Raw genomic sequence first — 56,362 nt, 5'->3', positions numbered from 1 at the left:
CCCTCCTGCGCGCCAGGCGTTACCACGGCGCCTTCCCGCACTTCATGGACGGGGCGAGCGGCGCGACGATCCCGATGAGCCCGAAGGATGACGCGGGCGATCTGGTCGAGACCTCGTTCCTCTGCATGGGTCTGCTCTGTGCGCGCCAGTACTTCAACGACGACACGGCCATGGCGCGCCGGCTGCGCGCCGACTTCGACACGCTGTGGCACGAGGTCGAGTGGGACTGGTTCACCCATGGCGGGCAGGATGTTCTGTACTGGCACTGGAGCCCGAACCACGGCTGGGCGATGAACCATGAGGTGCATGGCTGGAACGAGTGCCTCATCACCTACTTCCTGGCCGCGGCCTCGCCGAGCCATGCGATCGATCCGCGGGTCTACCACCGCGGCTACGCTTCCGGGCCCGACTTCCTCAACGGCAAGCAGTACTACGGCATCGAGATGCCGCTGGGCTCGGCGTACGGCGGCCCGCTGTTCTTCACGCATTACTCGTTCTGCGGCCTCGATCCGCACGGCCTGAAAGATCGCTACGCCGACTACTGGGACCTGAACACCCGCCACGTACGGATCAACCGCGCGCACTGCATCGCCAATCCCAAGGGCTACCCGGGCTACGGCGAATCGTGCTGGGGCCTGACCGCCAGCGACGACCCCGACGGCTATCTCGCGCACGATCCGAACAACGACAACGGCACCATCTCGCCGACGGCCGCACTGGCCAGCCTGCCGTATGCGCCGGCCGAGGCGATGCAGGTGCTGAGGCATTTCCTCACCGTGCATGGCACGCGCGTGTGGCGGGACTACGGCTTCGTCGATGCGTTCTGCGAGGCGCGTGGCTGGTTCGCAAACACCTTTCTTGCCATCGACCAGGGCCCGATCGTCGTGATGATGGAGAACCATCGCACGGGTCTTCTGTGGAAGCTGTTCATGAGCGTGCCCGAAGTGCAAGCCGGGCTGCGCCGCCTGGACTTCAGCAGCCCGCATCTCGGGTCGTCCGCACTGTGACTGTCGGCATGGCGAGTCGGCAAGACCCGGCGTTCGAGTCCTGGCTCGACGGGCAGCTCTCCCATTCGGCGAGCGCGATGCTGTCCAGCATCTCGCCGGTGCCGATCGTCAAGCACCGCCCAGGCTTCGGCCAGACCATACGGCCGGTCGCCGGCGCCATCGTCGCCTCGCCCGTGCTCGGCAATTACGACCCTGACCCGGACTACTTCTTCCATTGGTTCCGGGACTCCGCTGTCGTCATCGATGCGCTGCGCCTGCTCTACGTCGAGCGACGCATCGGCGCCGAAGCCCTGCAGCATCTGCGCGACTTCATCCGCTTCAGCCTTGCCTTGAACGAACTCGACGGCCGCGCGATTGCCGCGGTGCAGGACCGCAGGGCGCGCGTGCCCCCCGAACTCCTGCAGTACCTGCGAGAGGACCATGAGCTCGCGAGCGTCCACGGCGATGCAGTCGCCGCCGAGACGCGGGTGAACCCCGACGGCACACTCGATGTCCTGCGCTGGGCGCGCCCCCAGCACGACGGGCCACCGCTGCGTGCGCTGGCGCTGCTGCGCTGGGTGGCCGGCGGGCACCTCGACGCGGCCCTGCTGGCCGAGGTCGCGCCGCTGATCCGCTTCGACCTCGGCTTCACGCTGCGCCACTGGCGCGAGCCGTCGTTCGACATCTGGGAGGAGGAAAGCGGCCATCACTACTACACGTTGCGCGTCTCGGCAGCCGCGCTGGCCGAAGGCGCGGCATGGCTGGAGGGCCTGGGCGACGCGGCGCAGGCGCGGCGCTGCCGGGAAGAATCGAAGGCCGTGCTGCGCCTGCTCGATGGCTACTGGGTCGATGAGGGAGGCGCGACGCGCGGCTACTACCGTTCGCGCGAGCTGACCGATGGCCGGCCCAGTCCGAAGGCGCTAGACATCGCGGTGATTCTGTCGGTGATCCACAGCCTCGGCACCGAGGCCGCGCACAGCCCGGCCGATGTGCGCATGCAGGCCACGCTGGCGCGGCTCGACGCACTGTTCGATGCGGCCTATCCGATCAACCACGGCGGTGCCGCGGGCCGTGGCACGGCGATGGGCCGGTACGCCGGCGACGTGTACTGCTCGGGCGGCGCGTATTACTTCTCGACGCTCGGCGCCGCCGAGTTCTGTTTCCGCGCTGCGGCTCTGGACGGCGATGCAAGCCATGGGAGCCAGTGGATGGAGCGCGGCGACGCCTACCTCGCCACCGTGCGCGCATACACGCCGGCCGGCGGCGATCTGTCGGAACAGTTCGATCAGAACAGCGGCGCGCAGACCTCGGCGAAGCAACTGGCCTGGAGCCACGCCGCATTCATTTCGTGTGTCTCGGCGCGCCGCATCGCGCTCGCCGCCTCTCAGGCGCCGCGGTAGCGATGAGCGCAAGGCCAGGCGACCCTGTCGAACCGGCTGCAAGGGCCGGGGTCTTCCGCCAGGTCGGCGAGTTGCTCGGCGCCTTGCGCGTATCCCCGGTCGCGAAAACGCTTGTGGCGCTGATGGGCGCGATCGTCGTGGTCGTCGCGCTCACGGCGTATGGGCAGATCGAGCTCAACAGCTGGAACAAGCCGTTCTACGACGCGATCTCGCGCCGCGACCTGAGCGAATTCATCGTGCAGGTCGGCGTCTTCGCGGTGATTGCGGGCGTGCTGCTGGTCCTGAACGTCGCGCAGCGGTGGCTCGGCGAAACCCTGCAGCTGAAGCTGCGCGAGGCGGTAGTCAGTGACCTCGTGGGCCTGTGGCTGCAGCCGCGCCGGGCGTTCTGGCTCCAGGCCAGCGGCCCGATGGGTGCCCATCCGGATCAGCGCATGCACGACGACACGCTGAAGCTGTGCGATCTGTCGGTCACCCTCGGCGTGGGCCTGCTGCAGGCCACGATGCTGTTCGGCAGCTTCGCGAGCGTGCTGTGGGTGCTCTCCAAGGACTTCAGCATCTTCTTCGACGGCCAGGACCATGTGTTGCCGGGCTTCATGTTGTGGGCGGCGATTGTCTATGCGGTGGCCGGCTCGCTGGTCACCTACTGGGTCGGCAACGGCCTGATCTCGCGCAACGCCGAGCGCTACGCGCGTGAAGGCGAACTGCGCTTCTCGCTGACGCGCATCAACGAGCATCTGGACGGCATCTCCCTGGCCGGCGGCGAGGCCGATGAGAAGCGTCGCGTCGCCATGCATTTCGGCGACGTGCTGCGCGCCACGTCGCGCGTGGTGCTCGGGCTGACCAACCTGACCTGGGTCACCGCGGGCTTCGGCTGGATCACCATCATCGCGCCGACGCTGGTGGCCGCACCGCTGTATTTCTCGGGGAAGGTTTCGTTCGGCGGCCTGATGATGGCTGCCGCGGCCTTCACGCAGGCGCAGTCGTCGCTGCGCTGGTTCGTCGACAACTTCAGCATCATTGCCGACTGGCGCGCCACGCTGCTGCGCGTCACCGACCTGCGCCGGATGCTGGCGTCCGACCTGGAGGCACGGGCGAGCGGCAGTCGCATCGCCTATGAGGAGGGCGAAGGCGGGACGCTCGCGGTCGAAGCGCTGGAGGTTCGCTCCTGGAGCGGCCACGATCGGCTGGACGTCTCGGGCCTGGTCGTGCAGCGCGGCCAGCGCGTGCTCATCCTCGGCACGCCGGGCGCCGAGAAGACCCTGCTGTTCCGATCGCTCGCGGGCCTCTGGCCCTGGGGCTCCGGCACCGTGCGCCGGCCCGGCGGCGAGACGATCCACTACATGCCGCGCGGCACGCCCTACATTCCCCGCGGCACGCTGGCCGAGGTGCTGTCGTACGCGATGGAGCCGACGACCTATCCCAGAGACGCCATGGCGGCCGCGCTGGCGAGCGTGGGACTCCAGCGCCTGGAACCCTTGCTCGACAGGACGGGCCGCTGGGAAAGCGAGCTCAGCATGGACGAGCAGTTGCGGCTGGGCTTCGCCCGCGTGGTGCTGCAGGCGCCGCCCTGGCTGGTGATGGACGAGGCCTTCGGCGCATTCGACGACGACACGCTCGAACTCATCATCAGCGTGCTGGGCAAGCTCACCCACACGGGCATCATTCACATAGGCTCGGCCGGCGAGGCGCACGACCGGCTGTTCACGCAGGTGGTTCATCTGGTCAAAGCGCCGCACGCCGTGCCCGAGGAGCAGCGACCATGAGACGCCCCGTGTCAACCGTCAGCCGTGCGCGCCGCGCCCTCATGCGGCTGGCTCTTGCGCTGCCCGCCTGGCCCACCGGGTCGCGGGCGGCTGATTTCGGCTTCCGGCCGCCGCGCGACCCGGACGATGCCGCCGCGGCGGACCTGATGCGGGACTTGGCCGAGCGCATCCTGCCGGTGTACCAGGACGCGGACACCGACTCCTTCCTGGCCAACGTCACCGCCCTGCAGATCGTCAGCGGCGCCTACCGTGCGGCCTACGACAGCAGCCGCGCCCTGCGCGATCGGCGCCAGGGCAAGCCCTTCGACGGCCTGGTCGAGCGTGCGATCCTCGATGGCATCTATGCGAATGCGCGCATGCTCGAGGCGGACGGGCGCCTCGGCTTCGCCGAAGCCTACGCGCGCTCGTTCCATGAGCTGGTGTCGCCGCTCGACAACGCGCAGGCCCAGGCCATCATGGCGCGGCTCGAGATTCCGCCGGCCACGTACAGGGAGCCGCTGCGCCAGGCCTTCGATCTCTGGCGCGCGAAGGGCAGCCTCCCGGAGGCCGAGGCCCTGGCGCTTGTGCGAACCTGGCTCTCGTACCAGTCGCGCCGCAGCTTCAGTGCGCTGCTGCCCGAATTGTTCGCCGCGCAAAACGGCAGCCGCTACGTGGCGGAGGCCGACGTCAGGATTCCCGTGCGGGGCGGCGTCATCCATGCCAGCGTGGTCCGGCCCGGCCGCATGGATGGCGCGCTGTCGACGCTGCTGCGCTTCACGCTCGACCCGGCCGAGGACGACGCCAGGCGCAGCGCCGCCGGAGGCTACGTCGGCGTCACGGCCTACGTGCGCGGACGCACGCCCGACGGCAAGGGTGCCGTGTGGCCCTTCATTCGCGACGGCGAAGATGCCGCCGCCGTCATCGAATGGATCGCTCGGCAGGCGTGGAGCGACGGCCGCGTTGCCATGCTCGGCGATGGCTACTCCGGCTACGCCGCGTGGGCCGCCGCGCGCAGGAGACCGGCGGCACTCAAGGCCATCGCCACCATCGCGCCGATGGCACCGGGCATCGACTTCCCGATGGCCGGACAGATCTTTCGCAACGCCATGGTCCGATGGGCGCAGGAGCACGCGGATGCCGAGCCCCTGCAGGCCGGCATCGATGCCGACGCCGGCCCGGACGCGGTATGGCAGGCACTCGACGCGCGCTGGTATCGCGGCAATCGCCCCTACTGGGACATCGACCGCGTCCTGCTGGGCAAGCGCAGCAGGCTGATCCGAGCCTGGCTGACGCACCCGAGCCACGACCGCTACTGGCAGAAGTTCCTGCCGTCGGCGGAGCAGTTCGCGCGCATCGACATCCCGGTGCTCAGCTTCGCCGGCTACTACGGCGCCGACGCCGGCGCGCTCTACTTCCACCACGAGCATCTTCGCAACCGGCCGCAGGCCGACACGACGCTGCTGCTCGGCCCCTACGACGCGACCTCGATCCGCCGCGGCACGGCGCCGGCGCTGCGCGGCTACACGCTGGACCCCGTCGCGCGCATCGACCTGCCCGAACTGCGCTATCAATGGCTCGACCACATCCTGAAGGGCGCGAACAAGCCTGCTCTGCTGCTGGATCGCATCAACTACCAGCTGATGGGCGCGGACCAGTGGCGCCATGTGCCGACGCTGGACGCGCCGGAGCGCACCCGGCTGCGCCTCTATCTCGACACCGATGGGCGCGACGACCCGCACCGCCTGTTGCCGTCGCCGTCCGAAGGCGGTGGCAGCGCGCGGCTCGCCGTTGATCTCGCCGATCGGCGAGATGTAAGCATGCCGTGGCCCGACGCGCTGCGCGTGAAGGAAGTGCCGACGCGCAACGGCATCAGCTTTGTCAGTGACCCGCTGCCTGCGGACACCGAGATCGCCGGCAGCCTGCGTGGCGTGTTCGACATTACGCCCTCGCGGCAGGACGTGGACTTCAACATCTCGCTGTACGAGCAGACGGCGAGCGGCGAATACCAGCTGCTGTTCGACCCCTACGACTTCCGCGCCAGCTACGCCGGCCATCGCGTGCGCCGCCGGCTACTTCGGGCCGGCGAGCGTCAGCTGCTGGCCTTCACCACCGAGCGTGTCACCGCTTGCAGGCTTGCGGCGGGCAGCCGCATCGTGCTGGTGATCGCCCTCAACAGGCGCCCCGACCGGCAGGTTAACTACGGCAGCGGCAAGGACGTGAACTCGGAAACCATTGCCGACGCGAAGTGGCCCGTGCGCGTGCGCTGGCATGCGCGCAGCTACGTCGAGATCCCGACCGGCAAGCCTTGATTTTTCATCGTGTCGTCGGGCCCTTGTCGTTCGCCGAGCCGATGACCACGCCTTCGCAGGGCGCCAGCACCAGCGGCCCTTCGATCGATTCGGCGCGCACAGGATCGGTCGATGCCAGCACGATCGGCTGGCGCGGCACCAGCGCGGGCGGCACTGGCGCCGGAGTGGCGCCGAAGTTCAGTATCACCACCAGCCGCTGTCCTTCGCTCTCGCGCGCGTAAGCGAGCATCTCGTCCCCGGCTTCGAGCGCTTCATAGGTACCTCGGTGCAGCGCAGGCTGCGCGCGGCGCAATGCGATGAGGCGCCTGTAGAGCGTCAGCATGGAGCCCGGATCGTGCGACTGCGCTTCGACGTTGTGCATGCGCCAATCGGATGCGAGGCGCAGCCACGGGATTCCCGTCGTGAAGCCGGCGTGCGCTGCGGCGCTCCACTGCATGGGCGTTCTCTCCGGGTCGCGGCCCAGGCCCATGCCGGGCTTGTTCTTCTCGAACGGGTCCTGCACTTCGTCGGCAGGAATGGGGACGTCCGTCATGCCGATCTCGTCGCCGTAGTAGAGCGTCGGCGTGCCGCGCAGCGTGAGCAGCAGCATGGCCGCGAGCCGCGCCATCCGTGGCCCGACGCGGCTTGCAATGCGGGACCTGTCGTGATTGCCCAGCACCCAATTCGGCTGGGCGCCGGCGGGCAAGGCGGCTTCGTAGTCGCGCACCACGCGGTCGATGCGCGCGGCCTGCCACTCGGTCCCGATCAGCTGGAAGTTGAAGGGCAGCTGCACGCCCTCGAGCACGCCCTTGGCGTTGAGGCCGTAGTAGGCGACCAGGCGCGCGAGCGGCAGGTAGAGCTCGCCGATGAGCACGCGCGACGAGCGCGCATCGCTGAACTCGTCGACCACGCGGCGCATCTCAGCAACGATGGGCTGCACCTCCGGCAGGTCCGTGTTGTAGAGCATCGTCAAGCGCAGAAACGGGTCCTGCCCTTCGACGAAATCCGGATTCGGCGGGTTGTCGCGGAACTGCTCGTCCTTGACGATCTGCGAGAGCACGTCGACGCGGAATCCGTCGACGCCGCGCCGAAGCCAGAAACGCAGCACCTCGTACATCGCGGCGCGCACTTCGGGGTTGCGCCAGTTGAGGTCGGGCTGCTCCTTCAGGAACGAATGGGCGTAGTACTGGCCGGTGGTCGCATCGAAGCTCCAGGCCGGACCGCCGAAATTGCCGAGCCAGTTGTTGGGTGGCCCGCCGTCGGGCGCCGGGTCGCGCCAGATGTACCAGTCGCGCCGCGCATCACTGCGTGCGCTGCGGCTTTGCACGAACCACGGATGGCGGTCCGACGTGTGGTTGGGCACGAAGTCCAGGATGAGCTTGAGCCCCTTCGCGTTGGCCTCCTGCACCAGTGCATCGAAGCCATCGAGCGTGCCGAAGCACGGATCGATGTCGCAGAAATCTGAGATGTCGTAGCCGAAGTCGGCCATCGGCGAGGGATAGATCGGCGAGATCCAGACGGCATCGACGCCGAGCGAGACCAGATGATCCAGCCGGGCGCGGATTCCGTCGAGGTCTCCGATGCCATCGCCGTTGCTGTCCTGGAACGAACGCGGGTAGACCTGATAGACGATTCCGCACTTCCACCAGTCGTCAGCTGACATCTTGATTCCCTCATGCTTGGCTTCGAGCGGGGCCATTGTCTCCAGAAACCGTGCGGCCCATGGCGAGCGCCAGGCTCAGCCCTCACCGTTTTCCGGCAGCCTCGCAATCACCTTGATCTCGAACTTGAATCCGTAGAGCCAGGTCACCCCGATCCCCGTCAGCGTCGGGTGCGGCGCACTGCCCCAGTACTCCGGCACCACCTTCCAGACCGTCTCGAAGTTCGACTCCGGATTGACGATGAACACCGTGACGTCGACCACGTCGTCGAACGTGCAGTTCGCCGCCGCAAGGATCGCATTCAGGTTCTCGAACGCCAGCCGGACCTGCGCCTCCAGATCGGGCTCCGGCGAGCCATCGGGGCGGCTGCCGACCTGCCCCGACACGAACAGGAAACCGTTGGACCGGATCGCCGGCGAGTAGCGATTCTTTTCGTAGAGCGCCTGGCGCCCGGGCGGAAAAACGACGTCGCGCTGAGTCATGGATGGATGGCCTTCTCGAAGAAATAACGAGGAAGGGACTTTAGGGAGCCGCGCCTTCCGGATAAACGGGCAAGGCCAACAATCACTGTTTGCAGAACCCAAACAATCCGCGAATCCGCAGGAGCAGCACCCATGGACCGTTTCGATGCAATGCAGGCTTTCGCCCGCGTGGTGGAAGCAGGCAGCTTCACCAAGGCGGCCGAGACGCTTCACATGAGCAAGACCAGCGTGACTCAGTTGGTTCAGCAGCTCGAAGCGAGGCTGCGCGTGAAGCTGCTCAACCGCACGACGCGCAAGGTCAACGTCACTGCCGACGGCGCGGCCTACTACGAGCGCGTAGTGCGCCTGCTGGCCGACATGGACGATGCCGAGACCAGCCTCTCGGGCGCCTCGGCATCGCCCAGGGGCCGGTTGCGCGTGGACGTGCCCAGCCCGCTGGCGCGCACGATCCTGGTGCCGGCGCTGCCCGCCTTCCACGCGCGCTACCCCGACATCCAGCTCGACATGGGCGTGAGCGATCGCATGGTGGACCTGATCGGCGAGAACGTGGACTGCGTGGTGCGCGGCGGCGAACTCACCGACCAGTCGCTCATGGCGCGCCGCGTGGGCGACCTGCAGCTCGGCGTGTATGCGGCGCCGAGCTACCTTGAACTCGCCGGCACGCCCTCGCACCCTCGGGAGCTGGAAGACACGCATCACCGCATCGTGGGCTTCCTATGGTCGCGCAACGGCAAGACCTTTCCGTACACCATGCGCCGCGATGGCGAGCACATCGGGGTGCAGGGCCGCTACGTGCTGTCGGTCGACGACGGCAATGCCTACCTCGCGGCAGGTCTGGCCGGACTCGGCATCCTTTGGCTGCCGGACTACTTGGCCAAGGCGCACCTGGCGAACGGCGAACTGGTACCTCTGTTCGAGGGCTGGCAGCTCGACCCGATGCCGCTGTACATCGCGTTTCCGCCGAACCGGCACGTCAGCGCCAAGCTGCGCGTGTTCATCGATTGGGTGGCCGGGCTGATGGCGCTGCATGCGCCCATCAGCGGCCGGCGCGATTCATGAAAGCGGGAGAGTGGACAGCTCGCGCAGCCGCTGATGCGCAGCACCATCCCATGCAATGGGCTGCTGGTTCTTCGCACTCAGGTAGTGGTGCGTGAAGACCGCGAGGTAGGCCTCCAGCGTTTGCTCGGCGGCGTATTCACCCGCCAGGTTCATGCACAGCGCGGCCACCTCGCTCGTGCAGAAATGATCGTCGCGGCCGGAGCGGCGCAGCTTGTATTGCGTGATCTGCTCCGGCTGTAGGCTCAGCACGGGCAGCAGGTCGAGGTAAGGGCTCCTGCTGAACATCTTGCGCGCCTCGGCCCAGGTCCCGTCGAACAGGATGAAGAGCGGGCGTTTTGCGGTGCCGCCACGGGTTGGATCGGGCGACGAGACACTGGCGACCACCCGCTCGGGCGCCGCGTACTGCCCCGGGAACACCACGTACGGTTGCCATTGCGGATCGCTCAGCAAGGCCAGCAGCGCGGGGTCGGTGTCGGTGCGCATCCAGCCGAAGGCGAAGGTATCGGCCACCACGTCTGCAATCAGCCAACCCGTGTTGGTCGGCTTGAGCGGCTCGATGTCGGCCATGAGCAGGCACACTCCCGCGCGTGTTGCCACCGACGGGCGCACTGCGCACATGCAGTGGCTGGGCACCAGCCGGCAGCCGGCGCAGCGCTCGCGCTTGAAGCCCCCGCGGGCCAGAAAGGGTTTGGCGCTTCGCGCCAGGCGCGCGGCACGAAGGAGGGAAACGGCGTGGGGCATGCGGGGATTCTCTGCGGTGACAATGCGGGAATGGCCAAAGGCAAACGAATTTCCGCAGAGATCGGGGGCGACGCTATTCAAGCGATCAAGGAGCTGGGCGCTGCCGCCAAGCTGGCGCGCACGAGTGCCGGCGAGGGCCAGGCCGCCGCTGCCGCACGCCTGGGCGTTCACGTACAGACCATCGCACGGATCGAATCGGGCGAGCCAGGCGTCGCCATCGGGCATGTGCTCGGCATGCTGGCTCTTTACGGAATCTCGACGAAGCTGCAGCACCCGGACGCAGGCGGGTCGGCCTAGCGCCGGTCTTCGGTCTTTCGAAACAGCACCTGCACTTCGGCTGCGCGCGCCCTCAACTGGCCGCATCCGCCGTCGACATCCTGGCCGGCTGAGTTACGCAGCTTCGTCAGGATGCCCCGCTCGTGCAGCGTGCGGGCCATCTGTTCGCAACGCTCCCACGACGGGCGGCTGAACGCCACGCCATCGACCGCGTTGAAGGGAATCATGTTCAGCACCCCGTACTTGCCGGAGAGCAGCTGGACGATGCCTTCGATCTCATCCTGCCCGTCATTGACGCCTTCCAGCAGCGTCCACTGGTACTGGATCGGGTAGCCGGTGGCCCGCGCATAGCGCTCGCCCGCGGCGACCAGCTCTTCGGGCGTCATGTTCGGCGCGCGTGGCAGGAGCTTGCGGCGCAGTTCGGCCTTGGTCGTGTGCAACGAGAGCGCCAGCGCAGGCTTCACGCGTTCCTGGTGCAGCCTTTCGAACGCGCGTGGATCGCCCACGGTGGAGAACACCAGGTTCTTGTGGCCGACGTTGCCCACCGTGCCGAGCAGGTCGATCGCCTCCATCACGTTGTCGAGGTTGTGGGCCGGTTCGCCCATGCCCATGAACACCACCTTGCGCACCGGCCGCCGCATGCGCGCGAGGGCGACCTGGGCAATGATCTCGGCGCTTCCCACCTGGCGCAGCAAGCCTTCGCGGCCGGTCATGCAGAACTGGCACCCGACGGCGCAACCGACCTGCGAGGAGACGCACAGGCCATCGCGGGGCAGCAACACGCTCTCCACGGTCTGGCCGTCCGCGAGGGCAACGAGCAGCCGCTCGGAACCATCGGCACCGGGATGCACCGCGTGGATGCGCGCCAGCCCCGCAAGCTCGGCTTCGATGGACGGCAAGGCGGCCAGCAACGACGACGGGAAGAAGGTCCCCGGCAGGCGCCTGCCGCTGTCCCGGGGCAGCGCATGGGACCACAGCCGCAGGATGCGTTGTTCGTGGCTGGGGCCGGCTCCGGCTTCGCGCAGTCGGCGTTTCAGTTCGTGGATTCGCATGCTGGGGCAGATTGTGCACGGCAGCCGGTCCGCCGCCGGTCATCGGGCAAGGAACGCAAGCGCCTTGCTCAGGAAGTCGACGTGGAACTGGAACACCGCGCCGTGGCCCGAATCCGGATAGATGACGAGCTCGCTGTTCGGAAGCCGCTGCGCCAGATCGTACGTGTTCTTGCTCGGAACCATGCGATCGCTGTCGCCGTTGGCGACGAGAACGGGATGGTGGATCTTCGACAGGTCCACGGGCTTCTTCGCGCCCCACCGGCGCAGCGCCTTCAGCTGCGCCTGCAGCGCGGCCACGGTGATTTCCTTGTCACGGTTCGCGGAGCGTTCCTTCAAGCGCTGCAGGAACTCCTTGCCGGCACGGATGCCGGCGGGGGTCCTGGTGAAGAACAGGAACTGCTTCGGATCCTGGCGCGTGAGCAAGCCTCGGAGCATGTCGAGGTAAGTCACGCGGGCCACCTTGCCGATGCCTTCGCCGCCGGCGGGGCCTGTGCCCGTGATGATCATCCTGCGCACGAGCCCCGGCTCCATCAGCACGATTTCCTGCGCGATCATTCCGCCCATCGAGAACCCGAAGAGGTCGACCTGTTCGAGCCCCATGGCCTTGATGAAGGTAATGGCGTCCCTGGCCATCTCTTCCATCGAAGACGCCGGCTTGCCGCTGGATGCGCCAACGCCCCGGTTGTCGAACGTGATCACGCGATGCCTTGCCGCGAGTCCGTCGACGACCCGAGGGTCCCAGTTGTCCAGGACAGCCGCCAGGTGGATCAGGCACACGAGCGGCGTACCAGGGTTGTCCGCACCGAGCTCCCGGTAGGCGAACTCCACGCCACCTGCAGTGACCGTCCGCGTTGGAACGTCTTTCCAGGTGACTTTCGATGTCTGCGGCGTAGTCATGATGCCGCCATCAGGCTGCAAGAGCCGGATAGTCGGTATAGCCCTTCGGGCCGGGCGTATAGAACGTCGCCATGTCCACGGCATTCAACGCCGCATCGGCCCGCAGCCGCTCCACCAGATCGGGGTTGGCGAGGAACGGGCGGGCGAAGGCGATGAGATCGGCCTGGCCGGCCTTGAGCGCACTGGCGGCGCTTGCGCGGTCGAAACCGCCCGCAAGGATGAACAGCCCCCGGAACGCAGTGCGAAGCTGCGACTTCAACTCGGCGGGCACCGGCGGCGCACCCATGGCCGAATGGTCGAGCAGGTGCAGGTATTGCAGGCCCAGCTCCGACAGCGCCTGGGTGAGCGCCAGGTATTGGGCTTGCACATCGGCAAAGGCGCCCGTGCTGTTGAACACGCCATGGGGCGACAGCCGGATCCCGACGCGATGGGCGCCGATGGCCGCCGCCGTCGCTCGGGCAACTTCGAGCGCAAAGCGATTGCGGCCTTCGATGCTGCCGCCATAGGCGTCGGTGCGCTGGTTCACATTGGCGTTGAGGAACTGCTCGATCAGGTAGCCGTTCGCGGCGTGCAGCTCGACGCCGTCGAATCCCGCTTCGATGGCCAGTTGCGCCGATTTCGCGTATTCGCCTACAGCGTGGTCGATGTCGGCCGCAGACATCGCTCGCGGCGCGCTGTGCGGCTGCATGCCTTGTGCGTCGGTGTGCATCTCGCCGGGGCAGGCGTCTGCCGTTGGCCCGAGCACTTCCGCCCCTGCCGGCAAGTTGGCCGCGTGGGTCACGCGGCCGGTGTGCATGAGCTGCACGAAGATCTTGCCGCCCCGGGCGTGGACCGCGTCCGTGACCGCTTTCCAGCCGCGCACCTGCGTATCGTTGAAGAGTCCGGGGATGCGTGCGTAGCCCAGGCCGTTGGGCGACGGCGAAACGCCCTCGGTGACGATCAGGCCCGCCGAGGCGCGCTGGGCATAGTACTCGGCCATCAACGCGTTGGGGGTGTTGGCTTCGACGGCGCGGCTGCGCGTCATTGGTGCCATGACGATGCGATTGGCGAGTTGGAGAGAAGCGGTAGCCAGGGGTTCGAAAAGCATGGGAATCCTTTGGATGGATGGGTTGTTCGAGGAATGCCTGCCTCAGGACGCCTGCGGCAGGTAGCTCGGCCGGGCCGCCGTCATCCCTTGTTTGACCTGCTGAGTGAGCTCATCGGCCAGCACTTCGTCGAGGCCCGATTCGAGTCCGTCGAGCGCGCGCTTGACGATTTCCTCCGGGCTGGACTTCGGCACCTCGAACCCGCGCGTCAGATCGGTATCGACGTAGGCCATGTGCAGCCCCAGCACCTGCGTCTTCTGCTGCGCCAGTTCGTTGCGCAGTGCATTGGTAAGCGACCAGGCCGCAGACTTGCTGGCCGAATAGGCGGCCAGTTCGCCGCCGTTCACCCACGAGGCGACCGACAACACGTTGAGCAACGCGCCGCCGCCGTTGGCCTTGAGGATCGGCGCAAAAGCCTTGCTCATGCGCAGCACGGCGAAGAAGTTGGTCTCGAAGATGCGCCGTGCCACGTCTTCGCTATCGGCTGCGAGAAAGCCGCCGGGCTGTGCAATGCCGGCGTTGTTGATCACGAGCGTCACATCCGACGCCAGCTCCGCGGCGGCCGCCACGTCCTCCGGCTTGTTGACGTCGAGCCGCAAGGGCTGCACACCGGCTTGCATGACGGTGACGGGGTCGCGCGCACCGGCGTAGACCTTGCGGGCGCCACGGGCGAGCAACTCGCGCGCAAAGGCCAGGCCAATGCCGCGATTGGCCCCGGTAACGAGGACGACAGCGTTTTCGATCTTCATGGGAGACTCCAAAAAATGAGTTGGTTGGGAATCGGGTTCACTTGACTTTGATGACGACCTTGCCCTTCGCGCGGCCAGACTCGACATAGGCCAGGGCCTCGTTGGTCGCCTCGAAAGGAAAGACCCGGTCCATCACGGGGCGGATGGCCCCGGCCTCGATGAGCCGGGTGATCTCGCGCAGTTGGCCTCCGTTCGCCCTCATGAAGAGGAACGAGTAGCCAATGCCTCGGCTTTTCGCCCTTCGCCTGATGCCCGAGCTCAGCAGCCGCATGACCAGTTTCACGAACCCGGGTGCCGAGACTTCCTTGCTGAATTCGGGGTCCGGCGGCCCGGAGATGGAAATGAGCTTTCCGCCGGGCTTGAGCACGCGAAGAGACTTCTCGAGCGTCTTGCCATCCTGGCTGTTCAGGACCACGTCGTAGTCGCGCAGCACATCCTCGAAGTCCTGCGTCTTGTAGTCGATGACCACGTCTGCGCCCAGGCTCTTCACAAGCGCGACGTTGCCTGCGCTCGTCGTCGTGGCGACGGTTGCGCCCAGATGCTTGGCCAACTGGATGGCGAAAGTGCCCACGCCGCCGGAGCCCGCCTGAATGAAGACCTTCTGCCCCTTCTTCAGCTTGGCCTTCTCGACCAGCGCCTGCCATGCCGTCAGGCCCACCAGGGGGATGGAGGCGGCTTCGACCATCGTGAGGCCCTTGGGCCGGAGCGCGAGCGATGCCTCCTTGACCGCAACGAATTCGGCGAAGGTGCCGATCCGGAAATCATCCGGCCGCGCATACACCTCGTCGCCGGGCCTGAACTGCTGCACGCGCCGGCCCACCTCGACCACCACGCCAGCCACGTCGTGGCCCAGGACCAGCGGCAGGCGATAGGGCAGGATGAGCTTGAACTCTCCGTCCCTGATCTTGGCGTCCAGCAGGTTCACGCCGGCGGCATGAACCTCGACCAGGACTTCGTCGTCGCCCAGTTCGAGGATCGGCATTTCCGCCGACCGCAACGCGCGCTTTTTCCCGTAGCGCTCCAGCACAAATGCTTTCATGGTCTTCCTTGTTTCTCCGTCAATAAACACTGCATTTGGCATGATGATCATCATACTTAAAGGCGAACAAAAGGGCGGCATCCATCCATCAACGGATTCAGTTGCCGACGGAGGTCAGGTGCTTGAGCGCGGACTCGCGCAGGCTGTCAGACAGCGCAGGCTCGTCGACTGCACGCGCCAGCAACAAGGCGCCCACCATGGTGGAGAGGGTCACGAGTGCCCGTTCGTGGGCTCCAGGCTGTCCCCAGTCCGGCAACTGGCGGGCGACGAGGTCGATCATTTCCTTGATGTGCCGGGTCGCTACACGGCGCACTTCGGGAGCCTGCCGCGAGGTCTCGGAACCCAGCGCGGCCAGGGGGCAGCCTATGTCGACATTCTCGAGATGCTCCCTGGAGAGATAGGCGCTCAGCATGGATGCGAGCGCCGTGCCGGGGGGCACGCCGGCCACGACGTCGGCCGCGGCGGCAGCGGACTCCGCGCACGCCCTCCCCGCCGCTTCGGCCAGCATGGTCTCGCGCGACGCGAAGTGGGCATAGAAGGCGCCATGCGTCAGGCCGGCTTCCTTCATGATGTCCGAGACCCCGGTGCCGTCGTAGCCGCTGCGACGGATCGCGCGGGCGGCTACGGACACGATGCGCTCGTGCGTTGCATCCTTGGCGGCAGCTCTGGTGTTGGGCCTGATATTTCGCATGACGTGCATCATACAACATTCGTATGCCATGCGCACTGCGGCACGGTTTGGCCTCGGCCAGCGACCGCCCGGCTGCGGCCGCCTCCCGATCAGGCTGTGACGGCAACCCCATTCCGCTCGAGCACCTCCAGCAGCTTCGGAATATCAGGCGGCCCCGCCGGAATCTCGCGATCGATCGCGGTGAACATCTGGGCGGCCAAGGCGCCCTCCCCGGTGATCTCGAGCATCTGCCCGCCGCCCTTGCCGTAGTGAAAGCCATGCACCGTTCCACGCGGTACATGGACGAGCGTGCCGGGCTGGCACATGTGCGCGTGGCCGTCGCAGAGAAACTCGACCTCGCCTCCGAGGACGTAGAAGGCTTCGTCCCAGTCGTGGCTGTGCGGCGGTGGCCCCGTGCCTTCGTCACCCCGTTGGAAGGTGATGCCATAGCTCTGCGTCGTCGCATTCGACGCCAGCACGGTCACCTGCGTGCCGAGCACGTTCAGAGGAACTTCACGCTGGCCGGGCGTCAGGACAAAGTACGGAATCGTCATGGTCAATTCCTCCAACGCGGGCCAATGATTCTGCGCGCCGCATGGAGGGGGCACAAGCTGTCAGGCGGCGCGGAGGGTACCCTCCTGCGTCAGCGCCTCGCATTGGCTTTCGATGCGGGCATGAAGCAGGCCCAGCGACACCGAGAGAAACCGCTGCAGCGCGCTGCGCTGGCATGCGTCGAAGAGCGGCGCGGGGTCTGCGTCGGACAAGGCGGCATCGCGGCGGTCTTCGTCCCAGGCGAGCAGTTGGACCAGCGTGTGTGCGCCCTGCACGGCGTCGCGTGCGTCATTGAGGAATGCGGCTTGGCTTTGTTGCGAGGGGCCGAGCCGCTCGGCTTGTACCCATTCGAAGGATTTGAATTGGGCGGTAGGACGATATGGCGTGCAGGAGCAGCCGGCGTTTGAAGCATGGGCCATGGGGCCTCCAAGGATGTCGATTTGCAACAACCGACGCCCTCGCTTCCAAACGAAGGCGGCAGCTCGAACGGGTTGGAAGACCGGGACATCCTTGCGGAAACCGGCAGGGCGCGAGCCCTCCCGCTCGAGCCGCCAAAAAGAGGCACGAACGAAAAAGCCGCAGACCATGTGCGGTGACTGCGGCTTTCGTCGCAGGATGTCGACGGGCTTCCAAACCCGGCTTCGCTCATCACGAAGCAGGGGCAATGTACGTGTTCTTTGGAGAGTCCGTCAAGTCGAGAGCCCGAGGATGAGGTTTCGTGACGGCTGGGTGAGAGGCGGTTTTGCAACGGTTGCAGTCGCTCGACAGCCGCACGCGAATAGGTACTATCGGCCAAAAGCGGCCGCACGCAGAGGGTCAATCGATCAGGCCCGCCAACAAGTAGGCTTCAATCGAAGGCGAAAGCCGCCGCACCTCTCCATCGCTTCCCTCAGGCTCGATAACAACCTCGCCTGTCGCTCGGTCGATGCCAAAGGGTTGTCCAGCGCAATCCCACCCGATGAGAAAGAAATTCGCTTTCCATCCGTTGCGGGTCCTCTCTCGCTGATGCTTTCGGTGCGAGCTGGCAAGCTGCTGAATTCCATCGACCCATTCGCTTCCAACGACTCCGCCGCCACACGCGGCGAGGAACCAGCGAAAGTCGTCTGGAATCGGTCCGAACTCCGTCTCGAAGGAGCCGAGGGCGCGGTCCGTGGCGGGCACGTATCGAATTTCCTCGAGTCGAGCCAGCCACAGCTTCGAAATGAGCTCGCGGGACGTGGGATTCATCATGCCGAAGCTACCATGACGCAATCCGGCCAACACCAGTCATTCACTGTCAGCTACCGACGAAGATGAGCCGTGTGACCATTTCGACAGCGCCGTGCGATGCGTCCGCCTCGCTGGTGAGAGCCGTTCGCCGCATTACGAATCTCGGTATTCTCGAAGTGCGTGACCGTCTTTCCAACGGGGATCCCGTATTCGACCAGGAGCTTTTTGGCAACCGAACAGAAGACGTCTTTGCAAAAGCGCGGGCGCTGCTTTCGGCCCTGGAGCAGGGCGGGCATCAACCTCTTGTCAGGGAGGCTGGTAGGCCAATCACGCCGCAGACCTTGCGAAACATCTTCCAAGCGTCAGAGGAGGAGGCCCAGGAGCTTCGTCGGCTCGATGACTTGGGGCACGCGTAGGCGAAGGCAGAATTCGGCCACGAGCAGTCGTTCACGCGAGCTGCTTCGATTTCGACGCGCGATGGATAAACTGGTACGGTTTCAATCCTTTGCGACATACCTGGGTTGCTATGAACGTCGGTCTGTGGCTTCTTCTTTACGCTGCGAATTCGCTGTTCGTGTACTGGGTCGTTTGGGGTGACGGTGCTGCGAAATTCGAGGGATGGCGCGCGGTTTTCATCGTCGATTGGCTGCCAGCAGCATGGTGGACGTCTGAGCAGATTGCCCTCTACACACTGCTGATTTGGCTTGGCCACACACTTTGGTTCGTGCTTGGCCTTTTCGTCCCCGAGGCGAGAGCGTTCTTCTGGTAGAACCAGCCGCTAGGTTCGCTTTGGGGGGCGACAAGCGGAGCCAGCTCCTAAACGACCGGTTTCGAGCCGAGCGCATGTCGGCTACGGTTAAGGGTTGTCCGACACCTGCCCGTGCGACACGACAGCGTCAAGCCCGACAACGGCCTGCGGGCAGGTGTTGGACAAGCCTTAACCGAAGCGGATGTACGCATCGCTCCGAAGCGGTCACTCATGGAAAGGCCCTGGCTTGCTTCTGCGGCCTCTATGGACATAGTTGTTCTCACAAACAGGACATCCCCCGTTCCACGTGTACAGCGAATGAACGGCGCAGTATGGCGCTTGCTCGATTGGAGCGAATGAAGTCACCGTCACTTGCTCGGTTCCGGCTTCGACGAATGCCGGTAGCCTTCCAAGCTCGACGTGCACGTCCTCCCATCCCAGGAGGTGGAAGAGTTCGATTGGCCGGCCCGCATCCACCGCTGCACCTAGCAGTCGGTGAACGTCGATTTCTCTCCACCCGGTCTGGGCGGCCATCCACTTCCGAAATTCTCGCTTGTCGTCTTGGCGAATCTTGGCCCACACCGAGAACTCAGCTACCTCAGTCATGCCTTTGATCCCCATGGCTTCGCGCAGCCGCCTCTCCCGGCAGACCGTTCCTGGCCGATTGTTGCCTGATGTCCTGAGCCGCACATCAATCCTCCGACCACCAGAGCTCTAATGCGAAGTATCGATTGTCAGACGCACGTGCCATGTAGATGTTGGCGTGCATGTCCGACCCCGCGTCCTCAAAAGACCAAAGTACTTCATCCGGCGAAAGGTCCTCGCGAAGAAGTGCGAGCAATCTCTTCGCCATGTCGATGGACACGTCAGTAGTTGTACCTTTGTCGCCCTGTGCCCATTGAAGCCACGTTCCAAGCTCCTCAAAATTAAGCGGCCCAGCGGCAGTAGTTCGCCTAGGGTCACGAAACTTGGAGTGAGCCTGGTTGGCGCCCTCGACGTACGTCCACAGCGTTCCCCCTTCGGGGTGCGCCTCATGCGAGGTCTGGCAGAGTGCGTCGAGAAAACGGAGCGTCTGGTTGGACAGCATTTTAGAAAGTGATATGAACTTCGTGCCCCGTTCCAAACCGGCGACGACTGGGGAGATTGTTGCCCGAGACCTGGTCAGCGCGCTCGCGCTTCGTGAGGCAGGGTCGACCGTCCGGTCTTGGCCGGAAGCTGCCCGACGCGCCTCGGTCGCGTGAGTAGCACTCGCGAGCAAGCAAGCAAGCAAGCAAGCAAGCCCCTCCAGCCTCACCCCTTCAACACCCGCCGCCGCGCCTTCACAGCCGAAGCCAACCCCTCGAGCACCGGCACCGTCTGCGCAAACCCAATGCAGGCATCGGTGATCGAGACACCGCGCTTCAGCGCAACCCCAGGCTTCAGGTCTTGCCGTCCTTCCTCCAGATGGCTCTCGATCATGATGCCCGTGATGCGCCGCTCGCCCGCTGCGATCTGCGCCGCCACGTCTTCAGCGACCACGATCTGCCGCTGGTGCTGCTTGCTGCTGTTGCCATGCGAGACATCGATCATCACCTGCGGCCGCAGGCCGTTCGCCAGCAGCGCCTCGCAGCTGGCCGCGACATCGGCCGCCGAATAGTTGGGGGCCTTGCCGCCGCGCAGGATCACGTGGCAGTCGTCGTTGCCGCGGGTCTCGAAGATCGCCGCCATGCCCATCTTGGTCATGCCCATGAAGGCATGCGGCGCGCGGGCCGCGAGGATGGCGTCGGCCGCGACCTTGACGCTGCCGTCGGTGCCGTTCTTGAAGCCGACCGGGCAGCTCAGGCCCGACGCCAGCTGCCGGTGGCTCTGGCTCTCGGTGGTGCGGGCACCGATGGCACCCCAGGCGATCAGGTCGGCAATGAACTGCGGGCTCAGCAGGTCGAGGAACTCGGTGCCGGTCGGCAGGCCCAGGGTGGTCAGTTCGAGCAGCAGGCGCCGCGCGCGCTCCAGCCCTTCGTTGATCGCGAAGCTGCCGTCCAGGTGCGGGTCGTTGATGTAGCCCTTCCAGCCCACGGTGGTGCGCGGCTTCTCGAAGTAGGCGCGCATCACGATGAGCAGGTCGTCCTGCAGCGAATCGGCAACGGTCTTCAGGCGCTGTGCGTATTCGATGGCCTGGTCGTGGTCATGGATGGAACACGGGCCGACCACGACCACCAGCCGGTCGTCGCGGCCGTGCAGCACGTCGGCGATCTCCGCACGGCTGCGCTCGACCAGCGCCAGCGTGTTGTCGCGCACGGGCACACGCTCTTGCAGCAGCGCGGGGGTGATGAGCGGGCGAACGGCACCAATGCGCACGTCGTCGATGCGCGTGGTGTCGAGCGTGCTGTCTCGGGAGCCGACTTCGGCGTCGTGGAGGGGGTCGTCGAGGCGGGGCATGATGGTCTTGGCTGTGGTTTCGAATGGAGCTTGCTCGATTGTCCACTCGAAGGCCCCATGGCCGATCCGCCCGTCAGACCAGCTGCAGATCCTTCGGCGCCACCCCGTCGAACACCTTCGCAAGCTGCGCCGACGACAAGCCATACATCCGCCGGAACAATCCGCCGAACACCGCCCGGTATTCATTGAGCACCGGATAGTCCCGGTTCTCGAACAGCGTCGCCTGCGTCAGCGCCTGCTGCTCGCCCACGACGCGCCCACCCGCCTGCGCCGACAGCCCGCCGCCGAGCACCCAGTACACGGTGCCGTGCCCATGGTCGGTGCCGCGATTGCCGTTCTCGCGGAAGGTGCGGCCGAACTCGCTGATGACGACCACCACGGTCTGGCGCCATGCGTCCTCGCCCATCTCCTGCGCGAAGCCGGCCACGCCGCGGCCCAGTTCTTCAAAACGGTTGGCAAGGTAGCCGGTGGCACCGCCCTGCCCCACGTGCGTGTCCCAGCCGCCGATGTCGACGAAGCCCAGGTCGAAGCGGTCGCGCATCAGCAGCGCCATGCGGCGCGCGACCAGTTCGAAGCCCTTGGCGCTCATGGCGTTGCGGCTGGCCGCGTCCATCTCCGCCTGCACGGCGCGCATGACTTCGTCGCGCACCTGGAAACCTTCGGCCACGGGCTGCGCGAGTGCGGTGTTGCGGTACATGGCCGCGATGACCTGGCTCTGCCGCGCGTCGAGGGCCGAGCGCGCATTGCCCGCGAGCGCCATGTTGGCGGCCTTGGCGTTGCCGCGCAGCGAGATCGGTAGCTGGTCGGTGAAGGCGATGGGCGACACGTCGGTGACGGGCCCCGCGCCGAGCACGCCGGCCAGCCGGTTGAGAAAGCCCGAGCGGTAGTCGCGACGCTTGTCGAGCGCCTGGCCGAGTTCGATGGAGTCCTGCGTCTCGAAGTGGCTGCGCGTGAGGTCGTCGGTGCCCGCGAAGGCGATGAAGGACGCCTGCTTCTGCTGGAACAGCGGCATCACGGTTTGCGCGAGCGCCGGGTGCAGGCCCCAGTTGCCATCGATCGGCAGCGCGCCGTCGGGTGTGCCGGGGCGCGCGATGGCGATGTTGGGGCGCGAGGCGTAGTAGAAGTCGCTGCTGGTCGGCACGAGCAGGTTGCTGCAGTCGTACGCGCCGCGCAGGAACACGACCAGGAGCTTGGTGCCTTCGGCGGCGGGCGCGGCCATCAACTGGCCGGCGGCGCCTGCGAACGGGGCGGCGGCCATGAGCTTCAAGAGTTCTCGACGTTGCATGACGGGTGTCCTTTCTTTTGCCTTGCTCCTTCCCCCTCTGGGGGAAGGTTGGGATGGGGGCAAGCGGCGCTCGATCAGGCCCCGAGGCGGAACCAACGCCGCTTGCCCCCACCCCTGCCCTCCCCCAGCGGGGGAGGGAGAAAAACATCAGCGGCGCATCAGCTCGGGCGACGCCAGCAGGAAGGTATTCCATTCCTGCGGATTCTTCGCCTGCGCCAGCGCCTCGCGCGTATCCGCACTCAGGCCGACCTGCATCGCGCGAACCGCTGGCGATTCGGCCAGTGGCGGAAAGGCGGGCTTCTCCAGCGGCGCCTTGTCGTCCACGCGGAACAGCACCGCACCGTTCGCACCGATGGCACGCGCGATTTCGAAGCGCGTGTTCATCTGCCCCGCGCTGGCCCATGCGGCTTCATTGAGCGGATAGCCATCGGGCGTCTCGTGGCCGTACAGCTGCTCGCCCATGCGGTTGATCCAGTTGAGCACGGGGTTCGCGTTCAACGCCACGCGGTCGTCGTATGCAAGCCGCACGCCGGCCATCACGTAGTGCACCGGGTCGCGGAACTTGCGGCCCAGCGATGCAGCGAACTCGGGCGATTCGAACAGCGACTTCAGTGTGATGGCGATGTCGCCGTCACTGCGCGTGAAGGCCGCGGCCATGCGGTCGACCAGCGCGGGCGGTGGATCGTCCGACACGAAGTACACGGCGAGCTTGCGCGAGATGAAGCGCGCGGTGGCCGGCGCGCGCGCGAGGCGGTCGAGCGCCTCGTCGGCCTCGGCCAATCCATGGCTCTGGATGGGTTGGCCCAGCAGCGTCTTCGGCCCGTAGTCGTGCCGGTTCGGGTTGAACTCGAACAGGCCCTTGCGCACGTAGTCGGCACGCACGGCCGGCCGCACATTGGGCGGTGGCGCATCGAGCGGCTGGTAGCTCACGCCCACGCCGGTGAGCACGCGCGCCAGCTCCTGCACGTCGGCCTGCGAATAGCCGCCCCCCACGCCCAGCGTGTGCAGCTCCATCAGCTCGCGCGCGTAGTTCTCGTTGATGCGGTTGGCGCCGTTCTGCGCGTTGTCGAGGTAGCGCAGCATCGCGGGGTGGTGCAGCGTGGCACCGAGCAGGTCGCGGAACTTGCCGAGCGCGTGCGGGCGGATGGCGTTCTCTTCGTAGTCGCCCACCATCGCGCGGATGTTGTCCTTGCGCAGGTTGACGTTGAAGTGATTCATCCAGAACCACGTCATCTGCTCCTGCAGCTGGTTGGGCGAGTACAGCGCGCGCAGCACGAAGCGCTGCTGCGCCTCGCGAGCGAGCTGGTTGAGTTGCTGCTGGTAGGCCTGCCGCGCGGCCTTCTTCTGTTCTTCGTCGGGCAGCGCGTCGGCGGCCTTGCGCTGCGCGTCGAGTTCGGAGACGAGCTGGTCGAGCGGCGTGCGCGAGATGGCCATCGCATCGATCTGCGCCTGCGCCGCCGGCGGCAGCGGTGCGGGCCGCGGGTTGAGCTGGTCGCGCATCCACAGCGAGAGGCCGCGCTTCGCCAGTTGCGCATCGCTGCTCGCGTTGGCGCCCCAGCTCACGCGGTCGAGCCAGCGCAGGCGCGTGGCTTCGTTCACCGGGGCAGAGGGCAGCGATACCGATACCAGTGGCCGATGGTCTCCCGGCGCGCTCGCGCAGGCCGCGAGCAGCGCCACCACACAGGCGCCGAGTAGGCTTTTCTTATTCATCGGAACTCCTGGGCGTGAGCGTGAAGAGAATGCTCCTCTCAACCACCGCTCCGCGCTGCGCGTTGACACTCTTTACCTGTGCAGCGCTGCGCCAGGAGGCGCCTAAGCGTCAGCTAAGTCAGGCTACCGACACGCTCGGCGGCGCGGCGCCGGCAATCTGCCGCAACGCGCGCTCGAACACCTCGACGGGCTGGCCGCCGGAAATCAGGTGCTGGTCGTTGATGATGATCGCGGGCACCGAGTGGATGCCGGCGTCGGTGTACATGCGCTCGCGTTCGCGCGTTTCCTGCGCGAATTCGTCGCTGTCCAGGATCTGGCGCGCACGCACCGGGTCGAGCCCCGCTTCGGTCGCCGCGCGCACCAGCACTTCGGGGTCGGACGGGTTCTGGCTGTCGGTGAAGTAGGCCTTCAGCAGCAGCTTCTTGAGTGCCGCCTGCCGGGCCGGGCTCTCGAGCTCGGCCCAGTGCAGCAGCCGGTGTGCGTTGAAGGTGTTGTAGACGCGCGGCCGGCCTTCGGGGCTGAACTCGAACCCGACGGCAGCGCCGCGCTGGCGGATCATCTCGCGCGACTGGGCTTGTTGCTCGCGCGTGGAGCCGTACTTCTGATTGAGGTGCTCGAAGGTGTCCTGGCCTTCGGGCGGCATCTGCGGGTTCAGCTCGAAGGGCTGGAAGTGCAGCTCCGCGGTGACCTCTGGCGCCACGTTCCTGAGCGCCGCCTCGAGCGAACTCAGGCCGACGGCGCACCAGGGACAGGACACATCGGAGACGAAGTCGATCTTGAGGTGGGAAGAAGAGGTAGTCATGGCGCCATTCTTCACGGCGCCACAACCCTTGGCATGCGAAAGGTCTTCAGGCCGCGGCCTTGGCCATGCGCGCTTCCGCCAGCGTTTTCTCGCGCAGGAGGTCGTACTCGACCTTGTCGACCGGCACCGCGTCGGGCTTGCCCAGGTCGTTCATGTGCACGCGGTAGGTTTCGCGGGCACTCCAGGCCGAGATCGCGGCGATGGCGCAGATCGCCAGCGTGATGGCGCCGACGGTCAGCGGGATGTTGGTGGCGCCGGGGGGCGCGACCGCCACGAACAGCGCCGGCAGCAGCGCGGTGATCGCGGTGCCGATGTTCTGCGAGATCGCCATGCCCGAGACGCGGGTGCGCGTGGGGAACATCTCCGGATAGAAGCTCGGGAACACGGCGTTGTAGCCCTGGTAGACCACGCCCCACATCAGGAGCGACATCACGATAGCCAGCGGCACGTTGTGGATGCTGATGGCGTACAGGTAGCCGAACGACAGCAGGCCCGAACCGAGGGCTCCGACAACGATCGGCAGGCGGCGGCCGAACTTGTCCGACAGGGTGCCGACGTACGGGATCACGATCACGGCCAGGATGTTGCCCATCACCGGAATCCAGAGGTAGATGTCTTTCTCGAAGTTGATGCCGTAGCCGGGCTGCACCGCGTAGGCGGCGCCGAAGATGGTCGCGACCACCGGGATCACGTTCATCAGCGAGCACAGCAGCACGCGCACCATGTCGGGCCAGCTTTCGGTCACGGCCTGGATCACCGGCGCCTTCGGCACAGCCGCGCTCTTGTCGACTTCGGCGAAGGCGGGTGTCTCGTCCACTTCCTTGCGGATGATGTAGCCGGCCACGATGACGATGAAGCTCAGCAGGAACGGAATGCGCCAGCCCCAGGAGTTGAAGGACTCCTTGTCCATGTAGTGCGCGAGCGGCAGGAACACGGCGGCCGCCATGATCTGGCCGGCCTGCACGCCCTGCAGCGTGAAGCTCGCGAAGAAGCCGCGGCGCCCGAATGGCGCGTGCTCCAGGATCATCGAACTCGCGCCGGAAATCTCGCCGGCCACCGCGAAGCCCTGGATCAGGCGCAGCAGCACCAGCAGCGCGGGCGCCCACAGGCCGACCTGGTCATATGTCGGCAGCAGGCCGACGGCAACGGTGGAAAGGCCCATCAGGAACATGCACAGGATCAGCACGTTCTTGCGGCCGTGCGTGTCGCCCCAGTGGCCCAGCAGCACTGCGCCGATCGGTCGTGCGACGTAGCCCACGCCGTACGTCGCGAGCGACGCGATGATCGCGATCTGCGGATCGCCCTTCGGAAAGAAGATCTGCGGAAAGATCAGCGCCGCCGCGGTGGCGTAGATGAAGAAGTCGTAGTACTCCAGCGCCGAGCCGATCCAGCCGCTCGCGGTGGCCTTCTTCGACTGGTGCTTGCCTTTCGGCTCGTGGGCCGTGGTGGTTGCCATGGTTTGTCTCCGGGTTGACGAAAAAAATCTATTCCTGCGCCTGCGATGCCATGCGCGCGGGTGCGTTGAGCGCGCCGTAGGCGTCGTAGCCCGCGGTGCGCTGTGCCAGTTCGAAGAACAGTCCGCCTTCGATGTTCTCGGTGTAGATGTGCAGGTAGTCGCCGGCCGGCGAACGGTCGAACAGCACGCCCGCTTCGCGCATGCGCGCCAGCAGTTCGGGCGCGATGTCGATGCGCGTGGCCAGGTCGTCGTAGTAGTTGTCGGAGATGGGCACGAAGCGCGTGCCGTTGGCGCGCAGTTTCGCGGCCGAGTCGAAGATGTCCGCGCAGCCCAGCGCGATGTGGTGCACCGCGCCGCCGCCGGTCACGCTCAGCGTGCGCGCGGTGCGGGTGCGCTGGCTCAGCGACACGTTGAGCACCAGGCGCACACTGCGGTCTGCGTTGGCGACGCCGCGGCTGCGGATCAGGCCGAAGGGATCGGCCAGCTCCAGGCTCTCGCCGGGTTCCAGGCCGAGCACGGCGCGCGTGAACAGCACCCAGGTGTCGAGCTGATCGACCGCCAGGCCCAGGGCCACGTGGTCGATGCGCTGCAGGCCGGCGTCGTTGTCGTCCCCGGCTTGGGCGCCCTCGTCCTGCAGGACGAAGTCGGCCTCGTACAGGCCGTTGGCGCCCAGCGCCTCGGGCACGAAGTGAATGAGGTTGCCGCCCGGCGCGACGATGGCGGGCACGTGCAGCTCGTGAGGGCCGACCGGACTGTCGTGCCGCTGCGAACGCATGGCGGTGGCACGGTCCACGGCCGCGAGCGGGTCGCCGCAACGCACGCCCAGCGCGCACACGGAGGTGCCGTGCGCCTCGAAGCGGCTGCGCGCGAACGAATCGGGCTGTGCGTTGACGATCAGGTTGATCTCGCCCTGGCGGTACAGCGTCACGGCCTTGGAGCGATGCTTGCCGATGCGGCGGAAGCCGAGCTGCTTCACCAGCGTGTCCAGCGTTGCGGCCGAAGCCTCGTCGGCCGCGAACTCGATGAACGACAGGCCCGACAGCGCGGACACCGGCGGCGGGTTGAACAGCTCCACCTGCAGTGGCTGCATCGGGGCTTCGGCAACCAGCCGCCCGCGCGCTTCGCTTTCGAGGTACAGCAGCGAGCGCATGGCGTCCACCGCGGTGCGGCGGTTCGGTGTCTCGCGGAAGATGTCGTTGAAGATCTCGAGCGACAGCGGACCGGTGTAGCCCGCGCGCAGCACCTGCTCGAAGAAGCCGATCACGTCGAAGTCGCCCTGCCCCGGGAACGAGCGGTGGTGCCGCGCCCACTGCAGCACGTCCATCGACAGCAGCGGCGCGTCGGCCATCTGCAGGAAGAAGATCTTGTCGCCCGGAATCCTGGCGATGCCGGTCGGGTCGTCCTTCAGCGAGAGCGTGTGGAAGCTGTCGAGGATCAGGCCCAGGTGCGGATGATCGGCGCGCTGCACGATGTCCCAGGCCTGGCCGTACAGCGAGGTGTGGCGGCCCCAGGCCAGTGCCTCGAAGCCCACGCGCAGGTTGCGGCGCGCGGCGCGCTCGGCCAGTTCATGCAGCTGCGCGGCGGCAAGCGCCGGGTCGTTCACCGACAGCGGCGAGGTGTTCGAGCAGCACAGCACCGTCGGTGCGCCCATGGCTTCCATCAGGTCGAACTTGCGCTCGGCGCGCTCCAGGCTGCGGCGGAACTGCGGCTCGGGCATGCCCTCGAAATCGCGGAACGGCTGGTACAGGTCGATGCTCAAGCCAAGATCGCCTGCAATGCGGCCCAGTTCTGCCGCCGTGCCCTTGAAGTTGATGAAGTCGGCCTCGAACAGCTCGATGCCGTCGAAGCCGGCGGCGGCGACGGCTTCGAGCTTCTGGCGGAGCGTGCCGCTGAGCGAGACGGTGGCGATGGAGCGGTGCATGGGGTGGACTTTAGGAATCCCCAGCCCTCGCCACAATCAATTCCGAGGTCGGTTGATCGATGATCGATCACATGCGTTCATCATTCGCACGAAATACGGGATACACCTAGGCTCCCGGCCTCGCCGGCAGCCTTCAAAGGCTGCGCCAGAAATCGATCAGCAGCTGCGTGAACTCCACCGGGCGTTCGACCGCGCTCAGGTGCGCGGCGTCGATGGTGACGAGGCGCGCGCCCGGAATGGCCCCAGCCATGGCCTGCGACATCGCCATCGGCGTGGCCTCGTCCTGCAGCCCGCCGATCACCAGCGTGGGCACCGCCATGCGGTGGTTGCTCTCGCGAAAATCGATGGCCGCGACGGCGTTGCAGCTCTCGATGTAGCCCTGTGCGTCGGTGTGCACCAGCACGTCGTGCAGCGTCTTCGCAGCGGCCGCGCCCTCCGGCGTGCCCACGTAGGCCGGCGTGAGCCAGCGCGCCACGGCGCCCGGGGCGATGGCGGCCACGCCCTTGGCGGCCACCGTCTCGACGCGCGCGCGCCAGGGGGACTGATCGGGGTAGTGCGCGGCCGAATTGGCGATCACCACCGTCTTCAGCAGTTCGGGGTGCCGCACCGCCAGCGCCTGCGCCGTCATGCCGCCCATCGAGAGGCCGACGAAGTGCACCGGCTCGCCGCCCGCCTCGCGCTCGATGAGCTCGGCCACGTCCTGCGCCAGCGTCTCGACGCGCAGCGCGCCGCGCACCACTTCCGACGCGCCGTGGTTGCGGTGGTCGTAGCGCAGCACCGTGTGGGCGCGCGCGAGCTGGGCGGCCACGCCGTTCCACATGCTCAGGTCGCAGCCGAGCGCATGGCTGAGCACGACGATGGGACCATCGCCTTCGCGGACGACATTCAGACGGGTCATGGTGTGGTTTCCTTTTTCGGGTGTTGAAGACGCGGCAGCCAGAAGAACGCGATGGCCACCAGCACGCTGCCGGCCAGCAGCATGGGCACGACCATCGGCCAGGCGCCATGGGAAAAATCGGCGTCGACGAATTGCGAGGCCGCCTGGCCCACGCAGAACGCGACCATCATCATGCCGAAGCCGGACCACGACACGGCCCGGCCCGCCAGATGCGGCAAATCGCCCACCGCGCCCGCCTGTCCGCAGGGCTGGTGGATGCCATGGCCGAGGCAATACACGGCATGGCCGAGCAGCAGCGGCACGGCGCTCAGCGGCATCAGCCAGCAGCCGAGCGCCTGGACGAGCGCCCCCGCCAGGCTCAGCGAAGCGCCCAGCCGCACGGTGCGCACCGGTCCGTAGCGCCGGAGCAGCGTGCGGCACATGGTGGTGCTGAAGATGTAGACCAGCGAGCCGCCGGCCGGGATCCATCCGTACCACGCGGGCGACCAGCCCAGGTAGCCGATATAGACCATCGGCGACAGCAGCAGGAAGCAGAACAGCCCGCCCCACGTCGCCGCGGCCAGCGAGGCCCAGGCGCGGAAGGACCGGCTCGCGAACACGGCACGCGTGCTGCCGCGCGGCGCGGACGACTCGCCCTCGCCCGTCGGCTTGCGCGTTTCGCCGAACGAGCGCCAGCACAGCGCGAACAGCACCGAGGCATACACCGCCATCGCGACCATCACCCAGCGCCAGCCCGCACCCTGCACCAGCCACGCGCCGAGCAGCGGCGCCGTCAGGCCGACCACGCCCAGCCCGGTCAGGCCGCGCGCCATCACATGCGGACCTTCGTGCGCGGGGTACAGGTCGCGCACCGCCGCGCGCGAGCACACGAGGATCGCCGCCATCGAGAAGCCCTGCAGCGCGCGCCAGCCTGCCAGCAGCGTCACGCTGCCTGCGAGCGCGCCACCCAATGCCGCGAGCACGTAGCAGCCGAGCCCCGCCAGCAGCACCGGTCGGCGCCCGAAGCGGTCGGCCAGCGGGCCGCACAGCAGCTGCGCGAAGCCGAAGGCCAGCACGAACAGCGTGAGGCTGGTGCTGGCGGAGCCGAGTTCCTTCGCAATGGCCGGCAGCGCCGGCAGGTAGCTGTCAGTGGCCATCGGCTGCGCCGCCAGCAGCAGCGGCAGCAGCAAGGTGAAGCTGGCGTCGAACCGTCCCTGCCTGCGGGCAACCGGCGTGCTCACTGGGGCAGCGCAGGCAGCAAGCCCTTCTCGCGCAGGATGCCGGCCGCGATACCGAAGGCATGGTTGGCCACCGGCACGCCGCAGTAGATGGCGGCCATCATGATCACTTCCTTGATGTCCTCGGGCGTGAGGCGCGACTCGGGCGGGCCGTCGAGCGCGGCGCGCACGTGCATGGCGAATTCTTCGTACGCATGGATGCCCAGCATCATCGACAGCACCATGTAGCGGCGCGTCTTGTCGCCCAGCGCGGGGCGGCCCCAGATGTCGTTCCAGGCGTGGCGCGTGATCAGTTCCTGGAACTCGGCGTTGAAGCCGTTGCGGTTGGCGAGCGACTTGTCGACCCAGGCATCGCCGAGCACGCGGCGGCGGTTGACGAGGCCGGCTTCGTAGCCTTCGGCGGGAGTTTCGGGGGCGGTCATTGCGGGAGTTCCTTGTCGTTGAGCCGGGCGTGCAGCGCCTTCACTTCGGCGAGTGCGGTCTGTCCGGCGTTGTGGGCGAGCGCGGGGTCGAACCATTCGTCGGCCGCGTCGCGCGGGAGTTCGGCGCGCAGCCGGTCGATGTTGGCGCGCATGCGCGCGGCGTCGACCTGCAGGCCGGGCAAGGCGCCCGCCATTGCGCGCACGCTGCCGTGCGCCGACATCAGCAGCTGCGGCCATTCGGCCAGCTCGGCCTGCCAGGCGCCGAGCGCGCGCTCGTGCTGTTGCGGCATGGCGCCGAGCAGTGCAGCCACGCGCTGCGGCGCGCGGTGCGCGGCGGCAATGGCGACCATCGAGGCCACCGGGTTGCGCTTGTGCGGCATGGCCGACGAGCCGCCGCGGCCGGGCTCGCTGGGTTCTGCAACTTCGCCGACTTCGTACTGCCCGAGCAGCGCGATGTCGACCGCGATCTTGCCGAGGCTGCCGGTAACGAGGCCCAGCTCGCAGCCGAGCGCCACCCATTCGTCGCGCTGCGTGTGCCATGTCGCGCCGGGATCGCCCAGGCCCAGTTCCTTGGCCATGCGCTTACGCACGGCCGCGCCCTGCCCCTTCATCTGCGCCAGCGTGCCGACGGCGCCGCCGAGCTGCAGCTGCAGCGCGTGCTTCGCGGCGTCGCGCAGGCGGATGCGGCTGCGCACCAGCGGCGCGGCCCAGCCCGCGCACTTGAAGCCGAAGCTGGTGACCGAGGCCGGCTGCATCAGCGTGCGCGCGAGCATCGGTGTTTCGGCGTGCGTGACGGCCAGGCGCAGCAGCGCATCGGCGGCCTTGGCGAGATCGGTTTCGACGAGCGCGACCGCCTCGCGCGTGACCAGCGCCATCGCGCTGTCGATCACGTCCTGGCTGGTGCTGCCGAAGTGCACGAAGGGCGCGGCCTCGGCATTGAAGAGGCCCACGGCTTCACGCAGCGCCTTTACCAGCGGAATCGCGACGCTGCCCGCGCGGCCGCTCTCGCGCACGATCTTGGCAACGTCGAACAGCTCGACCTTGCAGCTGCTGACGATCGAATGCGCGGCGCTCTCGGGGATCAGCCCTTCGGCCGCCTGCGCACGCGCAAGCGCGGCCTCGAAGCGCAGCATGGCGTCGACGAAAGCGCGGTCGCTGAAGGCTCCGAGCGTTTCGGACGTGGAGAGGAAACCTTCGAAAATACTCATGGGGTGACCCGGCCTTTCAGTACTTCAGTTGGGCCACGGCGCGCAGCTCTTCCGGCGAGGCTGTGCCGAAGCCGAAGAACTCGAGGTACGCGGGAATCATCTCGAACAGCATGTCGGTGCCGACCTGCACCTGGCAACCTTTGGCCTTGGCCGCCTGCAGCAGCGGCGTGAACTCGGTCTTCATGACGACCTCGCCGACGAAGGTGTTCGGGTCGATGCGGTCCACATCGAAGGGCAGCGGATCGCCCTCCTTCATGCCGAGCGGCGTGGCGTTGACGACCACGTCGTAGCCGGCCGGGTCCTTCGAACCGGTGGTCACCTTCATCTGCGGGTAGTGCTCGCGTAGCCGCGCGGCCAGTGCGCCGGCCGAAGCCTCGCTCATGTCGAACAGCATCAGTTCGGCAGCGCCTGCCGCGGCAATCGATGCCGCAATGGCCGAGCCCACGCCGCCCGTGCCCGACACCAGCACGCGCGTGCCCTTGAAGAGGCGCCCCTTGCGTTCCACGCCGCGCACGAAGCCCGCGCCGTCGAACTGGTCGCCCAGCAGCGTGCCGTCGGGCCGCTTGAGGATCGCGTTGCAGGCGCCCGCGACGCGCGCCGTGGGCGTCACCTCGTCGACCAGCGCCATCGTCGTGACCTTGTGCGGCATGGTCACCAGCGCGCCGCGGATGTTGCTGAACCTGAATATCTGAGGCAGCGAGGCCGCGTAGTCCTCGGGCTTCACGCCCATGGGCACGACCACGGCGTCGATGCCGTGCTTGTCGAACCAGGGGTTGTAGATCATCGGAGCCTTGAAGGCTTCAGTGGGATAGCCGATGTGGGCGATGAGAGTGGTCTTGCCGGAAATCATGTCGTTCGTGTTTCTGTGGGAAGGCGCGGTCAGGCCACGCTGGGGGAGTGGTAGCGCAGCGGCTGCGCGATTTCGGCGTGCATCGCCGGCGGATAGATGATTTCGCGCAGGAAGTTCGAGTCGGCCTGCATCGCGGCGGCCGCATCCAGATGGCCGAAGTAGCGGAAGTAGTGGGGCATCTGCTGGATCAGCATCTCGAAGCCCGCCTGCGCGTTGAGCCCGCGGTCGCGGGCCGCGCGCACCAGCGGCGTGGGCTGGTTGCGCAGAAGAATGTCGAACAACGCCGCATGGCTTTCCATACGCGCCACATCGACCGGCAATGCATCGCCATCGACCAGCCCGAGCTGCGTGGCATTGATCACGAGGTCGAAGCCTTCGGGGGCGTTGCTGTCCACCGCGGCGACAGTCGCGTCGAAGAATGCATCGAGCTTGGCCGCCACGCCGGCCGCCTTGCCTGCGGCGCTGTCGTAGAACGCGATGTACTCCGCGCCGTTCACCGTGCCGCCCTCGGCCAGCGCCACGCCGATGGCCGCGGCGCTCACGCCCGCACCGAGGATCAGCACGCGCTTGCCGCGGAACGGGATGTTGCAGTGGTCGAGCGCGCCGATCAGGCCTTCGCCGTCGAACAGGTCGCCTTCGAGCTGATCGCCCTCGGTGCGGCGCACCACGTTGACCGAGCCGGCCACGCGGCCGAAGAGGCCGCAGCCGTCGAGCAGGTCGACCACCAGCGGCTTGTGCGGCGGCGCGATCACCATGCCGCGCAAGTTGCGCGCGAGAAAGGCCGACTTGAAGAACACCGCGAAGTCGCGCACCGGCACCTGCATGGGCAGCAGCACGGCATCGATGCCGAAACGCTCGAAGGCGGCATTGAACATGCGCGGCAGCCGCACGTTGCGAACCGGGTCGCCGGGAATCAGGTAAACCTGGGTGCTGCCGCGGATGGAATGGCTCATGTGCATGCTTCCGTTCGTCAATCGCTCTTTTCGAGGCCGGATGCCGAGCTTTATAGTCGCTTCACCGAAGTCTCGCATCTCTTTCACCTGCCAAACGAGCGATCATCGAACTTGAAAAATCGTTTATCGTTCAATTCAAGGGTTTTCACCTGCATTTGATCCAGTCCCCGAACCCTCCCACGAAGGCACACTTCCCGCCATGAGCAAGGACAGCAAGGACGACTCCGCGCCCCCGCCCGGCCTGGACAAGCGCGACTGGATCGCCGGCCTGGAGCGCGGCGTGAGCATCATCGAGGCCTTCGACGACGCCAACCCGCGCCTCACCGCCAGCCAGGCCGGCCAGCGCACGAACATGACCCGCACCGCCGCGCGGCGCTACCTGCTGACCCTGCAGCACATGGGCTACGTGGCCAGCGACGGCAAGCTGTTCTGGCTCACGCCGCGCGTGCTGCGTCTGGGCCAGTCGTACCTGGAGTCAGCGCGGCTGCCGCGCGTGGTGCAGCCCTTTCTGCAGCGGGTGGCCGCCGGCACCAACGAGATCGCCTACCTCAGCGTGATGGACGGCGACGAGGTGGTCTACATCGCGCGCAACGGCCCCAACCGCAGCATGAGCACGGGCTACGTGCTCGGCGCACGCGTGCCGGCGCAGGTCACGGCCTCGGGCATGCTGATGCTGTCTCTGCGCAGCGATGCCGAGCTGAACGAATGGCTGACCACGCGGCAGCTCACGGTGTTCACCTCGCACACGATTGCGAGCATGGAGCGCATGAAGCTCGAACTCGCCCGCATCCGGGCCCAAGGCTGGGCCCTTTCCGAGCAGCAGCTCGACCTGAACTCGCGCGGCATCGCGGTGCCGCTGCGCGACCGGCACGGCACGCTGGTCGGGGCGCTGAACATCACCATGCCGATGGGGCATGAAAGCTCGGAAGACGCTGTGGCGCGCGTGCTGCCGGTGCTGCGCGAGACGGCGCAGGCGATGCGCAACCTGATCTGACTGACAGCATTCCGACAGCAACCGTCGGGCACGATGTGCGCTTTCAATCCAAAAGCGCTGGAGACAAACCATGTCCAACCTCTTCGTTCCCGACGACGCCCGCCTGAACCGCCGCGGCCTGCTGCAAGCCGGCGGGGCCGCGGCCCTCGGCGGCCTGCTCCCTTCCCTGGCCTCGGCGCAGGACACCTGGCCCAGCAAGTCGATCCGCTTCGTCGTGCCCTTCGCGCCGGGCGGCAGCTCGGAAATCGTCGCGCGCTCGACCGCCGCCGAACTCTCGCGCACACTGGGCCAGAGCGTGTTCGTCGACAACAAGCCGGGCGCGGCCGGCAACATCGCCATGAGCGAGGTGGCGCGCAGCACCGACCAGCACACGATCATCCTGGGCCACATCGGCACGCTGGCGGTCAACCCGTACATCTTCGCCAAGCTGCCCTACGACGCGAACAAGGACTTCAAGCCCGTGAGCCTGCTGGCCAAGGTGCCCAGCCTCTACGTGGTGCACCCCGATGTGCCGGCCAAGAACCTCAAGGAGTTCATTGCGTATGCCAAGTCGAAGCCCGGCAAGCTCAGCTACGGCTCGGCGGGCAACGGCAGCGCGGGCCACCTGGCCTTCGAGTATTTGAAGATGACGGCCGAGGTGTTCATGCTGCACGTGCCCTACCGCGGCACTGGCCCGATGGTGACCGACCTGCTCTCGGGCCGGCTCGACGCCTCGGCCATCGGTGCCGCGGCGATCATTCCGTTCATCAAGGCGGGCAAGGTGCGCTGCATCGCGACCGGCTCGGCCAAGCGCCTCGCGCAGCTGCCCGATGTGCCGACCGTGGCCGAGCAGGGCTTTCCGGGTTTCGAGATGACGCAGTGGTACGGCATGCTGGCGCCGGCCAACATCGCGCCTGCCAACCTGGCCAAGCTTTCCGCCGAGACGATGAAGGCCGTGAAGTCGCCCGATTCGATGCAGCGCCTGACGGCCGATGCCGCTGAGGCCATCGGCGGCACGCCCGAGCAGTTCGCGCAGTTCATCGCCTCCGAGCAGGCTCGTTGGCAGAAGGTGATTGCAAGGGCAAACATCAAGCCGGATTGAGCCCTGCCGGCCCTAGCATCGGCCCATGCGCATCCTCCTGGCCGAAGACGAACACACCCTGGGCACCTGGCTGTGCAAGGCGCTGGAGCACGCGGGCATCCAGGTCGAATGGGTGGACGACGGGCGCCTGGCCGACCGGGCGCTGCAGCAGCGCGACCACGACGCGCTGGTGCTCGACCTGGGCCTGCCCGGGCTCGACGGGCACACGGTGCTGCAGCGGCTGCGCGAACGCGACCAGCGGCTGCCGGCGCTGATCCTCACGGCGCGCGACTCGCTGAATGAACGCGTCGCCTCGCTCAACGCGGGCGCCGACGACTTCCTCGCCAAGCCCTTTGCGCTGGCCGAGCTCGAAGCACGGCTGCACGCACTGGTGCGGCGTGCGCGCGGCATCGAGCATCCGCGGCTGGCCTGCGGCCCGCTGGTGTACGACGGCGCGCGCCGGCACTTCACGCTGAACGGCGAGGCGCTGGCGCTCTCGCCGCGCGAACTGGCCGTGCTGCGCGTGCTGGTGCAGCGCAGCGGCGAGCCGCTGTCGAAGCAGCAGATCCTCGAGCGCGTGTTCTCCGATGACGAAGACGTGCATCCCGAGGCGGTAGAGGTTTTCATCTACCGGTTGCGCAAGCGGCTCGACGGCACCGGGGTTCGCATCGTCACGCTGCGCGGGCTGGGCTATGTACTGGAAGCGGACTGAGTGAGCGTGGTGTCCGGCCTGGCAAACCGCCTGCGGCGCGCGAGCCTGTGGCAGCGGCTCGCGTTGCTGCTGTTCCCCGCCCTCCTCATCGTGACGGGCATCGAGCTGTGGATGACCCGGCACGACGCGCTCGCCGCCGCCAACGCGGCCTACGACCGCTCGCTGCTGGGCGCGCTCAAATCCATCGATGCCAACATCTCGACCGCCTCGGGCGGCCTGTCGGTCGAGCTGCCGTACACGATGTTCGAGTTCTTCGAGCTCACGGCGAGCGGGCAGGTGTTCTTTCGCGTATCCACCTCCGACGGGCTGGTCGAGCTCGGCAGCGCGGACCTGCCCGCGCCGCCGGCCGAACTGGCAATGGGCGTGCCGGCCTTCTACGACGCGGCCTACTTCGGAGAATCGGTACGGCTCGCGGCCTACCGGCGCGACCTCGATCGCGCGCCGGCCGGCAGCACCGGGCGCAGCGTGCTGATCCAGGTGGGCGAGAGCACGCGCTCGCGGCAGGAGTTCAGCGCACGCTTCGTGCGCAGCGCGGCGCTGCGCGACGCGCTGGTGCTTGCGATCCTGCTGTGCGGCACCGCCATTGCGCTGGCGGCGGCGCTGCGGCCGCTGTCGCGGCTGGCGCGCGAAGTCCAGGCGCGCACACCGGACAACCTCACGCGCATCGCAGAAACGGATTTGCCCGCCGAAGTGCGCCCACTGGTCGCCGCGGTCAACCAGCAGATGTCGCGCACGCAAGAGCTCGTGACGCAGCAGCGCCAGTTCCTGGACGACGCCTCGCACCAGCTGCGCACGCACCTGACCACGCTGCAGATGCAGGCCGACTACGCGCGGCGCGAGCAGGACCCGGCGCAGGTGCAGGTGGCGCTCGACGCGCTCGGCACCGAGATCGGCCGCGCGACGCGCAGCGCGCAGCAGCTGCTGGCGCTGGGCCGCAGCGACACGGTGTCGGTGGAGCCTGCCGAGTTCGACGTGGCGGCATTGCTGCGCGAGGTGGCGGTCGACCTGCTGCCGCTGGCGCGCGCCAAGCGCATCGACCTGGGCATTCATTCGCCGACGCCGGAGTTCGTTGCGGTGGCTGACCGATCGCTGATGCGCGAGGCGCTGGGCAACCTGGTGGCCAACGCGATCACCTATACGCCCGCAGAAGGCACGATCACGCTCTTTGCCGCAAGCGACGCGGCGGGCTGGAGCCTGAACGTGGAGGACAACGGGCCCGGTATCGGCGACGAGGAGCGCGCCGCACTCGGCCAGCGCTTCCGGCGCGGCGCACGCGCCGGCAAGGGCGGCTTCGGGCTTGGGCTGGCCATTGCGCGCTCCATCGCGCAGCGGCACCGGGGCGAGCTGCGGCTCGAAGCGCGCGAGGCGGGCACGGGGCTGCATGCGATCATCTGGTGGCCCCGCACCCAAGCTGCGGCGGCCACCTGACAAGTCCGCCGCCATGCCCATGCGACCTACCCGCCGCCACGCACTTCGCGCGCTGTCCGCGCTGCTGATGCCTTTGGGCGCGGGCGCAAAGGCTGCTGCCAACGATCCCTCCGAAGACGCTGCCGACTGCGTGATCCCCGCCAAGGCCGGCGGCGGCTTCGCACTGACCTGTGCGCTCGCGCGCGATGCGCTGCAGGCCGTGCGCCCCGCACGCCCGCCGCTCGCCCAGCGCTACCTGCCGGGCGGCATCGGCGCCGTGGCCTTCGACCGAATCGCCACCGGCAAGCTCGGCGGGCCGAGCACGCTGGTGGCGTTCTCGAGCGGCTCGCTGCTCAACCTCGCGCAGGGCCGCTTCGGACCGCATTCGCCCTCGGCCGTGCGCTGGATCGCGACGCTCGGAACCGACTATGGCGTGATCGCCGTGCATCGCGATTCGCCCTACAAACGCCTGCAGGACCTCGTCGCGGCGCTGCGGCAGGACCCGTCGCGCATCGCCTTCGGCGCCGGTGGCACGGTCGGCAGCCAGGACTGGGTGAAGGCCGCGCTGCTGGTGCGCGCCGCGGGGCGCGACCACAAGGCCATGCGCTTCGTGTCTTTCGAGGGCGGCGGCGATGCGCTCGGCGCGCTGCAGGGCAAGCATGTCGACGCCTTTCCGGGCGATGCGGCCGAGGCGCTGCAGGCCATCGCGGGCGGTGCGGCCGTGCGCCTGCTCGCCGTGCTGTCGGAGAACCGGCTCGGCGGCGCGCTCACCGGCGTGCCGACCGCGCGCGAACAAGGCGTCGACGTGGTGTGGCCCACCGTGCGCGGCCTTTACCTGAGCGCTGCCGTGCCGGAATCGGCCGTGCGCGCGTGGACCGCGGCCTTTCGCGAGGCGAGCGCGGCGCCCGGCTTTGCTGCCTTGCGCGAGCAGCACGGCCTGTACCCCTTTGCGCTCACCGGCGCCGCGCTCGACGACTACGTGCAGGCGCAGATCAAGAGTTATCGGCGGCTGGCGGACGAACTGGGCCTGCGGCGCTGGCCTTCCTGAACGCCAAGCAGTCCTGTCAGGCCGCCTTCAGGAACACGTCGTGGTCGGGCGCGAAGTTGGCGTGCAGCGGCAGCATCGCGCCGCCCAGCGCACACGCTTGCGCACCTGCCTTGCCGCCATGCAGCCGGGGCTGCCAGAGGCCTTCCCAGTTGCAGCCGTCCAGCGCGGCGCGGGTCTGGTCGAGCAGCGCCTGCAGCAGCGGGCGCGACATCGAGCCGTCCACCACCACGTCGGGCAGGTCCAGCATGGCGGTGCCGCTCACGATGGCATGCGCCAGCGCCTGCGATGCGCTTTCCAGCCAGGCTTGCGTGGTGGCGGCATAGGGCGGCTGCAGGGCGCGGTCGTCGTAGGCGGCCATGGCGTCGAGGCCCTCGCCGGCCAGGCGCTGCTCCAGCTCCCAGAGCGACGCCTGCGCAACCAGCTGCGGCGGCAGCGCACCGCGGCTACCCGGAGGCTGCATCGGCAATGAAGCGAGCGCGCCTGCGTTGCCGTGCGCACCGGTGTGCAGGTGCGAGTTGATGACCAGTCCGCCGCCCACGAAGGTGTCGACGAAGATGTAGAGGAAGCTCTTCAGGTCGTGCCCTCGCCCACCGACCAGTTCGGCCACGCAGGCCGCGACGGTGTCGCGCGCGAAGCTCACCGGCACGTCGGTGCGCGCACGCACCTCGGCCGCCAGGTCCATCTGGTTCCACAGGTCGGACTGCGCCTTCGACAACCCCAGCGTGCGGTGCCAGCCGCCGAGCTGGAACGGCGCGGCCAGCCCCGCGCCCACGTTGCGCGCGGCCAGCGGCCCCAGCCCGTCGCGCAGCCGGTGGATGTGCTGCGCGATGGCGGGCAGCAGCTCGTCCGCATCGGGAAAGTCGTAGCTGATCGCGTGGCGCTCGCGCACCTGCGCGGCGAAGTCGATCAGCAGCCATTCGGCGCCGCGCCGCCCCACCTTGATGCCGATGGCGAAGGCGCCGTCGGGGTTCAGCGCCAGCGGCACCGACGGCTGCCCGATGCGCCCGCGCACGCGGCTCTGCTTGACGATGAGCCCGTCTTCCTCGAGCCGCGCGGTGATGAGCCCGATGGTCTGCGCGCTGAGCCCCGTCAGCCGCGCGAGGTCGGCCTTGGGCAGGCTGCCGTGGACGCGCAGCGCCTGCAGCACCGTGCGCTCGTTGAACTGGCGCATGCCGACCTGGTTGGAGCCGCGGGGCCGCAACAGGTCAGGCGTGCGTGCAGGCATGTCCGCATCAGGCATGCGCCTCCGCGGGCAACTGGTCGGCCGTCATGGCGCCGGTCATCACGGCGACCGTGTCGCTCATGCTGATCTTCTTCGGGTTGAGCACGGCCGCGCGACGGCCAAGGCGCGCCACGTGGATGCGGTCGGCCACCTCGAACACGTGCGGCATGTTGTGGCTGATGAGCACCACGGGCAGGCCGCGATCGCGCACGCGGCGGATCAGCTCCAGCACCATGTTGCCCTCCTTCACGCCGAGGGCGGCGGTGGGTTCGTCCATGATGACCACGTGCCGCGCGAAGGCCGCGCTGCGCGCCACGGCCACGCACTGGCGCTGCCCGCCCGAGAGCGTCTCGACCGCCTGCGTCATCGACTGGATGCCGACCTTCAGGTCGGCCATGCGGGCGGTGCTTTCCTTCAGCATCTGCTTCTTGTCGAGCATGCGCAGCACGTTGCCCAGGAAGCCGGGGCGGCGCAGCTCGCGGCCGAGGAACAGGTTCTCGTAGATGGTCATGGCCGGGGCCACGGCGAGATCTTGATAGACGGTCTCGATGCCGGCGCGGCGCGCATCCAGCGGATTGCGGAAATGCACTGCCTTGCCGTCGAGCAGGATCTGCCCTTCGTCGGGCACCACCGCGCCCGACAGCGCCTTGATGAGCGACGACTTGCCCGCGCCGTTGTCGCCGATCACCGCAAGGATTTCTCCTTCGCGCAGCTCGAAGTCGACACCGTCGAGCGCCGTGACCTGGCCGTAGCGCTTCACCAGGCCCTTGGCCTGCATCACGATCTTGGGGTTGGCGATGATGTTCATCAGCGGGCTCCCCTGCGCGAGAGTTGGTCGGCTGCGACGGCAAGAATCACGAGCACGCCCGTCACCAGCACCTGGTAGATCGACGACACGCCCATCAGCGTGAGCCCGTTGCGGAACACGCCCACGATCAGCACGCCGATGAGCGAGCCCAGCACGATGCCGCGGCCACCGAACAGGCTGGTGCCACCGAGCACGACGGCCGTGATGGCGTCGAGGTTCTCGGTCTGCCCCGCGTTCGGGTCGCCCACGCCGGTGCGTGCCACCGACAACAGCGAGGCAACGCCGTACAGCACGCCCGCCGCCACGTACACGCCCAGCAGCACGCGCTGCGTCGGAATGCCGACCAGCCGCGTGGCCTCGGCGTTGTTGCCCACCGCATAGATGTGCCGGCCGGCACCCGTCTCGCGCAGCACGAACCAGGCAAGCAGGTACAGCACGAGCATCAGCACCGAACCCCACGCCACTTCGGCATTGCCGATGGCGAAGGTGGTGCCCAGGCCCGTGAGGCCGCCGGGCAAATCGGTGATGGTCTGCGACGACGAATACAGCTGCGTGATCGCAAAGGCGATGTTCAGCGTGCCCAGTGTCACGATGAAAGGCGGCAACTTGATGCGCGTGACCAGCAGCCCGTTGAGCAGGCCGAACAGCGTCGTCACGCCGACGCCGCAGAGGATGGCCACCGGCGCGGGCATGCCCAGTTCGGTCGCGAACTTGCTCATGATGATCCCGCCCAGCGCCATCACCATGCCGCACGACAGGTCGATGCCCGCCGTGAGGATGATCAGCGTCTGGCCGATGGCGATCACGCCGACCACCATCACCTGCTGCAGGATCAGCGAGAGATTGCCGCCGGTGAGAAAGCGATCCGACTGGGTCGCAAAGAAGATGCACGCGCCGAGAAGAGCCAGCCACGGCCCGAGGGCGCCCCACGGAATGTGGTGCGTTGGAGACTTCGCCATGGCTTCGTCCTGATGTTTCCGATTACTTCTTGCCCCAGCACAGCTCGGTGCCGGTCTTGGTGTCCTTGCTGTCGACGCCGGCCACGCTCTTGCCGGCGATCAGCGTCACGCCCGTGTCGACGTAGCCCGAGGCCTTCTTGCCGGTCTTGGCGAACTCCACGCCCGCGGCCACGCCCATGGCGGCCATCTTCAGCGGGTACTGCTGCGAGGTCGCGGCGATGATGCCGGCGGCCGTGTCCTTGATGCCCTGGCAGCCGCCGTCGACCGAGACGATCATCACGCCCTTCTCCTTGCCCGCGCGCTTCAGCGCGTTGTAGGCACCGGCCGCGGCGGGCTCGTTGATGGTGTAGACCAGGTTCACGTCAGGTGCCTTCTGCAGGCAGTTTTCCATCACCGTCTGCGCCTTGGCCTGGTCGCCGTAGCTGTCGGCCATGCAGACGATCTCGGGCGTCTTCGACAGCTCGTTGGACTTGGCGTCGTTGGCGGCAAGCCCGAAGCCCTTCATGAAGCCGTTGTGGCGCTGCGCGCCCACCGGGTGGCCCGGCAGCAGATCGAGCGCGATGATCTTCGCCGGCTTGCCGGCCATCGCGGCCTTGGCGTATTCGCCGATCAGCACGCCGGCCGTGTAGTTGTTGGTGGCGAAGAGCGCATCGGTCGCGTCCGGCGGATCGGCCGGGCTGTCGAGCGCGATCACCATCACGCCCTTGTCGCGCGCCTTCTTGATGGCCGGCACGATGGCCTTGGCGTCGCTCGGCGTGATCAGGATGGTCTTGGCGCCGGCGGCAATCATGTTTTCCATCGCCGTGATCTGGCCCGCGTTGTCGCCGTCGGCCTTGCCAGCGCCCGAGAGCAGCTTGGCACCGAGCTTCTTGGCCTCTTCCTGCGCGCCTTCCTTCATCTTGACGAAGAAGGGGTTGGTTTCGGTCTTGGTGACGAGGCCGATAACGGGCTGGTCGGCGGCGAAGGCGCTGGATGCGGCCACTGCGGTGAGGGACATGGCCGCCATGGCCAGGATAGAGCGGGAGCTGAACATGGTTTGTCTCCGTGGGCAGGCGGCGAAGCGCCTGCGGTCTTGTGGAACCGGATCGCTCGGGCCTTGAGGGCTCGGTGTCCGGGCGCAGGGAGACTATCGGCCAGCGGAGAGACTAAATCAAGTGGATTTAGTTATCGGAAACCCGGGGTTGCGACGAGGGGCGGGACGGCTCAGATCAGTGCGAAGGCCTCGCTGATCGCCCCCCTCGCTTCCCTCAGGCTTTGTACTGCGCCGACCAGGCAATGCGCCCCTCATGGTCCGTCAGCTCCTGCGGCGTGCCCAGGTGGTCGCACTGGTAGAACGCGATCTCTTCCTTCGCGAAGGCCTCCGGCGTTCTCTGCTGCTGCCCGTTCCATAGCGGGTCCTGCTCGATGTCGTAGCGCCCGCCGTTGCCGGCCATCAGCGCCTTCACGTCCGTCGTCTCGCTCAGTTCGACCGCATGAGCCTGCCGGATCTGCAACAGCGGCACGAACGAGCCRGGCYCGTGGATGTAGTSCACGCTGTCGCCGCGCCAGGCCCACTCCTGCTGCCCCTCAGTGCTCTGCGTGCTCTCGAAGGCCAGCGTGTCGCCGTCCCAGCCGAACAGCGTCTGCGCCTCGTCTGGCGCCCTTAATTCTGACAATTAAATTTGAACGTATTGATGCTTGAAGAATATATTCTCAAAGGCCTCACTCACCGATTTCCCGATCAAACAAAAGTAATCATCGAACCCTCCATAAATCCCTCCACCCTCTCCAATAAAATATGTAAGATGTTCAGAATTACCCTGCCCTATTGGAAGCAATTTCTCTCCAGCCCCGGGCCCATAAACATCCACAACCCAGGCTGGATCCAATCTTCTGGTCGCGTCGATTGCATCAAATGCACTAATGTCTTTTCCACCCCCAGAGTAAGATTGATGAAGAATTTTCATTCCATTAAATGAAGCAACAAAATCCGATGCCTCTTGAAATATTTCATATTTTTCCAATCTCCAAGCCGCCTCACAGGAGTTTGTACTTATCAATCGTTCAGAAAACCACCCGGCACTCTCTAGAACGAGAAGAGCGTTATTGCTAATTTTCGTAAGATCAATCATCTGGTTCTCACTTTGTCATACTTGAATGTCACGCGACAGTTTCCGCAGCAAGGCATGGGCTCACTAGTTCTGGTCGAAGGCGAGCACGTCGCCGTCCCAGCCGAACAACGTAGTCTTGTCTTCCGATCTCTTGGCGATGCGACACCCCAGCGCGTCGTAGGTGAAGGTGGTGGTGATGCCGCTGTGATCGGTCGCCGCCTTCATGCGGTTGAAACCATCCCAGGCAAAGACGGTGCGCCAGCCGTTGCGCACGCGTTCGGTCATGTTGCCGCGTTCGTCGTAGCGGTAGCTGGTGCCCGCGGTTGCTCAGCAGCTTGCAGGCGGGTGCTTAAGAGCGTCGTTGGTTGCCCGAGGGTCAATGATGCTGGTCGCCAGATGAAAAGCGGATATCTCGCGGCCGACGCGACTGTTCATTTTCACCAAGCGTCCCACCGGGTCATACCTGATTCAATCTAAATCGTGCGACTCGGGCAATTCAGTTGTCACGAAAATTCAAATTCGAATTAATTTCATCTAGATTCATTTTCGATATGCATTCGAGGTCCTCTGAATCCAGTACATCAGAAAATCTAGGCGCCCCATTCAACGCCCACACGCCGTTTGTTTGGTAGTGCTCTCCTACGAAATAACGAATATTCTGCCGCAGAACTTCGTTACTTAACCCATCATAAACAGTCCGAAGAATCTTCAAAATTCTGGATGCATTGTCAGATGAAAGCAAATCCAGGTCGCCGTAAAATCCGTGTGCAGGAAGTGAACTCCCCCATTTCACCATGAGATAAACACAAGCGCCAACGACATCATCGACAGTGATTTCCGAATGCTCCGACCTGTGTCTTACACAAGACTCGAGGTAACTGCAGACAGATGCCTCGGGTGAAATATCCTCATCATCAAAATAAGAATTCGAACTCTTTCTTGATTTCAAATTTCTAGCAAGAATCTTCGACGCGTCTATGCCTATCACATCTTGAGGCCGCACCCATACAAACGGCCCAGCGCCCTCGTCTCGCGCCACTAATTCTTCGATGGAAATTCGAATCGACTGAGCCACAAAAAGAAACCCGTACTCATTTTTCATTTACGTCGTCTTCATTGGGGTATTTAGAGCATTTTGCAAGCTTCTCACATAAGGATCACCAAGATCGTGCAATTTCTTCTTATCGCAATCCGACATGTCGTAAGAATTATCGGCACTCTTGAGTTCTTTCTTGAGACGACCCAATATGTCGCTGCCTTTTTGGGTGTGCCATTTGCCTCCGGTTGGCAATCCAGTCGCTCTTTCATTCGCAATTGCGCCAGATACACCGCCGGGAATTTGCGGGTTGGCATTGCTATGTCCTGCATCCGCATAGTCGTGCTGAGCGACAAGTGCTTCGATCCGGGCGCGCTTTTCGGCGTAAATTGCGGCGCCGTTAATCGGGCACTGAGGTTTTCTTGCACTCAGCCCTAAGGGGTCGATCCACTCCACCGGATTCGGTGCGTACTGCCAAGGATTGATCCCCCCCAGCAGCCCGATCGGATCTTTAGAGACAAAACGCCCCGTCTGAGGGTCATAGTACCGATGCTCGTTGTAATGCAGCCCCGTTTCATCATCGAAATACTGCCCCTGGAACCGAATCGGATTCCTGAACCCCGCCCTTCTCCCAGCCTCGCTGATCGCCTCCCGCGCCTCCCCCCAGGCTTTGTACTGCGCCGACCAGGCCACGCTGCCTTCATGGTCCGTCAGCTCCTGCGGCGTGCCCAGGTGATCGCATTGATAGAACGCCATTTCCTTCCTGTCGAACGCGCGCGGCGCGCTGCGTCCCTCGCCGTTCCACAGCGGATCCTGCTCGATGTCGTAGACGCCGCCATTGGCTTCCATCAGCGCCTTCGCATCCGTCGTCTCGCTCAACCCCACCGCCTGTGCCTGGCGCACCTGCACCAGCGGCACAAACGAGTTCGCCTCATGGATGTAGTGCACGCTCCAGCCGTGCTCGGCGCCCTCGTCGATCGCTGACTTGCTCTGCGTGCTCTCGAACGAAAGCACGTCCCCATCCCAGCCGAACAGCGTCGTGCTCTCGCCCGAACGTTTGGACAGCCGACGCCCCAGCGCGTCGTAGCTGAAGGTGGTCGTGATGCCGCTCTGGTCGGTCGCCGCCGTCATGCGGTTGAAGCCGTCCCATACGAAGACGGTGCGCCAGCCGTTGCGCACGCGTTCGGTCATGTTGCCGCGCTCGTCGTAGCGGTAGCTGGTGCCCGCGTAGTTCCTCAGCAAGTTGTCCAGCAGCTTGTTCGCCGGGTGCCTGAGCGGGTCCTCGGCCTTCGATGGGTCGACGATGTTGCCAGCCGGATCGAAGGCGAACACTTCGCGCCCCACCCGGCTGTTGGCTTCCAGCAGACGCCCCACCGGGTCGTAGCGGTAGCTCAGGTTGCCGCGCCGGCTGTCGCCGATGGCCACGAGTTGGCCGGCCTTGTCGTAGCTGTAGCTGCGCTGGATGCCCACTGCCTCGATGGCGCCGGGCCTGGTGCGCGAGATCTGCTGTTCGAGCAGGCGTCCCGCGGGGTCGTACTTCTGGCGCTGGCTCAGCCCATTGCCCTGCTCGCGCGCGACCTCGCGGTGCAGGTCGTCGCGTTCGAAGCCGAGGATGTCCTGGCCGTCGAGCATCAACCCGTGCACATGGCCTGAGCCGTACGTGAGCCACTGGGTCACATGGCCATCAGGCCGCACCGTGGCAATGCGCTGGTTGAGTTCGTCGTAGCGGTGCTGCCAGACTGCCGTGCGCTTGCGCTCCAGGTAGTGGTGGTGCTCGCGCGTCAGGTTGCCGGCCGGGTCGTAAAACCACTGCAGGCGTGCGTCGCTGTTGGTCGCCTCGAACAGGCGGCCGTTGCGGTCGTAGGCGAAGCGTTCGGACTGCCCACCGGCGCGGCGTTCGCTCAAACGGCCCAGCGGGTCGAATTCGAGTTCGGTGCGGTGGCCCGCTTCGACCACTTCAGCCAGCACGCCGGTGGTCTCTTCGTGGATGTACTGCGTGGTCTTGCGGTCGAAGCCGGTCTCCTCCAGCAAGCGACCCACGGGGTCATAGCGGAAGTCGTAGCGGCTGCCGTTCTCGTTGTGCAACTCGGTGAGGCGGCCCAGCAAGTCCCAGTAGTACTTGAGTGAGCGGCCTGCGGCGTCGGTACGGCCAGAGATCAGGCCCGCGCGCGTGTAGCTGTAGCGTGTGGCGCGACCCAGTGCGTCGGTGTGCGTCAGCAGACGGCCTTCGGCGTCGTGCACGAAATGCTCGCTCGTCCTGTCGGGCTGTTCGATCTCTTCCAGCTGGCCAGCTGCGTAGCGATAGCTGGTGGCATTGCCGGCGGCATCGGTGGCCTTGGCCAGGCGGCCGCGTTCATCGTATTCCCAGCGGCTGGTCTTGGCGGAACAGTCGGTGTAGCTGAGCAGCTGCCCCGACGGTGAATAGGCAAGCACCTTGACGCCACCCTTCGCATCGGTGATGCGCACGGGCCTGCCGGCCTTGTCGTAGGCGTATTCGGTCTTGTGGCCCAGCGGGTCGATCTCTTCCGTCAGGTGGCCCTGCGCGTCGTAGTCGCGCTTCCACACGCCGCCCTCTGCGTCGAGGATGCCCGTCAGCCGATGCTGCCTGTCGTATTCGAAATGCACGCGGCTGCCGTCTGCGCGCGTGTGCGTCTGAAGGTTGCCGTCTTCGTCGTAGGTGTAGTCGTCGGTCGTGCCGTCGGTGTGCACGTGGCGCGTGATGTTCTTCGCGTCGTCGCGGAAGAACCATTCCTGCAGCTTGTCCGGATGGATGATGCGGTAGGTGTAGCCCTGGATGTCGTAGTAGTGCCAGGTCTCGCCGCCCAGCGCATCGGTCACGTAGGTCAGGCGGATGTTCCGGTCCCACTCCAGCTTCAGCGCGAAGCTGCCGTCGTCGGACCACTCGCGCACGGCCTTGGCATCGGGGCCGGTGCCGTCGTACTCGAGGTTCATGCCCCGGCCGGTGCGGTCGGTGTAGCGGGTCACGAGATGATGCGTGTAGCTGTAGCTCCAGCTCGCACCGTCTTCGTCTTGTGCGGCGACGAGGTCGTGCTCGGCATCGTGCGTATAAGCCGCCAGCTGGCGCACGACCTGGCCGTCCTTCAGCTCCCACAGCGACTGGACGAGGCCGGTTTGCGCATCGGGTTTCGTGCCCACGTGTGCCATGACGGCTTCGCCGTGCTTGCTGATGATGTCGCTCAGCACGCGCTCGCCCGTTGCCGCGATCACATGGTCGTAGCGCAGGCCGATGGACATGCCGTCTTTTGCCTGCTGCGCCACGAGCCGGAAGTGGGGCTGCTTGCTGTCGACGTGCTCGTAGATTTCGCGCCACTCGCTCTGCTCGCCCTCGGGCAAGGGTTTGCCGAAGTCCAATGCCAGCAGGCTCTCGCTCAGGCGCGAGACACGGACTTCCTCGATCGGGTCGAAGTACGTCTGGCCCACGGCCAAGACCGGATAGGCGTGGCTGCGGCCATCGGCCGCGTGGTACACCAGACTGGCCTGGCCCTGGCGTGCGCCACGCGTCGGCGTGGTGACGTCCACGCGCATGCTGTAGGGCGTGATCCAGCGTGCGCCCAGGCTGCCCCGATCGAAGGCATCGAGGTCGCTGGCGTAGGTGCGTGCCCATTCGATGGGCAGCGGGGCTGCGAGAACGAAGTCGGTGTGAGTGAAGCTCTCATTGCCGGTGCTGAGGCTGATGGAAGCGCCCTTGCGTGCTGGTGCGGGGCAGTTCTTGCAGCCCCCGGTTCCCTGGGCGTCGGCCTGCTTGTTGATGTGCCCGAGCGGCGTACCGGGATTCTCTTTCTCCGCCTTGGCCCCCGCCTGCGGCGGCACGATCGCCGCGCGTTTGCCCTTCTTGTGCAGCAACGCATCCCGCAGCTTGTACAGCAGCCACATGATGCTGGCCTGCGCCTCCTTGTCCGCCAGCCTCGACAGCTGCCCCCTCAGCAGCCGCTTGAAGTCCAGCATCTGCGTGATCACACCGTTGACCCGGCCTGCGATCCCATCTGGCAGCTGGCTCGCCGCCGTCTTGGCCACGTAGTTTNAGCAGCCGCTTGAAGTCCAGCATCTGCGTGATCACACCGTTGACCCGGCCTGCGATCCCATCTGGCAGCTGGCTCGCCGCCGTCTTGGCCACGTAGTTTGCCGATTGCTTCGAGTAGCGCACCGCCGCGCCCCACATCCGGTTCCAGGTGCTTTGCGTCTTCGGGTCGTGCACCTTGGTCTCCGCCGCCGCGGGCGTGCCCACCGTGAACAGGTCCTTCTGTCCCAGCACTCGCCGCAGGATATCCACCAGGTTGTCGATGATCTTGTCGGCAAGATCTGCGCAGTCCTTCAGGATGCCGTCGAGCTTGGCAATGGCTCCCTCGATGAACTTGTCGAGTTCNCTGCGCCTCCTTGTCCGCAGCCKCGACAGCTGCCCCCTCAGCAGCCGCTTGAAGTCCAGCATCTGCGTGATCACACCGTTGACCCGGCCTGCGATCCCATCTGGCAGCTGGCTCGCCGCCGTCTTGGCCACGTAGTTCGCCGACTGCTTCGAATAACGCACCGCCGCGCCCCACATCCGGTTCCACGTGCTTTGCGTCTTGGGGTCGTGCACCTTCGTTTCCGCCGCCGCTGGCGTGCCCACCGTGAACAGGTCCTTCTGCCCGAGCACCCGCCGCAGGATGTCCACCAGGTTGTCGATGATCTTGTCGGCAAGATCTGCGCAGTCCTTCAGGATGCCGTCGAGCTTGGCAATGGCTCCCTCGATGAACTTGTCGAGTTCGCCCATGATGGTGGCGTTCAGGTGCCCCACCAGCGTCGTCACGATGGCCTCGCCCAGGTTCGAGGCTGCGGTCTTCAGCTCCTGCTTCACCAGGTGCAGCGTGGGCCGCAGGCTCATGCGTGCCGCCGCCATGCTCGGCGGTATCNATCCACCAGGTTGTCGATGATCTTGTCGGCAAGATCTGCGCAGTCCTTCAGGATGCCGTCGAGCTTGGCAATGGCTCCCTCGATGAACTTGTCGAGTTCGCCCATGATGGTGGCGTTCAGGTGCCCCACCAGCGTCGTGACGATCGCCTCGCCCAGGTTCGAGGCTGCGGTCTTCAGCTCCTGCTTCACCAGGTGCAGCGTGGGCCGCAGGCTCATGCGTGCCGCCGCCATGCTCGGCGGTATCGGGATCAGCCCGATCAGGTTGATGCCCAGGCTCACCCAGTTCAGGAACGCATCGACCCCGTCCTTGGCCTTCTTCTCCACGATGTTGATGATGTCCAGGAACACATCCACCAGCGCCATGATGTTCCCGACGATCGGGATGCTGCCCAGCACCATCGTCAGGCGCTCCAGCGTCACGTAGCCGCCGCTGAAGGAGCGCAGCCAGTCGTCCACCGCCTTGCTTGCCGCGGCGATGTCTTCCTTCACGATCGTGTTCAGTGGCGCTACTGCCGTNACGTAGCCGCCGCTGAAGGAGCGCAGCCAGTCGTCCACCGCCTTGCTTGCCGCGGCGATGTCTTCCTTCACGATCGTGTTCAGTGGCGCTACTGCCGTCTGCGGTTCGCGCTCCGTTGGCGCCTTGCTTCCTTCCGTCCCTGACATTTTCTGGTTTCCCTCAGTTGATGTTCGCGCCTTGGAATTCGAGTTGCTCGAACGTGCTGCCGGTGAAGTCGACGCTGCGCCCTTGCAGCCCTTGTGCATGCACCACGGTGCCGCTGCAGTTCAGCACGCCGACGTCGTTCCAGCTTCCGCCGGCGAAACTGATGTCGTCCCACTGGCACTGCGAGAAGGTGCTGTTGCCGATGCCGCCGCCATCGAAGTTCGCACGCGTGAAGCTGCAGTTGACGAAAGTGCAGCCGGTGATCGAGATGCCGCTGAAGTCGCACTGCGTGAAGCTGCAGCCGGTGAACTGGCAGCCGCTCCAGCCCGCCTGCTTGAAGCTGGTGGCGGTGAAGCTGGTGCCCGTGAAAGTGGTTGCGGCGAACTGGGCGAGTCCCAGGTCGAGTCCCGCATAGGCGAAGCTGTCGGCTTGGCCCACGAGCCCGGCGGGTGCGCCGCCTGCGCCTTTGCGCCACATGTCGTGGGCGAGGATGATGATTTGGGAAGACATTCGGAATCCTTGGAGACGTCGCTGGTTCAGCGGGACCAATGCTTCTGGAAGGTTCCGCCACCGCTCTTGCCGATCCGCAGGCAGAGCTCCGCAAGGCCGGGCAAGGCACCGCGATGGCCTTGCGGCTTGCTCTTCGCCTCCCACGAGACGCTGTACTCGTCGGGCCCTTCGACCATGACGAGTTTGTAGTTTTCGAGATGCAGGCCTGAAGACTTTGCATCGTCACAGGCGATAGCAATCGCTTGGACCGCCAAGCCATCCACTTCGATGGTTTTGTTCATCTTTTCCTCCCTTTGCAAAATTGAAAGCACCGGGTCCGGGCACCGTTACCGGCTCCCTTGTTCCCGGAGTATTTCGCCCGTCGCCCTCGAGGCGATGTACATGACTGACCGCCCCAGTTTGCTGGCGTTGCCAAGCCCCTTCTGTCCCGGAGCGAGCTTGGCTGAGAAAACGATTCCGATGGTGTCGGCTCCACCCTCGTCTTCGACGTTTTCCTTCTTCCTGTCGATGACGTGAAGATCGAAGTTGTTCAGGTCTTGCCCGGTCTTCTCGAACAACCTGTACGCGCTGCTCAGGGCAATAACCGCCGACGCATCGAGCCGCAGCTGACCCTGCGGTTCGACTTCGAAGATCGCAGCGCCAGAGAAACCGGAAGGCATGCAGATCTTTGATACGCAGACGCAATTGCAGGCACAACGCCTCAACCGATGTCTTGATAGATACCCCAGCCCGAAACATCGACACCGAAGTCATCCTCGAAGCTCTCTGAAATTACTTCTATCAAGTTGCCAGACGGATCCAGAACCCTCGCGAAATAAGAAGCCGGGGTGCGCGCGAGCATGGTGAACTCGACGCCCTTCTCCTTCAGCCCCTGGCAGAAGCTCGGAAAATTTCTCTCGATAAAGAACTCATAGAGCGCCCTTCCATCTCTTTCATTCTTCTTTCCGGTCGAGTTGAAGTACTTGAAGCAGACCGCCAAGTCCCGGTGCCCCGGTACCCGCAGGACATCCAGCTCCGCATCTCGCTCGTACCCCAGAATGCCTTCATAGAAAGCATTCATTTCCTCGAGCATCCCCTTCTTTCGAAGCATCGGTATATGAATGGTGAATGGCTTCGTCATTTCCCGTATCGTCCTTTTGCCTTGGGTCGAGAGCTTTCCTTTGAGCCGTCCCTCGCAGCCACGGTTGCGCACTGGTTGGCCTTGTATGTCTTTGCACCTGTCCGGCCCAATGCCTTCTTCTCGGCCGCGTAGAACGGGCTACGGTTGGTTGCTCCGTCAATCCCGATATCGATGAATTCGTAACCCTCTGCAGCACGCTGCCTGATCCAGACAGCATTGCCAGCGACCGCCTTCTGCTCCCACTCCTTGCTTCCGAATTCTTCGCGCGATGCACCGGAAGCCTTGGTCACGGAACTCCAATCCTTCTTGATGGTCCTGAATTCGTCGCACGGGAACTTGAGTCGCATTGCCGCAGCATAGGCTTCCACCGCAGCCTGGCCTTCGCCGACGATCACGTATTTCCTCAGTCCCAGCGGGTCGATGAATCCAGCTGGATTAGGCGCGTAGGCCATCGTGTGAATTCCCCCCGCCAGCCCGATGGGATCTTGCGACACAAACCTGCCGCTGCGCGGATCGAAATATCGATAGCGGTTGTAGTGCAGCCCCGTCTCCTCATCCCAGTACTGCCCCTGGAACCGGATCGGATTCCTGAACCCCGCCCTTCTCCCAGTCTCGCTGATCGCCTCCCGCGCCTCTCCCCACGCCTTGTACTGCGCCGACCAGGCCACACTGCCTTCGTGGTCCGTCAGTTCCTGCGGCGTGCCCAGGTGATCGCACTGGTAGAACGCCATCTCCTTCCTTTCGAACGCCCGAGGCACATGCCTCTGCTCGCCGTTCCACAACGGATCCTGCTCGATGTCGTAGACGCCGCCGTTGGCTTCCATCAGCGCCTTCGCATCCGTCGTCTCGCTCAGAGCCATAGCGCTTGATTGCCGGACCTGCACCAGCGGCACGAACGAGTTCGCCTCGTGGATGTAGTGCACGCTCCAGCCGTGCTCGCCGCCATCCTCTATCGCTGACCTGCTCTGCGTACTCTCGAATGCGAGCACGTCTGCATCCCAGCCGAACAATGTCGTGGTCTCGCCCGAACTCTTCGACAGCCGGCGCCCCAGCGCGTCATAGCTGAAGATGGTTGTCTTGCCGTCGGTGGTCGCGCTGCGCATCCGGTTGTAGCCGTCCCACGCGAACACGGTCTTCTCGCCGTTGCAGGCGCGCTCGATCAGATTGCCGCGCTCATCCCATCTGTAGTGAGTTCCCGCATAGTCCTTCAGAAGGTTGTCCATCAACCGCCCGGCCATGCTGCGGCCATCCCCGTCTAGGCGAACGGCAACGCGATTGGTAATGCGACCCGCCGCATGCGGGTCCGGATGCTCGTCGACAGGAGCACCGATATTTCCGGCCGGATCGAATGCGAACGTCTCGCGCCCCAAGCGACTGTTGGCTTCGAGCAGTCGGCCCACCGGATCGTAGCGGTAGCTCAGGTTGCCGCGCCGGCTGTCGCCGATACCCACCAGCTGGCCCGCCTTGTCGTAGCTGTAACGGCGCTGGATGCCGGTGGTCGATTCGATGGCTCTGGGCCTGGTCCGCGAGACCTGCTGTTCGAGCAACCGCCCGGCCGGGTCGTACTTCTGCCGCTGGCTCAGGCCATTGCCCTGCTCCCGCGCAATCTCCCGGTGCAGGTCGTCCCGCTCGAAGCCCAGGATGTCCTGCCCGTCAACCATCAAGCCGTGCACATGGCCGGAGCCGTAGGTCAGCCACTGGGTGACGTGCCCGTCGGGCCGCACGGTGGCGATACGCTGGTTGAGTTCGTCGTAGCGGTGCTGCCAGACTGCCGTGCGCTTGCGCTCCAGGTAGTGGTGGTGTTCGCGGGTCAGGTTGCCGGCCGGGTCGTAGTACCACTGAAGGCGCGCGTCGCTGTTGGTCGCTTCGAGCAGGCGGCCGTTGCGGTCGTAGGCGAAGCGCTCGGACTGCTCGCCGGCTCGGCGTTCGCTCAGGCGGCCCAGCGGATCGAATTCGAGTTCGGTGCGATGGCCTGCTTCGACCACTTCAGCGAGGATGCCAGTCGTCTCTTCATGGACGTACTGCGTGGCCTTGCGGTCGAAGCCGGTCTCCTCCAGCAGGCGGCCCACGGGGTCGTAGCGGAAGTCGTAGCGGCTACCGTTCTCGTTGTGCAGTTCGGTCAGCCGGCCCAGCAGGTCCCAGTAGTACTTGAGTGAGCGGCCTGCGGCGTCGGTTCGGCCGGCGATCAGGCCGGCACGCGTGTAGCTGTAGCGCGTGGCACGGCCAAGCGCATCCGTGTGCTTCAGCAATCTGCCTTCGGCGTCGTGCTCGAACTGCTCGATCGTCTGGTCCGGTTGCACGATTTCCTCGAGCTGGCCGGCGGTGTAGCGATACCTCGTCACCCGCCCCATCGCGTCGATGGTGCCAATCAAGTGCCCACGGCTGTCGTGCTCCCAGCGGCTGGTCTTTCCGGAACAGTCGGTGTAGCTGGCGAGTTGGCCGTTCGAGGCGTATGTGAGCAGCTTCGCCCCACCCTTGGCATCCGTCACGCACACGGGTCGGCCTGCCTTGTCGTAGGCGTACTCTGTCTTATGGCCCAGCGGGTCGACCTCCTCGACGAGATGCCCCTGTGCGTCGTAGTCGCGCTTCCAGACACCGCCTTCGGCGTCGCGCAAACCCGTCTGGCGATTCAGCCGGTCGTACTCGAAATGAATGCGGCTGCCATCGGCCCTGGTGTGCGCCTGCAGGTTTCCGTCGGCATCGTAGGTGTAGTCGTCGGTACTGCCATCCGTGTGCACGTGGCGAGTGACGTTCTTCGCATCGTCGCGGAAGAACCACTCCTGCAGCTTGTCCGGGTGGATGATGCGATAGGTGTAGCCCTCGATGTCATAGTAGAACCATGTCTCGCCGCCCAGCGCGTCGGTCACGTAGGTCAGGCGGATGTTCCGATCCCACTCGAACTTCAACGCGAAACTGCCATCGTCGGACCACTCTCGCACGGCCTTGGCATCGGGGCCGGTGCTGTCGTATTCGAGGTTCGTACCCCGGTCCGTGCGGTCGGTGTAGCGGGTCACGAGGTGATGGCTGTAGGTGTAGCTCCAGCCGGCACCGTTCTCGTCCTGCGCAGCCACTAGGTCGCGTTCATCGTCGTGCGTGTAGGCGGCCAGCTGTCGAACGACCTGGCCGTCCTTCAGCACCCATAGCGACTTGATCAGACCTGTACGCGCATCGGGCTGCGTGCCGACATGCGCCATGACGGCTTCGCCCTGCTTGCTGATGATGTCGCTCAGCACCTGTTCGCCGGTGCCTGCGATCACGTGGTCGTAGCGCAAGCCGATGGAGGCACCATCTCTCGCCTGCAGGGTCACGAGCCGGTAATGGTGGCCGCCTTCGACCAGCTCGTAGATCTCGCGCCAGTTGCTTTGCTCGCCTACGGGCAGCGGCTTGCCGAAGTCCAGGACCAGCAAGGTCTCGCTCAGGCGCGAGACAGTCACTTCCTCTATGCGGTCGAACCAGGTCTGCCCCACCTCCAGCACCGGATAGGCATGGCTGCGGCCATCTGCTGCGTGATAGACCAGACTTGGCTGCCCCTGGCGCTCGCCCTTGACAGGCGTCACCAGTTCCACGCATGTGCTGTAGGCGGTGATCCACCGCGCGCCCAGCATGCCGTGGTCATAGGCATCGAGCTGGCTGCGATAGGTGCGCGCCCATTCGATCGGCAGCGGCGCAACGAGCACGAAGTCGGTGTGCGTGAAGCTCTCGCAGCCGGTGACGAGGCTGATGGATCCTCCCAGTGAGACAGGTGCCGGGCAATTCTTGCATCCGCCGTCTTTCCGACCGGGCGCCTGCTTGTTGATGTGCCCGAGCGGCGTACCGGGATTCTCTTTCTCCGCCTTGGCCCCCGCTTGCGGCGGCACGATCGCCGCGCGCTTGCCCTTCTTGTGCAGCAACGCATCCCGCAGCTTGTGCAGCAGCCACATGATGCTGGCCTGCGCCTCCTTGTCCGCCAGCCGCGACAGCTGCCCCCTCAGCAGCCGCTTGAAGTCCAGCATCTGCGTGATCACACCGTTGACCCGGCCTGCGATCCCATCTGGCAGCTGGCTCGCCGCCG

At 66.0% G+C, this 56,362-nt stretch carries 52 protein-coding genes and 1 pseudogene (1 of these 53 cut by a window edge); 13 read left to right on the top strand and 40 right to left on the bottom strand.

All coding sequences use genetic code 11. From position 1 onward, the window contains the following. The 4 genes in view from ASD05_RS10845 to ASD05_RS10830 are tightly spaced (at most 8 nt apart) and all read left to right on the top strand, a layout consistent with a single transcriptional unit that may run on beyond the window. A protein-coding gene (locus ASD05_RS10845) for a glucoamylase family protein (protein WP_056591670.1) crosses the window boundary here: on the top strand, positions 1-1,007 show its 3' portion. Its footprint begins 289 nt before the window's first position; only the last 1,007 of its 1,296 coding nucleotides appear in the window; the start codon falls outside the window, past its left edge; it ends in the stop codon at positions 1,005-1,007. A gap of 8 nt (positions 1,008-1,015) precedes the next feature. Beyond that, a complete protein-coding gene (locus tag ASD05_RS10840) occupies positions 1,016-2,386 on the top strand; it encodes a glycoside hydrolase family 15 protein (RefSeq protein ID WP_235507939.1) in 1,371 nt (456 codons plus the stop codon). A gap of 2 nt (positions 2,387-2,388) precedes the next feature. Beyond that, positions 2,389-4,149 carry an ABC transporter ATP-binding protein/permease gene (locus ASD05_RS10835; protein ID WP_056591665.1) on the top strand — a complete coding sequence of 587 codons (1,761 nt, stop codon included), beginning with the start codon at positions 2,389-2,391 and terminating at the stop codon, positions 4,147-4,149. Next, positions 4,146-6,437, top strand: a complete 2,292-nt coding sequence (locus ASD05_RS10830) for a CocE/NonD family hydrolase (RefSeq protein WP_056591662.1) — start codon at positions 4,146-4,148, stop codon at positions 6,435-6,437. Before ASD05_RS10835 ends, ASD05_RS10830 begins: the two co-directional genes overlap by 4 nt. A 4-nt stretch (positions 6,438-6,441) precedes the next feature. Here ASD05_RS10830 and ASD05_RS10825 read toward each other — a convergent pair whose 3' ends face one another. Next, a complete protein-coding gene (locus ASD05_RS10825; protein ID WP_056594240.1) occupies positions 6,442-8,079 on the bottom strand; it encodes an alpha-amylase family glycosyl hydrolase in 1,638 nt (545 codons plus the stop codon). Between the two features lie 75 nt (positions 8,080-8,154). Further along, positions 8,155-8,559, bottom strand: coding sequence for a RidA family protein (locus ASD05_RS10820; RefSeq protein ID WP_056591659.1), 405 nt, complete (start codon positions 8,557-8,559; stop codon positions 8,155-8,157). Positions 8,560-8,691: 132 nt separating this feature from the next. On the opposite strand from ASD05_RS10820, the gene ASD05_RS10815 reads away from it, so the two are divergent. Further along, on the top strand, positions 8,692-9,618 hold the full coding sequence (locus ASD05_RS10815; RefSeq protein ID WP_056591655.1) for a LysR family transcriptional regulator: 927 nt from the start codon (positions 8,692-8,694) through the stop codon (positions 9,616-9,618). On the opposite strand, the gene ASD05_RS10810 is transcribed toward ASD05_RS10815, so the two are convergent. Continuing rightward, complete coding sequence (locus ASD05_RS10810; RefSeq protein WP_056591652.1) at positions 9,613-10,359, bottom strand: tRNA-uridine aminocarboxypropyltransferase; 747 nt, start codon at positions 10,357-10,359, stop codon at positions 9,613-9,615. The two genes, ASD05_RS10815 and ASD05_RS10810, sit on opposite strands and share 6 nt — an antisense overlap. A gap of 30 nt (positions 10,360-10,389) precedes the next feature. Here ASD05_RS10810 and ASD05_RS10805 point away from each other — a divergent pair, with 30 nt between their 5' ends. Beyond that, positions 10,390-10,656 (top strand): helix-turn-helix domain-containing protein, encoded by a 267-nt coding sequence (locus ASD05_RS10805; protein ID WP_056591650.1) that lies wholly within the window; start codon positions 10,390-10,392, stop codon positions 10,654-10,656. On the opposite strand, the gene ASD05_RS10800 is transcribed toward ASD05_RS10805, so the two are convergent. The 9 genes from ASD05_RS10800 to ASD05_RS10760 form a co-directional block, all read right to left on the bottom strand. Further along, positions 10,653-11,687 carry an RNA methyltransferase gene (locus ASD05_RS10800; RefSeq protein ID WP_056591647.1) on the bottom strand — a complete coding sequence of 345 codons (1,035 nt, stop codon included), beginning with the start codon at positions 11,685-11,687 and terminating at the stop codon, positions 10,653-10,655. The genes ASD05_RS10805 and ASD05_RS10800 overlap by 4 nt on opposite strands. A gap of 39 nt (positions 11,688-11,726) precedes the next feature. Beyond that, the gene (locus ASD05_RS10795; RefSeq protein WP_056594236.1) at positions 11,727-12,584 is read right to left on the bottom strand and encodes an alpha/beta fold hydrolase; all 858 of its coding nucleotides are present in this window, start codon (positions 12,582-12,584) and stop codon (positions 11,727-11,729) included. A gap of 10 nt (positions 12,585-12,594) precedes the next feature. After that, positions 12,595-13,671 (bottom strand): alkene reductase, encoded by a 1,077-nt coding sequence (locus tag ASD05_RS10790; protein ID WP_056591644.1) that lies wholly within the window; start codon positions 13,669-13,671, stop codon positions 12,595-12,597. Positions 13,672-13,713: 42 nt separating this feature from the next. Then, complete coding sequence (locus ASD05_RS10785; protein ID WP_056591641.1) at positions 13,714-14,418, bottom strand: SDR family oxidoreductase; 705 nt, start codon at positions 14,416-14,418, stop codon at positions 13,714-13,716. A gap of 37 nt (positions 14,419-14,455) precedes the next feature. Continuing rightward, positions 14,456-15,457 carry an NADP-dependent oxidoreductase gene (locus tag ASD05_RS10780; RefSeq protein WP_056591638.1) on the bottom strand — a complete coding sequence of 334 codons (1,002 nt, stop codon included), beginning with the start codon at positions 15,455-15,457 and terminating at the stop codon, positions 14,456-14,458. Between the two features lie 97 nt (positions 15,458-15,554). After that, positions 15,555-16,160, bottom strand: a complete 606-nt coding sequence (locus ASD05_RS10775; RefSeq protein ID WP_056591636.1) for a TetR/AcrR family transcriptional regulator — start codon at positions 16,158-16,160, stop codon at positions 15,555-15,557. 77 nt (positions 16,161-16,237) lie between these two features. Next, positions 16,238-16,681, bottom strand: coding sequence for a cupin domain-containing protein (locus tag ASD05_RS10770; protein WP_056591634.1), 444 nt, complete (start codon positions 16,679-16,681; stop codon positions 16,238-16,240). 60 nt (positions 16,682-16,741) lie between these two features. Continuing rightward, positions 16,742-17,125: a hypothetical protein gene (locus ASD05_RS10765; protein WP_321165349.1), complete on the bottom strand. Its 384-nt coding sequence runs from the start codon at positions 17,123-17,125 to the stop codon at positions 16,742-16,744. A 370-nt stretch (positions 17,126-17,495) separates the two neighbouring features. After that, entirely contained in the window at positions 17,496-17,909 is a 414-nt protein-coding gene (locus ASD05_RS10760; RefSeq protein WP_056591626.1) for an SMI1/KNR4 family protein, read from the bottom strand. Between the two features lie 62 nt (positions 17,910-17,971). On the opposite strand from ASD05_RS10760, the gene ASD05_RS10755 reads away from it, so the two are divergent. Further along, a complete protein-coding gene (locus ASD05_RS10755; protein ID WP_056591623.1) occupies positions 17,972-18,304 on the top strand; it encodes a hypothetical protein in 333 nt (110 codons plus the stop codon). 110 nt (positions 18,305-18,414) lie between these two features. Beyond that, positions 18,415-18,657, top strand: a complete 243-nt coding sequence (locus ASD05_RS10750) for a hypothetical protein (protein ID WP_056591620.1) — start codon at positions 18,415-18,417, stop codon at positions 18,655-18,657. 670 nt (positions 18,658-19,327) lie between these two features. Here ASD05_RS10750 and ASD05_RS30365 read toward each other — a convergent pair. From ASD05_RS30365 to ASD05_RS10685, 13 genes are all read right to left on the bottom strand, one after another. Further along, entirely contained in the window at positions 19,328-19,501 is a 174-nt protein-coding gene (locus ASD05_RS30365; RefSeq protein ID WP_162248887.1) for a hypothetical protein, read from the bottom strand. A 425-nt stretch (positions 19,502-19,926) separates the two neighbouring features. Further along, the gene (locus ASD05_RS10740) at positions 19,927-21,051 is read right to left on the bottom strand and encodes a 3-deoxy-7-phosphoheptulonate synthase (RefSeq protein ID WP_056591613.1); all 1,125 of its coding nucleotides are present in this window, start codon (positions 21,049-21,051) and stop codon (positions 19,927-19,929) included. Positions 21,052-21,124: 73 nt separating this feature from the next. After that, positions 21,125-22,336: a DUF1501 domain-containing protein gene (locus ASD05_RS10735; RefSeq protein WP_056591611.1), complete on the bottom strand. Its 1,212-nt coding sequence runs from the start codon at positions 22,334-22,336 to the stop codon at positions 21,125-21,127. A 147-nt stretch (positions 22,337-22,483) separates the two neighbouring features. After that, entirely contained in the window at positions 22,484-24,046 is a 1,563-nt protein-coding gene (locus tag ASD05_RS10730) for a DUF1800 domain-containing protein (protein ID WP_056591608.1), read from the bottom strand. Between the two features lie 118 nt (positions 24,047-24,164). Next, positions 24,165-24,848 carry a DsbA family oxidoreductase gene (locus tag ASD05_RS10725; protein ID WP_056594233.1) on the bottom strand — a complete coding sequence of 228 codons (684 nt, stop codon included), beginning with the start codon at positions 24,846-24,848 and terminating at the stop codon, positions 24,165-24,167. A gap of 46 nt (positions 24,849-24,894) precedes the next feature. After that, positions 24,895-26,304, bottom strand: coding sequence for an MFS transporter (locus tag ASD05_RS10720; RefSeq protein ID WP_056591605.1), 1,410 nt, complete (start codon positions 26,302-26,304; stop codon positions 24,895-24,897). A 28-nt stretch (positions 26,305-26,332) separates the two neighbouring features. Next, a complete protein-coding gene (locus tag ASD05_RS10715) occupies positions 26,333-28,225 on the bottom strand; it encodes a bifunctional sugar phosphate isomerase/epimerase/4-hydroxyphenylpyruvate dioxygenase family protein (RefSeq protein WP_056591601.1) in 1,893 nt (630 codons plus the stop codon). A gap of 133 nt (positions 28,226-28,358) precedes the next feature. Then, positions 28,359-29,123 (bottom strand): alpha/beta fold hydrolase, encoded by a 765-nt coding sequence (locus tag ASD05_RS10710; protein WP_056591598.1) that lies wholly within the window; start codon positions 29,121-29,123, stop codon positions 28,359-28,361. Continuing rightward, on the bottom strand, positions 29,120-30,259 hold the full coding sequence (locus tag ASD05_RS10705; protein ID WP_235507981.1) for an MFS transporter: 1,140 nt from the start codon (positions 30,257-30,259) through the stop codon (positions 29,120-29,122). Before ASD05_RS10705 ends, ASD05_RS10710 begins: the two co-directional genes overlap by 4 nt. Before the next feature lie 80 nt (positions 30,260-30,339). Continuing rightward, a complete protein-coding gene (locus ASD05_RS10700; protein ID WP_007828066.1) occupies positions 30,340-30,762 on the bottom strand; it encodes a carboxymuconolactone decarboxylase family protein in 423 nt (140 codons plus the stop codon). Next, positions 30,759-31,970: a 3-carboxy-cis,cis-muconate cycloisomerase gene (gene pcaB, locus ASD05_RS10695; protein ID WP_056591592.1), complete on the bottom strand. Its 1,212-nt coding sequence runs from the start codon at positions 31,968-31,970 to the stop codon at positions 30,759-30,761. Before pcaB ends, ASD05_RS10700 begins: the two co-directional genes overlap by 4 nt. Positions 31,971-31,986: 16 nt before the next feature. Then, entirely contained in the window at positions 31,987-32,820 is an 834-nt protein-coding gene (locus tag ASD05_RS10690) for a shikimate dehydrogenase family protein (RefSeq protein WP_056591589.1), read from the bottom strand. A 29-nt stretch (positions 32,821-32,849) separates the two neighbouring features. Beyond that, positions 32,850-33,773 carry a shikimate dehydrogenase family protein gene (locus ASD05_RS10685; protein WP_056594230.1) on the bottom strand — a complete coding sequence of 308 codons (924 nt, stop codon included), beginning with the start codon at positions 33,771-33,773 and terminating at the stop codon, positions 32,850-32,852. Between the two features lie 199 nt (positions 33,774-33,972). On the opposite strand from ASD05_RS10685, the gene ASD05_RS10680 reads away from it, so the two are divergent. From ASD05_RS10680 to ASD05_RS10660, 5 genes are all read left to right on the top strand, one after another. Beyond that, complete coding sequence (locus ASD05_RS10680; protein ID WP_007828060.1) at positions 33,973-34,767, top strand: IclR family transcriptional regulator domain-containing protein; 795 nt, start codon at positions 33,973-33,975, stop codon at positions 34,765-34,767. Positions 34,768-34,837: 70 nt separating this feature from the next. Next, positions 34,838-35,848 (top strand): Bug family tripartite tricarboxylate transporter substrate binding protein, encoded by a 1,011-nt coding sequence (locus ASD05_RS10675; protein WP_056591586.1) that lies wholly within the window; start codon positions 34,838-34,840, stop codon positions 35,846-35,848. Between the two features lie 25 nt (positions 35,849-35,873). Beyond that, positions 35,874-36,539, top strand: a complete 666-nt coding sequence (locus ASD05_RS10670) for a response regulator (protein WP_056591583.1) — start codon at positions 35,874-35,876, stop codon at positions 36,537-36,539. Next, positions 36,540-37,967: a sensor histidine kinase gene (locus tag ASD05_RS10665; RefSeq protein WP_414930043.1), complete on the top strand. Its 1,428-nt coding sequence runs from the start codon at positions 36,540-36,542 to the stop codon at positions 37,965-37,967. 19 nt (positions 37,968-37,986) lie between these two features. Further along, a complete protein-coding gene (locus ASD05_RS10660; protein WP_157610111.1) occupies positions 37,987-38,994 on the top strand; it encodes a tripartite tricarboxylate transporter substrate-binding protein in 1,008 nt (335 codons plus the stop codon). Positions 38,995-39,010: 16 nt separating this feature from the next. On the opposite strand, the gene ASD05_RS10655 is transcribed toward ASD05_RS10660, so the two are convergent. The 15 genes and pseudogenes from ASD05_RS10655 to ASD05_RS10590 form a co-directional block, all read right to left on the bottom strand. Continuing rightward, positions 39,011-40,234 carry an ROK family transcriptional regulator gene (locus ASD05_RS10655; protein ID WP_056591578.1) on the bottom strand — a complete coding sequence of 408 codons (1,224 nt, stop codon included), beginning with the start codon at positions 40,232-40,234 and terminating at the stop codon, positions 39,011-39,013. Continuing rightward, a complete protein-coding gene (locus tag ASD05_RS10650) occupies positions 40,227-41,024 on the bottom strand; it encodes an ATP-binding cassette domain-containing protein (protein ID WP_007828054.1) in 798 nt (265 codons plus the stop codon). The genes ASD05_RS10655 and ASD05_RS10650 overlap by 8 nt, the downstream gene beginning before the upstream one ends. Continuing rightward, a complete protein-coding gene (locus tag ASD05_RS10645) occupies positions 41,024-41,983 on the bottom strand; it encodes an ABC transporter permease (protein ID WP_056591575.1) in 960 nt (319 codons plus the stop codon). The genes ASD05_RS10650 and ASD05_RS10645 overlap by 1 nt, the downstream gene beginning before the upstream one ends. A gap of 22 nt (positions 41,984-42,005) precedes the next feature. Then, positions 42,006-43,016 (bottom strand): sugar ABC transporter substrate-binding protein, encoded by a 1,011-nt coding sequence (locus tag ASD05_RS10640; RefSeq protein WP_056591572.1) that lies wholly within the window; start codon positions 43,014-43,016, stop codon positions 42,006-42,008. Positions 43,017-43,230: 214 nt separating this feature from the next. Further along, positions 43,231-43,638 carry an RHS domain-containing protein gene (locus ASD05_RS10635; protein ID WP_056591569.1) on the bottom strand — a complete coding sequence of 136 codons (408 nt, stop codon included), beginning with the start codon at positions 43,636-43,638 and terminating at the stop codon, positions 43,231-43,233. Next, positions 43,639-44,094, bottom strand: a complete 456-nt coding sequence (locus ASD05_RS29450; protein WP_082572035.1) for an SUKH-3 domain-containing protein — start codon at positions 44,092-44,094, stop codon at positions 43,639-43,641. Between the two features lie 63 nt (positions 44,095-44,157). Further along, positions 44,158-44,358, bottom strand: a complete 201-nt coding sequence (locus tag ASD05_RS10630; protein WP_056591566.1) for an RHS repeat domain-containing protein — start codon at positions 44,356-44,358, stop codon at positions 44,158-44,160. Positions 44,359-44,569: 211 nt separating this feature from the next. Next, positions 44,570-45,175 carry a hypothetical protein gene (locus ASD05_RS30080; protein WP_157610074.1) on the bottom strand — a complete coding sequence of 202 codons (606 nt, stop codon included), beginning with the start codon at positions 45,173-45,175 and terminating at the stop codon, positions 44,570-44,572. After that, positions 45,176-49,003 carry an RHS repeat-associated core domain-containing protein gene (locus ASD05_RS10625; RefSeq protein ID WP_235507980.1) on the bottom strand — a complete coding sequence of 1,276 codons (3,828 nt, stop codon included), beginning with the start codon at positions 49,001-49,003 and terminating at the stop codon, positions 45,176-45,178. It abuts the gene before it with no gap. 1,017 nt (positions 49,004-50,020) lie between these two features. Then, a pseudogene (locus ASD05_RS10615) lies at positions 50,021-50,509 on the bottom strand (type IV secretion protein Rhs); the annotation flags it as partial. Between the two features lie 187 nt (positions 50,510-50,696). Next, entirely contained in the window at positions 50,697-51,191 is a 495-nt protein-coding gene (locus ASD05_RS10610) for a pentapeptide repeat-containing protein (protein ID WP_056591556.1), read from the bottom strand. Between the two features lie 26 nt (positions 51,192-51,217). Then, on the bottom strand, positions 51,218-51,472 hold the full coding sequence (locus ASD05_RS10605; RefSeq protein WP_056591554.1) for a hypothetical protein: 255 nt from the start codon (positions 51,470-51,472) through the stop codon (positions 51,218-51,220). A gap of 45 nt (positions 51,473-51,517) precedes the next feature. Beyond that, positions 51,518-51,850, bottom strand: a complete 333-nt coding sequence (locus ASD05_RS10600; protein WP_056591552.1) for a hypothetical protein — start codon at positions 51,848-51,850, stop codon at positions 51,518-51,520. Positions 51,851-51,891: 41 nt separating this feature from the next. Further along, entirely contained in the window at positions 51,892-52,311 is a 420-nt protein-coding gene (locus tag ASD05_RS10595) for a VOC family protein (protein WP_157610072.1), read from the bottom strand. Next, on the bottom strand, positions 52,308-56,303 hold the full coding sequence (locus tag ASD05_RS10590; RefSeq protein ID WP_082572071.1) for an RHS repeat-associated core domain-containing protein: 3,996 nt from the start codon (positions 56,301-56,303) through the stop codon (positions 52,308-52,310). Before ASD05_RS10590 ends, ASD05_RS10595 begins: the two co-directional genes overlap by 4 nt. Positions 56,304-56,362: the final 59 nt, after the last annotated feature.

The sequence above is a fragment of the Variovorax sp. Root434 genome, assembly GCF_001426595.1.
In the GTDB taxonomy this organism is placed as follows: Bacteria; Pseudomonadota; Gammaproteobacteria; order Burkholderiales; family Burkholderiaceae_C; genus Variovorax.
This window is presented reverse-complemented; position numbering and strand designations above follow the sequence as displayed.

Excerpts from the sequence above, each read along its gene's own strand:
- ASD05_RS10690 (WP_056591589.1), bottom strand. The coding sequence starts at position 32,820 with ATGATTTCCGGCAAGACCACTCTCATCGCCCACATCGGCTATCCCACT.
- ASD05_RS10810 (WP_056591652.1), bottom strand. The coding sequence starts at position 10,359 with ATGCCCCACGCCGTTTCCCTCCTTCGTGCCGCGCGCCTGGCGCGAAGC.
- ASD05_RS10720 (WP_056591605.1), bottom strand. The coding sequence starts at position 26,304 with ATGGCAACCACCACGGCCCACGAGCCGAAAGGCAAGCACCAGTCGAAG.
- ASD05_RS10775 (WP_056591636.1), bottom strand. The coding sequence starts at position 16,160 with ATGATGCACGTCATGCGAAATATCAGGCCCAACACCAGAGCTGCCGCC.
- ASD05_RS10830 (WP_056591662.1), top strand. The coding sequence starts at position 4,146 with ATGAGACGCCCCGTGTCAACCGTCAGCCGTGCGCGCCGCGCCCTCATG.
- ASD05_RS30080 (WP_157610074.1), bottom strand. The coding sequence starts at position 45,175 with ATGAAAAATGAGTACGGGTTTCTTTTTGTGGCTCAGTCGATTCGAATT.
- ASD05_RS10700 (WP_007828066.1), bottom strand. The coding sequence starts at position 30,762 with ATGACCGCCCCCGAAACTCCCGCCGAAGGCTACGAAGCCGGCCTCGTC.
- ASD05_RS10655 (WP_056591578.1), bottom strand. The coding sequence starts at position 40,234 with ATGCCTGATGCGGACATGCCTGCACGCACGCCTGACCTGTTGCGGCCC.
- ASD05_RS10800 (WP_056591647.1), bottom strand. The coding sequence starts at position 11,687 with ATGCGAATCCACGAACTGAAACGCCGACTGCGCGAAGCCGGAGCCGGC.
- ASD05_RS10795 (WP_056594236.1), bottom strand. The coding sequence starts at position 12,584 with ATGACTACGCCGCAGACATCGAAAGTCACCTGGAAAGACGTTCCAACG.
- ASD05_RS10600 (WP_056591552.1), bottom strand. The coding sequence starts at position 51,850 with ATGCCTTCCGGTTTCTCTGGCGCTGCGATCTTCGAAGTCGAACCGCAG.
- ASD05_RS10625 (WP_235507980.1), bottom strand. The coding sequence starts at position 49,003 with ATGTGGCTGCTGTACAAGCTGCGGGATGCGTTGCTGCACAAGAAGGGC.
- ASD05_RS10715 (WP_056591601.1), bottom strand. The coding sequence starts at position 28,225 with ATGCACCGCTCCATCGCCACCGTCTCGCTCAGCGGCACGCTCCGCCAG.
- ASD05_RS10835 (WP_056591665.1), top strand. The coding sequence starts at position 2,389 with ATGAGCGCAAGGCCAGGCGACCCTGTCGAACCGGCTGCAAGGGCCGGG.
- ASD05_RS10590 (WP_082572071.1), bottom strand. The coding sequence starts at position 56,303 with ATGCTGGACTTCAAGCGGCTGCTGAGGGGGCAGCTGTCGCGGCTGGCG.
- ASD05_RS10630 (WP_056591566.1), bottom strand. The coding sequence starts at position 44,358 with ATGACCGAACGCGTGCGCAACGGCTGGCGCACCGTCTTTGCCTGGGAT.
- ASD05_RS10755 (WP_056591623.1), top strand. The coding sequence starts at position 17,972 with ATGAGCCGTGTGACCATTTCGACAGCGCCGTGCGATGCGTCCGCCTCG.
- ASD05_RS10785 (WP_056591641.1), bottom strand. The coding sequence starts at position 14,418 with ATGAAGATCGAAAACGCTGTCGTCCTCGTTACCGGGGCCAATCGCGGC.
- ASD05_RS10815 (WP_056591655.1), top strand. The coding sequence starts at position 8,692 with ATGGACCGTTTCGATGCAATGCAGGCTTTCGCCCGCGTGGTGGAAGCA.
- ASD05_RS10735 (WP_056591611.1), bottom strand. The coding sequence starts at position 22,336 with ATGCAACGTCGAGAACTCTTGAAGCTCATGGCCGCCGCCCCGTTCGCA.
- ASD05_RS10685 (WP_056594230.1), bottom strand. The coding sequence starts at position 33,773 with ATGAGCCATTCCATCCGCGGCAGCACCCAGGTTTACCTGATTCCCGGC.
- ASD05_RS10660 (WP_157610111.1), top strand. The coding sequence starts at position 37,987 with ATGCGACCTACCCGCCGCCACGCACTTCGCGCGCTGTCCGCGCTGCTG.
- ASD05_RS10680 (WP_007828060.1), top strand. The coding sequence starts at position 33,973 with ATGAGCAAGGACAGCAAGGACGACTCCGCGCCCCCGCCCGGCCTGGAC.
- ASD05_RS10610 (WP_056591556.1), bottom strand. The coding sequence starts at position 51,191 with ATGTCTTCCCAAATCATCATCCTCGCCCACGACATGTGGCGCAAAGGC.
- ASD05_RS29450 (WP_082572035.1), bottom strand. The coding sequence starts at position 44,094 with ATGATTGATCTTACGAAAATTAGCAATAACGCTCTTCTCGTTCTAGAG.
- ASD05_RS10670 (WP_056591583.1), top strand. The coding sequence starts at position 35,874 with ATGCGCATCCTCCTGGCCGAAGACGAACACACCCTGGGCACCTGGCTG.
- ASD05_RS10805 (WP_056591650.1), top strand. The coding sequence starts at position 10,390 with ATGGCCAAAGGCAAACGAATTTCCGCAGAGATCGGGGGCGACGCTATT.
- ASD05_RS10740 (WP_056591613.1), bottom strand. The coding sequence starts at position 21,051 with ATGCCCCGCCTCGACGACCCCCTCCACGACGCCGAAGTCGGCTCCCGA.
- ASD05_RS10770 (WP_056591634.1), bottom strand. The coding sequence starts at position 16,681 with ATGACGATTCCGTACTTTGTCCTGACGCCCGGCCAGCGTGAAGTTCCT.
- ASD05_RS10820 (WP_056591659.1), bottom strand. The coding sequence starts at position 8,559 with ATGACTCAGCGCGACGTCGTTTTTCCGCCCGGGCGCCAGGCGCTCTAC.
- ASD05_RS10750 (WP_056591620.1), top strand. The coding sequence starts at position 18,415 with ATGAACGTCGGTCTGTGGCTTCTTCTTTACGCTGCGAATTCGCTGTTC.
- ASD05_RS10710 (WP_056591598.1), bottom strand. The coding sequence starts at position 29,123 with ATGACCCGTCTGAATGTCGTCCGCGAAGGCGATGGTCCCATCGTCGTG.
- ASD05_RS10645 (WP_056591575.1), bottom strand. The coding sequence starts at position 41,983 with ATGGCGAAGTCTCCAACGCACCACATTCCGTGGGGCGCCCTCGGGCCG.
- ASD05_RS10780 (WP_056591638.1), bottom strand. The coding sequence starts at position 15,457 with ATGAAAGCATTTGTGCTGGAGCGCTACGGGAAAAAGCGCGCGTTGCGG.
- ASD05_RS10705 (WP_235507981.1), bottom strand. The coding sequence starts at position 30,259 with ATGGCCACTGACAGCTACCTGCCGGCGCTGCCGGCCATTGCGAAGGAA.
- ASD05_RS10650 (WP_007828054.1), bottom strand. The coding sequence starts at position 41,024 with ATGAACATCATCGCCAACCCCAAGATCGTGATGCAGGCCAAGGGCCTG.
- ASD05_RS10760 (WP_056591626.1), bottom strand. The coding sequence starts at position 17,909 with ATGATGAATCCCACGTCCCGCGAGCTCATTTCGAAGCTGTGGCTGGCT.
- ASD05_RS10730 (WP_056591608.1), bottom strand. The coding sequence starts at position 24,046 with ATGAATAAGAAAAGCCTACTCGGCGCCTGTGTGGTGGCGCTGCTCGCG.
- ASD05_RS10790 (WP_056591644.1), bottom strand. The coding sequence starts at position 13,671 with ATGCTTTTCGAACCCCTGGCTACCGCTTCTCTCCAACTCGCCAATCGC.
- ASD05_RS10840 (WP_235507939.1), top strand. The coding sequence starts at position 1,016 with ATGGCGAGTCGGCAAGACCCGGCGTTCGAGTCCTGGCTCGACGGGCAG.
- ASD05_RS10725 (WP_056594233.1), bottom strand. The coding sequence starts at position 24,848 with ATGACTACCTCTTCTTCCCACCTCAAGATCGACTTCGTCTCCGATGTG.
- ASD05_RS10605 (WP_056591554.1), bottom strand. The coding sequence starts at position 51,472 with ATGAACAAAACCATCGAAGTGGATGGCTTGGCGGTCCAAGCGATTGCT.
- pcaB (WP_056591592.1), bottom strand. The coding sequence starts at position 31,970 with ATGAGTATTTTCGAAGGTTTCCTCTCCACGTCCGAAACGCTCGGAGCC.
- ASD05_RS10595 (WP_157610072.1), bottom strand. The coding sequence starts at position 52,311 with ATGACGAAGCCATTCACCATTCATATACCGATGCTTCGAAAGAAGGGG.
- ASD05_RS10825 (WP_056594240.1), bottom strand. The coding sequence starts at position 8,079 with ATGTCAGCTGACGACTGGTGGAAGTGCGGAATCGTCTATCAGGTCTAC.
- ASD05_RS10640 (WP_056591572.1), bottom strand. The coding sequence starts at position 43,016 with ATGTTCAGCTCCCGCTCTATCCTGGCCATGGCGGCCATGTCCCTCACC.
- ASD05_RS10675 (WP_056591586.1), top strand. The coding sequence starts at position 34,838 with ATGTCCAACCTCTTCGTTCCCGACGACGCCCGCCTGAACCGCCGCGGC.